The sequence below is a fragment of the Tessaracoccus sp. OH4464_COT-324 genome (assembly GCF_003932855.1).
Classification (GTDB): domain Bacteria; phylum Actinomycetota; class Actinomycetes; order Propionibacteriales; family Propionibacteriaceae; genus Arachnia.
Genome location: NZ_RQYZ01000005.1, coordinates 1 through 57456 on the forward strand (window position 1 = coordinate 1; position 57456 = coordinate 57456).

Here is a 57456-nt window from a genome sequence, read left to right on the forward strand (position 1 = left end):
ACGATGGTGGGTATCTGTTTGAGGATCTGCCGGTGTTGGGTGCGGGTGAGTCGTACAAGGTTTGTGTGACTGATCCTGCGGGGCTGGTGCCAACGCTGGAAGGAACCACCACCCGGGATAAGGACTCTTCTACGAACTGCGCTACCTCGATGGGGTTGACCAAGGACGGGGAGGCAGATCTGACTCTCGACTTTGGTTTCGTGACGCCGAAGGTCAGCGTGGGCGACTACGTGTGGGAGGATGTCGACAACAACGGCATCCAGAACGATGGGGAGCCTGGTATTCCGGGTGTTCAACTGACCATCGTCGGCCCGGACGGAAAGCTGGTCAAGGACGTTGACGGCAACCCGGTTCCCCAGGTCAAGACCGATACCAAGGGCAAGTACCTGTTTGATGCCTTGCCCGCTCTCAAGGATGGGGAATCCTACAAGGTTTGCGTGGCGCAGCCCGCAGGGATGCTCCCGACCAAGGCAAACGCCACCAGCCGAGACAAGGATTCGTCAACGACCTGTGAAGTGACCCAGGGTCTCATGGAAAGCGGCGACTCCGATCTCACCCTGGACTTCGGTTTCTACAAGAAGCCGATGCCCAAGAAGCCGGGTATGCCCAAGACTGGTGTCTAGCCGGTGACTGCTGGCGGGGTGGGGCCAAGAGGCCCCGCCCCGTTTGCGTTTCAAACAGGTCAGCGGCTTTGTGGCGCTGTAGCGGGCTAACCCGGGGACCGGGTGAGAAACGAGGAGCCAAACACCGCGACGGAGGTGTTGCCCAACGCCAACCCAGTAGGCGTCAACGGCGTCCTGGCCGAGTACGCCTAGCCGTCGCTTGGCTGATGCTCGGGAACCCAGTGAGCAGGATCGGCGATCAGGCGCTCCACCGCGACGAAAGCTGCCCCCATGGCCGGTGCCGCGTGGTCAGGGAGCACGGAAAGGACCTGCGGGCTGGTGAATGGTCTGGTGAGTAGGCGCTGATCCAGCTCGGCAAGTATCGCGGGGGTGTAGGCGTCGGCGTGAGTGCTCAGATCGCCTCCCAAGATGATCGTCGACACGTCAAGAAGGTTGCAGGCATTCGCTACGGCCAAGCTTAAGGCTTGGCTGGCTGCTTCGAGCGCTGCCAGGGCGCGCTCGTCGCTGTCGATCAGTTTCGTTCGCAGCTCCTCCGCTGAACGGGCGCCAGCGGCTCTCAAGAGGGCGGTGGTGCCGGCGTATTGTTCCAGGCAGCCGGTTGCTCCGCAGCTGCACCTCGGTCCCTTGGGATTGATGCAGGTGTGCCCGATCTCTCCTGCCCAGCCGCGTCGACCCCGGGCGAGCCTGCCTTCGATAATCAGGGCAGAACCGATGCCGACCTCGCCAGATAGGTATAGGAAGGTGTCCAAGTCCGCGTTCCGTCCGGGGGCTTCTCGGGAAGCGAGGATGGCGGCGCAGTCTGCTTCGTTCATCACGGCGCTGGGTGCCTCTGCGATGGCCCTGAGCCCGTTGCCAGCCAGCTCTCGCAGCACGTCAACGTCACCCCAGCGCAGATTTGGGGCTCTGAGCAGGTGATTGGTATCGGCGTCGACCAGACCCGGAACGGCCACCTGGACGCCGACTAGCCTGCCCCCGGCTGGTATCTCGGCGAGGCACTGCAAAGCGACGTCGCCCACTTGGGCCAGCACTGTTGCCGGGTTCGACCCCACGAAGTCGCCCGCGATGTCCCGCGCGGCGACCAGATCTCCACGCAGGTCGATCAGGCGGGCCGCCAGATGGGAGACGTTGACCTCAAGCCCGAGGCCGAAGTAGGTCCTCGAAGCTGGCGAGAGCGGCACCGCCGGTCGTCCGGCCTTGTTGGAGTAGATCGGGTCTGACTCGATCAGGATGCCCCCCGCCACGAGGTCGTCCACCAGGCGCGACGCCGTCGATCTGGTCATTCCTGTCGCCTTGGCGACGTCCACTCGTGCAACCGGGCGTTTGCTGGCGAAGACCAGCGAGGCCGCGAGCGCCAGATTCTGCGATCTCAGGCCGGCCTGCCTAGCGACAATGGGCTGCGGTGCTTGTTGCATGGCTTGACTCTACTCCATCCACCCTATAAGTTGTATCACAAGACAAATCGATCTCGATGAGGAGCGATGATGGACAACTACAAATTCTCGTTTGGTCTCTGGACGGTCGGCTGGCAGGGCGCGGACCCGTTCGGAACGAACACCCGGGACGCCTTCGAGCCCTGGGAGTACGCGGAGAAGCTGGCTGAGCTGGGCGCCTGGGGAATCACCTTCCACGACAACGACGTTTACCCCTTCGACGCAGATGAGGCTACCGCCAAGGCTCGCGTAACCCGGCTCAAGCAGGCAGCGGATCAAGCCGGGCTGGTGATCGAGATGGTAACGACGAACACCTTCACCCACCCCATGTTCAAAGACGGCGGGCTGACCTCGAACGACCGTTCCGTGCGGCGCTTTGGGCTGAAGAAGATTCTGAACGCGGTCGACATCGCAGCAGAAGTGGGAGCCACAACCTTCGTGATGTGGGGTGGGCGCGAGGGCGCCGAGTACGACACGTCGAAGGACTACTACGCCGCCCATGCGCGTTACGCCGAGGGTCTCGACACGGTGGCCGGATACATCAAGGAGCAGGGCTATCACCTGCGCATCGGCCTGGAGCCCAAACCCAACGAGCCGCGCGGCGATATCCTGCTGCCGACCATCGGTCACGCGCTGGGCCTGATCGCGACGCTCGACAACGGGGACATCGTGGGGCTCAATCCGGAGGTGGGTCACGAGCAGATGGCAAACCTCAACTACACCCAGGGCTTGGCCCTGGCGCTCTACTGCGGGAAGCTCTTCCACATCGATCTCAATGGGCAGCGCGGACTCAAATACGACCAGGACCTCGCCTTTGGACATGGTGACCTCATGAGCGCCTTCTTCACCGTCGATCTCCTGGTGAATGGTTTCCCCGCCAGCCCAGAAGCTCCCAGGTACACCGGCCCAATCCACTTCGACTACAAACCGAGCCGTACCGAGGGAGTCCAAGGGATCTGGGATTCAGCGAGGGCCAACATCGAAGCCTTCACGCTGCTTGCCGAGCGGGCCAAAGCTTTCCGCCAAGACCCTGCAGCTATCGATCTGATGAGGGAAGCGTCGATCTTCGAACTTGCCGAACCCACGCTGGCGCCAGGAGAGACCGTGGCGGCGCTGCGCACGGCTGAGATGCCGGATCCTCAGGCCAAGCGAGACCGAGAGTACCGTTTCGTCGAGCTTCAGCAAGTCGCGCTCCGCCATCTGTTGCGTGGGTGAGCCGGTATGACACTTGTAGCGGGCGTGGACAGTTCCACGCAGTCGTGCAAGGTGCTTGTGGTCGACGCGGACTCCGGCGAGATCGTGCGCCAGGGGTCCGCCCCGCACCCCTCCGGCACTGAAGTCCATCCGAAGCACTGGTGGGACGCTTTCCAGGCCGCCTCCCGGGCCGCCGGGGGGCTGGCCGACGTGGCCGCGCTCAGCGTGGGCGGGCAGCAGCACGGCATGGTCGTACTGGATGAGGCAGGGGAGGTGATCCGGCCAGCACTCCTGTGGAACGACACTCGCTCTGCGGATGCTGCGCAGCGGCTGCGGGAGGAGTTCGACGATTGGGCCGGAGTGACTGGAAGCTTGCCAGTGGCTTCCTTCACCAACACTAAACTTCGCTGGCTGGCAGAGAACGAACCAGACAACGCCACTCGCGTGGCTGCGGTGGCGCTGCCTCACGATTGGTTGACCTGGCGAATCCGGGGGAGTGGAGGGCTCGAAGACTTGGTGACGGACCGTTCGGACGCCTCCGGGACCGGGTACTACGACTCCTTCAAGGACGAATACCGACGCGACCTCCTTGATCTGGCGTTGCAGCGCGACGCCAGCGGTGTGCTGTTGCCCAGGGTGCTGGGCCCAACCGATTCTGTTACCGGAGACGAGTTCCTGTTCGGCCCCGGAGCAGGCGACAACGCGGCGGCTGCTTTGGGGCTGGGCTTAGGCCCGGGGCAGACCAGCGTTTCGTTGGGCACATCGGGGGTGGTGGCTGCGGTGTCGGCCGTTCCTGTCGCCGACCCGTCTGGCGCAGTCAGCGTGTTCGCCGACGCCTGTGGTGGGTGGCTGCCGCTCACATGCACGCTGAACGCGGCGCGAATCCTGGACGCTGCTTGCCGAATGCTTGCCGTGGACCACGACGAGCTTTCGGCGCTTGCGCTGAACGCTGAGCCCGGGGCCGGTGGCCTCACCCTGGTGCCCTGGTTTGAGGGGGAGCGGACCCCGAACCTGCCCGACGCTACCGCTGCGGTTCTTGGCGCGACGCTGACCAACTTCACGCGGGAGAACTTCGCCCGGGCCGCTGTCGAGGGTTTGCTCGCCTTGATGTCGAACGGACTGGCGGCCATTTCCGGGCTGGGGGTCGATGTGGCGAAGGTGAGCCTCATCGGCGGCGCGGCGAAGTCGCGCGCCGTCCGGGAGTTGGCTCCCGCACTTCTTGGACGGCCTGTGCAGGTGCCGGCGCCGGCCGAATACGTCGCGCTTGGGGCGGCTCGTCAGGCTGCCTCCTGCCTGTCCGGCGGTCTCGTCACCTGGGAGCCGAGCGGCATCAACGACTTTGTGGCCGAGCCGGCCCCCGGACTGGCGCGACGCTACCGTGAGCTGAGCGCGAAACTGGCTGACGCGATGGGGTGGGCCTGACGAAAGTCCAGCCATCGTCGAGGTTGCCGAGCACCCGCTCGAATGCCTCGACGGTGGCTGTCCTGTCGCCCCCGCCGTCGTGGGCCAGCACGACCGCTCCGGGCGTCAGCGCTGCCCTGAGGTTTGCGGTCAGCCGGCAGGCGTCTTGCCACTCGTCACGCCAGTCGTAGATGACGCGGCCCAACCCGAGCGGAGCCATGCCCAGCGATGCCGCCACCTCGGCCACTCTGCCACCCGTCCCCCAGGATCCGTTGGGGGCCCGAAACATTGTCACATCGAGGTCAGCGCCGAGCGCTTCGCGGATCAGGGAGTTGGTCAGGAGGAGCCGGTGAGCTATCTCGTGGGCCGGAAGCCGGGCCAGATCCGCGAAATCGTTCGAGTGGTTGACGATGAGGTGCCCCTCATCCGAGATCCGGCGCAACACCCGAGCACCGCCCGGACATCGGATGCTGCTGCCCACGACGCAAAAAGTGGCGGTGACCCGGCACGTGGCCAACAGATCGAGCAGGCGGTTGGTGCAACCCGGGTTGGGGCCATCGTCGAAAGTCAGCGCCACCGGCTTGCCGTTGCCGATGGCGCAAGGGGGAAAGTCGCCGGTCACGAGGGAACCTTTCGGAACAGGCGGTCGGGGGCCCGTCGCCGAACCCCCGACCGAAGCTAGCGGACGCTGGTCGGGGTGGTGAGTCTGCGGCCTTCCTCGACAATGCGACGCTCACCGGTGACGGTGATGCTGACCGGCGGGGTTCTGTGTTCCGACGAAGTTCCGACGCTAAGCAGGAATTCTCCCGGCTCGACGATGCGCCTGAGGTCCTGGCCGGTGAAGGACAGTCGGTCGGCGTGCACATGGAAAATGACTTCCCTGCGCTGACCCGCAGGAACGTCCACTTTTCTGAATCCGATGAGTTGCTTCAGCGGGCGAACCACCTCGGCCCAGGGGTCGCTCAAGTAGAGCTGCAGAACTTCCGAGCCGTCGCGTTCACCGGTGTTTGCCACGGTTACGCTCACGTTGAACTCGCCGTCAGGCGAGATCTCCTGGCGCGAGACTCGGGGGATGCCCAGCTCGAACGAGGTGTAGGACAAGCCGTGGCCGAAGGGGTACAGCGGCCTGGGGTCCAGGTTGCTGATTCCTTCGGAGACCCAGCCAAGCATGGGTTGCAGGTAGGTTCCGGGCTGGCCTCCCGGGTGATTCGGTACCGCTATAGGCAGCTTGCCTGAAGGATTCACGACCCCCAGCAACACGTCGACAATTGCCTGGGCGCCCTCTGCACCGGGCATGAAGGCCTGGATGATGGCCGCGGTACGCTCGGCGAATCGCCCGAGTGCGTAGGTTCGTCCGGTGATTAGGATGAGCACGGTTGGGGTTCCGGTAGCCAATACGGCTTCCAGCAGTTCGCCCTGCCGCCCCGGCAGGCTGAGATCAACCACGTCGCAGCCTTCCCCGGAGGTGCCCACGCCGAACAGCCCGGCGATGTCGCCCAGCGTCACGACAGCCACCTCGGCATCCGCGGCAGCTGCGGCAGCCTGCTCGATGTCTGCGTCGTTGCCCGAGGTGAACCCGGTACCCTGCACGGCCACGATGGGCTGTTCGAGGGTTGCGCGCAGCGCCTCGTCGAGAGCGGTGATCGGGATGCCAGTCTGTTTCCCGCTGTACTTGCTCAGCACGTGGTTCGGGAATGCGTAGCAGCCCATGAACGAGCGCACATCAGCCCAGGACGGCCCGATCAGGGCTACTCGATCTGTGGGTTTCAGCGGGAGCACGCCGTCGTTCTTCAATAGAATGATCGACTCATCGGCGACTCGTCTGGCGATGGCGCGGTTGTCTGCCGAGTCCAGATCGACGGTGGCCGTAGGCTCAGGCTTCCCAGCGGGCAGATCCAGCAGACCAAGGCGTGCCTTCTGCAGGAGAACCCGCCTAGCCGCCGTCCTCACCGTCTCCGGGCTGAGCAGCCCGCGCTCGACAGCCTCCGGGATTGCCGAAAAGGAGCCGGTGTTGGGCAATTCGACGTCGAGTCCCGCGTTCAACGCGAGAGCAGCGGCAGAGGCATCGTCGGGAGCTACGCGGTGTGCTTTGTGTAGGAAACGCACTGACCAGTAGTCGCTCAGCACCGTGCCCTCGAACCCCCATCGGTCGCGCAGCACCCCGGTGAGTAGCCAATGGGAGGCGGCAGAGGGTTCCCCGTCGATGTCGGAATAGGAGTTCATCACGGAGGCGACCCCGCCCTCCCGCACCGCCATCTCGAACGGAGGCAGCATGATGTCCTCCAACTCGCGGCGCCCCATCGAAACGGGGGCGTGGTTCCGACCCGCGCGGGAGGCTGGATAGGCGACGAAGTGCTTCGCGCAGGCGAGCACCCCGGCCGATTGCAGGCCGGTGATGTATGCGCTGCCGAGGGTCCCGACCAGGTAGGGGTCCTCGCCGCAGGTCTCTTCGACGCGGCCCCAGCGGTAGTCCCGGACCACGTCGAGCAGGGGAGAGAGGCCCTGGTGGACGCCGAGACGAAACATGTCCGACCCGATTGCGTTGGCCATTTCCTGGATCAGCTCGGGTCGCCAGGTGGCTCCCCAGGCGATTGCCGCCGGGTAGACGGTGGCGCCCAGAGCGGTGAGTCCGGTCAAGCATTCCTCGTGCGCTATGGCGGGTATGCCGAATGCGGAGGAACTGCGTACCTGATTTTGCCATTGGCGGAGCCGTTGCCTGCCTTCAGGAATCGATACGGGGCCGGTGCCGAAGACGCGAGTCAGGTGGCCGAGACCCAGACGGCAGGACTCTTCCCAGGAGCCGGCTCCCTGAGAGAGTTCCTGCTCCATGGGGGCCACGTCGTGAGCATCTGAGTCCGCTTCGGGATCGGGCTCGTGCAATGCAGGATGCCAGTAGGAGCCGAGCTGGAAAGCCATGTCCTCGAATGACATCCGGTCGAGGAGCGCGTCGACCAGCATTGTCTGTTCGGATGTGTTCATTGTGGTGTCTTTCTGGCGCCGGTCATCCCTTGACCGCGCCTTGTAGGCCGCTGACGATGCGCTTCTGCATGGCCAGGAAAAAGATAAGGGCCGGAATCATCGCCAAGGTGGTGAAGGCGAACACCCCGGCCGTGTCCGCCGAGTGCTCCGACGAGTAGTCGGCCACGCCAAGAGGCAGGGTCTTCATGTCTCCCTGAAGGAGAAGCAGCGGAAGCAGGTAGGCGTTCCAGGAAGCGACGAAAGCCAGCACGCCCACCGTGATCAGTCCTGGTCCCGACAGCGGCACTATCACTTTGGTAAAAACCTTGATCCGGTTGGCGCCATCAATGAAAGCCGCCTCCTCCATCTCTTTCGGGATGGCTTGGAGGAAGGGTCGGAGGATCACGATGGTCATGGGCAGCGCAAATGCAGCCTGCGGTAGCGCTATGCCGAACCATGTGTTGCTGAGGTTCAGGTCGCGGCTGATGATGATGAACAGCGGGATCGAGGCCACCGTCGCAGGGAAGAGTAGGCCGGCGACGAACACCATGTAGATGGGCTCGCGGAGCCGGAACTCGTAGCGTGACAGAGGGTAAGCGGCCATCAGGCCAAAGAGCACCACGAGGACAGTGGTCATTGCCCCGATCATCACGGAGTTCAGGCCGTAGCGCCAGAACATCGGGTTGCTCAGGGCATTGATGTAGTTGTCGGCTACCCAGGGGGAGGGCAGGCCAGCAGGGTCGGCAGCCAGCTGGGCATTCGTGCGGAAGCCGCCGAAGACTGCGTAGAGTACCGGCCCGAGGGTGAGCGCGACCACGACTAGGGCCAACGCGTAGACCAACACGCGCCAGGCGCTGCGCGCGGGGTTGCCGTTCATCGTCCAGCCTTTCGGGTTGTGCGTTTCGCTGCCCGGCTTTCATCCGAGCGCATGACGAATCGTTGGTAGAACACCGAGCACGTGAGCGCGATGATGAACAGAATCACGGAAGCCGCGCCCGCTATGCCGTAGTTTGAGCGTTTGGTTCCCTCGTTGATGAGAAATGTTGCCATGGTGGTGGTGGCGTTCGCCGGTCCACCCTTGGTAAGAATCCACACCATGTCGAACAGTTGGAGGGAACCCACCATCGACAGAAAAACCCAGGTCTTCAGTGTGGGGCCGAGCATCGGTATGGTGATGTGACGCTGGGTCTGCCACCAGGAGGCACCGTCGATGGCCGAGGCTTCCAGCACTTCGTCTGGTACGCCTTGCAGCCCGGCGAGGAAGAGGATGATGGCGAGCCCCAGATATTTCCAGGTCAGGACGATCATCACCGTCCACAGTGCGTAGTCCTGCGTGCCGAGCCAGCCCTGCGGGGGGCCCTGCAATCCGATCGAACTCATCAGCGAGTCGAAGACGCCGTACTTCGGCTGCAAGAGCTGGTACCAGACGACGCCCGCAATCACCTCGGCCACGACGTAGGGCACGAAGACGATGGTGCGCAGTACTCCCTGCCCACGGATCTTCTGGTTCAGAAGCAGCGCGATCGCCAGTCCGAGAGGTAGTTGCAGCGCTATCGACACGAAGACTATGAAGAAGTTGTGGCCAACGGAACTGGTGAACACGTCGTTGGTCAGCACTGAGACGTAGTTTTGCAATCCAACGAAATCCACGAGGGGGCCGAAGCCCTTCCAACGGTAGAACGAGAACTCGACTGCCTTCATGATCGGCCAGGCGATGAATAGCGCGAGGAGGGTCAGCGCGGGGAGGGTGAAAGCCACCACCTCTGCTCCTTTGCGCCAGTCGAGGCGCTTGCCGGGCTTGCGCCCGCGGGGCAGTTGATCTCTGCGCCGCGGGCTGGCGGTTGTGGTGGCCGCGCGTGCCTGGGTCACGGCTACTTCTCCGCGTCCGCAGCGGCTTGGGTGGCGTCAACGATGTCCTTGGCCGTGGCCTGCCCGGCGAAGACCAGGGCGATGGAGTCGTTCATTGCTCCGCCGATGGATTGGCCGAAGGCGGTGTCGAAGTAAAGCTGTACGTAGGCGGCCTCATCTCGAATGCGCAGCAGGTCTGCCAGCGCCCGATCCTTGACGGAGTTCGTCGCGGCAGGGTTCGTGGGCAGGCCCATATCCTTTTCGGCGAAGCCGATCTGCACCTCGTCGCTGAGCAGGAACTTGGCGAAATCGACCGCGACGTCGGGAGCGGATTTCGGCACGGCCCAGGCGTCTCCGCCTCCCAGTGTGGCGGACGGGTCGCCCTTCCCGCCGGGCACGGCCGGGAATGCGAACCAGCCTGTGTTCTCGCCGAGGCCTTGGTTGTCCTCCGTCAGGCCTTGCATGACGCCGGGCTCCCAGTGGCCGGCGAGTTCCATGGCTACCTTGCCCGTGGCGAGGAGCCCGGATGCGCTGGTGGGGCCGGCCTGGGCCAGCGTGGTGAGGAAGCCAGGGTTGAAGGGTTCTGCCTGAACTGCCTTGGCCAAGTCCTCTCCGGCCTTCAGGAAGCAGGGATCGTGGAAATCGAGGCTGGTGACTGCGTCGGTCAACACGTCCTTGCTGCACTCGCGCAGCACGAAGTAGTACCAGTAGTGCGCGGCGGGCCACTTGTCGCCCGCACCGACCGAGATCGGGTCGATGCCTGTTGCCTTCAGCTTGTCTACGACCTGGAACATCTCGTCCCAGTTCTGCGGCGTCTTTGTGATTCCAGCCTGCTCGAACAGCTTGGTGTTGTACCAGAAGCCCACGACTCCGACGGAGTAGGGCAGGCCGTAGGTCCTGCCGTCAACCTGCCAGCCCGCGGCTTTGCCGCCGACCTTGGCGATCTCCTCCTTTGCCTCATCGGTTAGATCCCTGACGAGGCCCGCCTTCACTTTGCCTGCCAGCTCGCCGCCGCCACGCTCCATGTAGACATCCGGCATGTCACCGCTTTGCCAAGCGGCCTCCAGCTTCGTGACCATGTCTTCGTGCTGCATGGCATGCACCTCGACCTTGACCCCGGAGTGCTGCCTCTCGAAGTCTCGCGCGACTTTGTCGTAGTAGCCCTTGCCCGGCTCGGCGTTCGAGTTGTGCCACCAGACGATCGTCTGTTCGCCGGTGGAGGGCTGGCCGGTGGTTTCCCCTCCGGCACAGGCGCCGACGAAGAGCGCCGTGGCCAGGGAAGCCGCCGCGAGGAGGCGGCGAGGGAGTTTCTGGATCATCGTTGAGTCCCTTCTGTTCGATGCCGCATCGGCGCGGCGTTTCGGTGAAGTTTCGTTGTTCTTAGGCTACTCAAACTATTTGTTTAGTCAAGACCCAAATTAAAACTAAGTCGTCTCTGCTAGTCAAAGCCGTTCTGTTGGGTCGTGGGTCGTTGTCCTTCTGCTCCGAAACAATTTCGGATACTATGAGTCCATGGCTGACGGGGGAAGGGCAAGCGTCGGGTTGGCCGAAGTGGCTCGACGAGCCGGGGTCGCAAAGTCCACGGCGTCCAAGGCACTCAATGGGCGTCCGGATGTTTCGGTCGCGGTTCGCGAGCGGGTGCGACGTGCGGCGAGCGAGTTGGGCTATGTTCGGCGTATTGGTTCGTTGGGGGGCGTGGTGGCCTTCGTGACGGACTCGATGACCACCACGTACACGCTGGAGGTCATGCGCGGGGTGGTTTCTGCCGCGACGTGTGAAGGGGTCGGGGTGCTCGCCCAGTGTGCCAAGGTCGATGCCGATTGCCCCGGGGGAGTGCCATTCGAGGTCGGTTGGCTCGAACGGCTCGTCGCCCTGGGGTGCCTGGGCGTGGTGGTGGTGACCGCGCAGGTAGCGGATGACCAGATTGCGCGGGCGGTGGGACTCGGGTTGCCGCTGGTGGTTGTGGATCCCGCCAATCCGCTTCCGGGTGAGGTGGTCTGCATTTCCGCGACGAATTGGAACGGGGGAGTGGAGGCGGCGGGGCACCTGATTGGCTTAGGGCACGCCCGGGTAGCGTTCCTGCGAGGGCCACGCGAGTCGGTTCCTTCCAATGAACGGATGCAGGGCTACCTTTCTGCGCTGCAGATGCATGGTCTGCCAGTGGATGAACGCCTGGTTGTGGGGTCCTCATTCGCCCACGACGACGGACTGCGGGTGGCGCGGGAGCTTCTGGATCTGCCCGAAGGGGTGCGCCCAACGGCGGTCTTTGCTGCCACTGACGTCACCGCACTGGCTGTTCTGGAAGCGGCGCGCGAGCGGGGGCTGGCCGTTCCGGACGATCTCAGTGTCGTCGGTTTCGACGACACCTTTCTCGCCGAGCTGTCGACTCCCCGGCTAACAACGGTGCGGCAGCCTTTGGAGGAGATGGGCGCGACCGCGTTGCGGCAAGTGCTCGCGTTGTCCGCCGGGCGTCCGGCGCTCAGTGGCACGGTACGGCTGCCGACCGAGCTGGTGATCCGCAGCTCGACGCGACCTCTCTAGGTGTGCTGCGCAAGCGGCGTTGGGCCCCGATGTGTCAGATTGGCAAGGAGGGGGCGTGTCTTCTTGGTCGGGGTACCCGTTGGGGCGTCGTGGTCTACAATTGGTACCAAGGTAAAACAAATACAAGGAGGTGTTGTGTACCAGTTCAAACAAGATTGTCCGAAAGCGGATGCGACGCTCGCTCACCGACGCACGGCAAGCCTCGTTCGACTCGTTGACCGGTTCGGGGCGCCGGTGCCGAACGAGAAGGTGACCTACAGGCAGACCGCGCACGAGTTTGGTTTCGCGGCGACGGCCTTCGAGTTCCTGCCTCTGGTGGCAGGCCAGCTTTCTGGGGAAGAACTCGAAGCCACTCAGCGGGTGTGTGCGCACTGGTTCTCCACGTTTAACTGGGCAACGCTGCCGTTCTATTGGGGATGGTACGAGCCGCAGCAGGGCCGAACAGACCGTGAACGCGTGAAGGCGACTGCCCGGTGGCTGCGGTCGAGGGGGGTGCGAGTCAAGGGCCACCCGCTGGTTTGGCACACCGAAACCGCCAAATGGCTGGATAAGTTGTCCGTGCCCGAGGTAGAGCGAGCGCAGCGGGAACGCATTCGACGCGAGGTAGCCGACTTCGCTGGCCTGATCGACATGTGGGACGCCATCAACGAGGTGGTGATCATGCCTCATTTCGACAAGTATCCGAACGGTATCACCCGACTGTGTCGCGAACTGGGGCGCATTGAGACCGTGCGTCTGGCCTTCGACGAGGCGCGCGCCGCCAACCCGAACGCCACGTTGCTGATCAACGACTTCGACCTCAGCTTCGCCTACGACGCCCTCATCGAGGGCCTGCTCGCGGCGGAAGTGCGAATCGACAGGATCGGACTGCAGACGCACATGCATCAGGGATACCGCGGCGAGGAGGAAACGCTGGCTGTCATAGAGCGGTTCGCCCGCTACGGCATCCCGCTCCACTTCACCGAGACCACCCTCGTCTCCGGAGAACTCATGCCCTCGCACATCGTTGACCTGAACGACTGGGTGGTGGATTCTTGGCCTAGCACCGACGAGGGAGAGGCCAGGCAGTCGGCCGAACTGGAGAGGCACATTCGGACGCTCTTCTCTCACCCTGCGGTTGAGGCCTTCACCTACTGGAACATCTGGGACAGGGGCGCGTGGCTCGGCGCTCCTGCAGGTCTCCTCCGGGCTGATGGTTCCGCCAAGCCCGCCATGGAGATGCTACATCGGTTGGTCAAGGGCGAATGGTGGACCGAGGAACAACACGCCTACACCGATGCAGACGGAGTGGCTGAACTCTGGGGATGGAAGGGGCAATACGTGCTCGAAGTCCGGAGCGAGGAGCGCACCTTCACGCTGGGCGACGAGGTGATGGTCGCGCTCGAATAACTCCGGGGATTGCCCTCCGAATGCTCCACGGGCTATGAAGGCTGCTCCCAGCGGACTCGCTAGGTGCAGCCTTCATAGCCGTTCTGGGGCCTGGTTCGAAAGCGTTATTAGGGGCCGTCGGCCGGGACGAATCGGGCTCTCGACGGCCGCATCCCGTTCCGGAACGCCGGTCAAGTTGGCGCGAGCCTTCTTGCCCGCTCCGGTGCCCCGTAGCCTGACTTTCGCAAGGGGGCCTATCCGGTTGTCACGCCAGTCTTGGGCAACTTGGGTTTCACGCTGGGTTTGGGTGATGGGCTCGCCGGGCTGCTCGGCTGCTTATTCTTAAGCAGCCTCGACAGCAGTTCGTAGTAGCTGGGCTTCCTCTTGTAGTCCGCATCCATCACGGTTGCCGCGCCAGTCCCCTGGAAGAACACCGGCACCCAGGAGTAGCTGTCGTTGAATCCCCAGACGGTGAAGGACCGGCACTTGCTGACCGCCAGGCAGGCGTCCAGCGTCGCGCCGTAGTAGTCAGCTTGGGTTTTCAACTGCTGTGGCGTGGGCACGCCGTCTGCGGGCAGCTTCATCCGTACGTCCACCTCGGTGAAAGCAGTCTCCAACCCCAAGGCGTCGAACCGGGCCAGGTTCTCGCGCATGTCCGCCGGGTAGGGCCGTGCCATGTCGAAATGGGCCTGGGCCGAGAAGCCATGCACGGGTACCCCCTGCGCCAGGAGCTTCTTGCTCAACTCCAGGTAGGCGTCCGACTTGGGATTGATGCCCTCGACTCCGTAATCGTTGAAGAACAGCTTCGCGTTCGGGTCCGCCTCGTGCGCCCAGCGGAAGGCGTCGGCGATGGCCTCGGCGCCCAGTTCGCGTAGCCAGATGTTCTCCTTGAGTCGCAGGTTGCCCTTGCCGTCGAAGATCTCATTGGCCACATCCCACTGGTGGATCCTGCCTCGATAGCGCCCAACGACGGTCTTGACGTGCTGTTCCAGTTCTGCACGCAGTTCCTGCTTGGTGAGGCCGCCCTCTTCGAGCCACTTCGGGTTCTGGCTGTGCCACAGCAGGGTGTGACCACGAACCTGCTGTCCGTGACGCTCAGCGAAGGCGACGATGTCGTCGGCCGGTTGGAAATTGAACTGGCCGCGCTTGGGGTGGACGAACTCCCACTTGAGGTGGTTCTCGGGCGTGACCGAGCTGAACTCGCTAGCGAGGATGGTGCGGTAGCGGGCTGAATGGTAGAAGGGGTTCTTGTAGGGCTGCTGGTCGTGATGGCCGCCGCCCGCGATCGCTGTGCCGATCACCAGCCTGGGTTCGGCTTCTTTACGCAGGGTCTCGGTTTCCGGCTGTAGACCGCTGCGGGTGGCTTTGGCGTACGCTAGCTCGTCGAGCAGCTTGAAGTAGGCGGCCTTGGGAATCCACTGGTCGTCGAAGATGTTGGCGTAACCCTCACCGGGGAAGGTGCCTGGCACCCAGGAGTAGGAGTCGGAGAACCCCCACACCGTGAAGCTCGTGCAGGCGGGTTGTTCCAGGCAGGCCCGCAGGAGCTTGGCGTGCCGGGCTGCGTGCTCGTCGATCTGGGCTTGGGTGGGAAGGGCCTCGTCGGCGATTGGAATGCGCACGTCGGCCTCGGTGATCGCCACCTTGAGCCCGAGGTCGGCGAAGCGTTGGAGGTTCTTGGGGAGAGACTCGTCGTAGTCGTACTTCAGGCTGAGGTGCGCCTGTGCGCCGAAGCCGTGAACGGGGGCCTGTTTAGCCAGTAGTTCCTTCGCCAAGGCGTAGTAGGAGTCGGTCTTCTCGTTGATGCCTTCGGCGTTGTAGTCATTCAGGAAGAGTATGGCCCCGGGGTCTGCCGCGTGGGCCCATCTGAAGGCGTCGGCGATCAAGGAGACGGGGTCGTCCGAGCAAGCCTTCAGGAATGGGTTGGCTGCGGTGCGTAGTTTTACTCCACCGTCGTCCCAGGTGTCTTGGAACAGCTCGTTTGCGACATCCCATTCGTAGATCTTGCCTTTGTAACGACCGACGACGGTCTCGATGTGCTCTTTCAGGGTGTCTCGGGCATCAGTGCAGTTCCACGTGGCGCTCGCCTCGGTCACCCATTTGGGGTTCTGGCTGTGCCACAGAAGGGTGTGGCCACGTACCTTTTGATTGTGCTTTGCGGCGAAGTCGACGATGGCGTCAGCGCCGGAGAAGTCGTACCTGGTGGGTTCCGGGTGGATGAGTTCCCACTTCATGTCGTTCTCGGGCGTGATCGAGTTGAACTGCTGGCTGAGCAGCGTGCGGAACTGGGAGTTTTCCTCGCTGTCCGGCCCGAGCAGGTCACGCTGTCCCCAGACGGCGGTCCCGATGGCGGGGGTGTCCGGCGCGGCCGCGCGCAGGGAATAGGTGGGTAGATCGGCCGATGCCCACAAGGGGAACTGGGCCAGGATCACCCCGAGCGCGAGCCCACCGGACAGTTTCTTCAGTAGAGACATCTGTGGCTCCTAGAGATCACTATTAGTCGCGACGTGCAACTAAAGGTAGCCAGGAGGTTACCCGGAGGGATTGTTCATGTCAACAACTAATTGCCGCGCGTGGACTCTGGTGCTGGGCTGGGCGAGGGGCCTGCCGACCTCGGGCCTCCGGTGAAACGGTTAGTGTCTGCCTCGAAAGCACTGCTGGGTAGGGGGTGCGGGGTGCGTTGGGCCGACTTCTCGTTAGCTGCCCGCCGTGCGGGAAGCTCCGGTCAAGGTGGGCTGCCGGGTTGTGTCGGTGCGTCGTGCTCCCGGCATGATCTTCGAAATGCGGCTTAGGCAGCTAGCAATTCCACGGGGACATCCCCGCCGTAGATGTGTGGGAAGTGCTCAGACTCTGGGTCTTCCGGATCGGTCGGCTCGCGCAGGACGGTGAAATTGGCCGTCGCGAGACGTTCCTCGTTCAGGGTCAAGATGATCACGTCGTCGCGATCCGGATAGATGAACTCCCGCACTCGCTTCACTTGATCCAGCGAGTCACAGGCGTGCAGAAAACCGACCTCGGCGATCAGCGCGCCGCGGGTGGAGTTGCGGTACACGCCAGAGGCCAACGCTTCAGCCAAATCCTCGGGCAGGGCGATGTGAAAGATCATGCTTGTGATCCTAATTACCTAGTCAAATCGAGCCTGATCCTGTATCTTGCGCCGGGTGGCGCGGGACTGGGTTCATGCGGTTCGCTCCGGGTAGGTGTGTGAGCTGTGGGCGCATCTCATCGGCCTCTGTTCGTTGCCCTTCTTTGAGGTTTGGGGCCGGCGTGTCGCGTAAGGTAACCGACTCGAACAGGGTCGAGAGTGGCGTTTCTCCTCATTCGGCGCGAGCTGTGGCCTTCGATCAGGTGGTGCACGGAAACTGGTTTGAGTTTCGCGTCGATGGCGTGCGCGGGAGGGGGTGGGCCGGACGGATACGAGGGGCGGTAAGTGGGTGACAAGGAGCTTGCTCCCGTCGTCGGGCAGATGGCCGTAGGGGGTGCGCGGTTCTCGGTGGCGGGGGGGCGGGTTTGGCAACCCAGGTTGACGTGGCTGCAGATAGCAACTACGGTTGACATCATGGAGCCGCAAGAAATCGTTTCGCAGGCGACGGAGACCGCAGACCCGCGAGCCGGACTTCGCGCGGTGGCCGCTCTGCGGCAGCTGACCGATCGTCTGGAACTATGCCAAGTGGAGGCAGCCCTCCGGGCAGGGCTGAGTTGGCAGGCGATCGCCGACATGCTCGGCGTGAGCAGGCAGGCAGTGCACAAGAAGTACGCGCGGAGAGTGGACCCCAGCATCAGCATCCCGAGGAGAAACCGTGGTGGGCAAAAGTAATTTCCACGAAGTAATACAGCACCTGTATCTCGTTGGTGGCGAGGAAGCCAGGCGAACGGGGGATGTCGAGATCGAGCCGGAACACCTGCTGCTCGCCCTCGTGCGCTCCGACGGGCCGGCCGGGCGTGCGCTGCGTGGGCTGGGGCTTTCGGTTGCTCGGGTGCGCGCCGCGATCGAGCAGGAGCGGACCGAGCAACTCGCCCGGCTGGGCATCAGCTACGCCCCGACGACCACGGCCGGCTCCGCGGGGCAGGCGGGGTTCAGCGAGCGCAGCGCACGCGTATTCAGCGCCAGCGAAACCGGTAGCCCCGTCGAGACAGCGATCCTGCTCTCCCTGCTGGGCGAACCAAGTGGCCACATAACCGAGTTGCTGAGCGCCGCAGGTGTGCGGGGAGAGGACGTGCGTACCAAGCTCTCGGCATCCGCTTCGGCCGCGAGTCGGCCGAGCATCGGGCACGAAGCAAGTTTCTTCATCCCTGCGCCCCTAGGCGCCGTGTGGGGGGTCGTTTCCGACGCCGAGCGACTACCGGAGTGGGATTTCTTCGTATCGGAGCTCAAACCGGAGGGCGACGGATGGCTCGGCCGCCAGCGCGGCCGCAAGGGGAGCGTGCGGGTATTCGTCGAGCGCGACGAGTGCGCCGACGATCAGGTTATCTGGCGCTACTCCTTCCCCGAACTGCCGCACGCCAACGAGCGGCTGATCTCGGTGCAGCTGAGCCCGGCCGACGACGGGACCCGCGCCGTCGTCGCCCTCAACTGGCTGCGCAGTCGCAAGCCAAGGAGGCTGGCCAAAGCGCTCGGCCCGGTGCTTAGCCGGGTGCTGCGCCCGGTGCAACATCGTCTGGTCTCGCTGCAGGTGGGAAATCTCGGGCATGGTATCGCCAAAGAGGCGCAAGGCATGTCCGATGGTATTTCTCGAAGTCAAGAATCCGCTGAGCTCTAGGCGTAGTCTGTTCCCAGGGGTATCCGCTTCCTAGTTTGTCGAGGGAGGCTCATCATGGAGCGAAATACCGAACTCGGGCGGCCGGTCGAGGACCGGCATACCCAACAGGAAGAAGCAGCGTGGCTGCGCTTCATGCGCGCCACCGCGGAGAACGGCGGGGTGACCGAAAGCAAACGGCGGATCATTCCCGGCCGGCGCGTCACCGTCAACGAGCGGGATTCGAACGCCATCGAACGAATCCTGGGTAACAGTGACCTGTTTCCGATCTCATATCTGCAAGTCGGCTTGCGGGTCAGCGAGCCCGTGTGCCGGGTGGTGCTGCGTGACCGACGCGGTGCCGTGGAAGGCAGCGGAACCGGCTTCCTCGTCGCGCCCAACGTGTTGCTGACCAACAACCATGTGATCAACGACACCGAGGTTGCGCTTCGTGCGCACGTCGAATTCAACTACCAAGACGATGAAAACTTCATGCCCCAGCCCGTATACAGTTTCAGGCTCGACCCGCAGTCGCTGTTCCTAACGGACGAGGAGCTCGACTTCACGTTCGTCGCGGTACACGACAATCCGCGGGCGGCAAAGAGTCTGGCAGAATTCGGGCACCTTCCGCTGGTTCCGGAACGCGGCAAGGTGATCGAAGGGGAATACGTCTCGATAATTCAACACCCCAGCGGGGGGCCGAAAGCGGTCACGCTGCGCGAGAACGAGGTGCGCGCCATCTCGGGAGACTTCGTGCATTATCTGACAGACACGGAGCCCGGCTCCTCCGGCTCCCCGGTGTTCAACGACCAGTGGGCAGTGGTGGCGCTGCATCACGCGGGCGTGCCCGATAAGGAACGGCCCGGTCAATGGCTCGCCAACGAAGGGGTGCGCATCAGCTCGATCGCGGCCTTCGTGCGTCAGGCCAGCCCGAAGCTCGCGCCGCGAGCACAGGAACTGTTGCGCACGGTCTTCCCCTCCGCGACGATGCCCGCCGAGCCCGAACCCGAACCGGCCACACACAGCGTCCTCGGCTACGACGAACACTTCCTGGGTGAGCAGTACCCCGTACCGCTGCCTACCATTCCCGAAGCCCTCATCGATGACATCACGGTCACGGACGCGGGCAGCAAGGTGCTCGACTACGTCCACTTCTCTGTGGTGATGCGTGCCTCGCGCGGCTTGGCTTTCTTCACAGCCGTGAACATCGACGGCAGCCAGGAGGTCAAGATCGACCGCGCCAGGGACGAATGGAAGTACGATGAACGCATCCCGCAGGCAGCCCAGTACGGCAACGAGGTGTATGCAGCTAACAAGCTGGACCGAGGGCACCTGGTGCGTCGTCAAGATCCGAACTGGGGCCCTGACGCCCACCGGGCTAACGCCGACACCTTCCACTTCACGAACTGCGCCCCGCAGCACATGGGACTCAACCAGAAGACCTGGCTGGATCTTGAGGACTACATCCTGTCGAACGCCAACCAACTCGATCTGAAGGTGTCGGTGTTCACTGGGCCAGTGTTCCGCAGCGACGACATGGTCTACCGGGGCAAGTACCGGATCCCGGCCGAGTTCTGGAAAGTGGCCGTGCTGGTCAAACCCGACGGGCAGCTGTCGGCCACCGCCTACCTGCAAACGCAGAAGCACCTGTTTGCCGACCTGGAGTTTGCCTACGGCCAGTATCGCACATACCAGATCCCGATCGCGCAACTAGCGGAAATCACCGGCCTGGGCTTCGGGGATCTGGCCACCTACGATCCGGCCGCCAGGCACGAGTCCCTGGGGCATGTGATCAATGGCCCGGACGACCTCCTGCTCTAGGGCCTATAGCGTGGTCACACAGGCTGTGGCGCGCCGGAACGGGCGAAGACTCGCGTCACCCCGACCGGCGCCCCAGTCCCGACAGCAGTGACGGTGGCGCGGACACGCGGAGCCGCACCACCGTCGTCGGGGCTTAGATTTGTCCGATCGCGGCGTTGAACGTCGCGGACGGGCGCATGACCGCCTCAGTCTTGGCAGCGTCGGGCCGGTAGTAGCCGCCGATGTCCGCTGGCTTGCCCTGGACACCCACCAATTCGCCGACGATGACCTCCTCACCCGCCACGAGCGCCTGGGCGACGGGGGAGAAGCGCTCGGCCAACTCCGCGTCGTCGGCCTGCTCGGCTAGCGCCTCGGCCCAGTAGCGAGCCAGCCAGTAGTGCGAACCCCGGTTGTCGATGCCGCCGAGCCTGCGCGTCGGTGACTTGTCCGTGAGCAGGAAGCGGCCGTTGGCCTCGTCCAGGGTCTTCGCCAGGATGGCTGCGCGAGGGTTGCCCTCCATGGTGGCCAGATGTTCGAACGAGGCGGCCAGAGCCAGGAACTCGCCCAGCGAGTCCCACCTCAGGTAGTTCTCGCTCACCAACTGCTCGACATGCTTCGGCGCGGACCCGCCCGCGCCGGTCTCGAACAGGCCGCCGCCGGCCATGAGCGGCACCACCGACAACATCTTGGCGGAGGTCCCCAGCTCCAAGATGGGGAAGAGATCGGTCAGGTAGTCGCGCAGCACGTTGCCTGTGACGCTGATCGTGTTCTCGCCGCGCCGGATCCGTTCGACGGAGAAGCGTGTCGCCTCCACCGGGCTCATGATCCGGATGTCCAGGCCCTCGGTATCGTGGGTGAGCAGGTAGGTGCGCACCTTCTCGATGAGGTTGCGGTCGTGGGCGCGCTGCTCGTCGAGCCAGAAAACGGCGGGCCAGCCAGTGGCGCGGGCTCGCGTGACGGCAAGCTTCACCCAGTCCTGGATCGGGAGGTCCTTCGTCTGGCAGGCGCGCCAGATGTCGCCGCTAGCCACCTCGTGGCTCATCAGTACCTCGCCGGCGCTGTTGACCACTTCGACACGCCCGGGGACGGAGATTTCGAAGGTCTTGTCGTGCGAACCGTACTCCTCGGCCTTCTGCGCCATGAGACCGACGTTCGGCACAGTCCCCATCGTGCGCGGATCGTAGGCGCCGTGGGCGCGGCAGTCGTCGATCACGGCCTGGTAGACGCCGGCATAGGAGGAATCGGGCAAGACGGCGAGCGTGTCGGCCTCCTCGCCATCCGGGCCCCACATGTGTCCGGAGGTGCGGATCATCGCTGGCATGGAGGCGTCAACGATAACGTCGGAGGGGACATGCAGGTTGGTGATGCCCTTGTCGGAGTTCACCATCGCGAGCCGGGGTCCGTTGGCGAGCGCCTCGTCGAAGGCCGCCCGGATCTCGGCGCCGTTATCGAGTTGCTCCAGGCCGGCAAAGATGGAACCGAGGCCGTCGTTGGCGCTCAACCCTGCGGCCGCCAACTCGGCGCCGTGACGGGCGAATACGTCGGCGAAGTACGCCTTGATGACGTGGCCGAAGATGATCGGGTCGGAGACCTTCATCATGGTTGCCTTGAGGTGGACGGAGAACAGCACGTCCTCCTCCTTGGCGCGCGCCACTTGCACAGCCAGGAACTCGTCGAGCGCCGCAGCGCTCATCACGGTGCCGTCAACCACCTCCCCGGCCAGGACCCGGAGGTCGGCCTTCAGCACGGTTTCCGTGCCGTCTGCGGCGACGTGTCGGATGGTGAGTACGTCGTCGGCGGGCAGCACCACGGAGAGTTCGTTCGACGCGAAGTCGCCGGCGCCCATCGTGGCGACGTTGGTCTTGGAGTCTGCGCTCCAGGTGCCCATCCGATGCGGATTGTTGCGCGCGTAGCTCTTGACCGACTCCGGTGCACGACGATCGGAGTTGCCCTCGCGAAGCACCGGGTTGACGGCGGAGCCCTTCACTTTGTCGTACTTGGCCCGCACCTCGCGCTCCTCGTCGGTGCTGGGGTCCTCCGGGTAGTCGGGCACGACGTACCCCTTGGCTTGCAGCTCTGCGATGGCTGCCTTCAGCTGGGGCACGGACGCCGAGATGTTGGGCAGCTTGATGATGTTGGCCTCGGGGCTCTTGGCGAGTTCGCCGAGCTCGGTCAGTGCATCATGCTCATCGGTGAACTGCGCCAGGATGCGGGACGCGACGGAGATGTCGCGGGTTTCGACGTCGATGCCCGCCGCCGAGGCGAATGCCTGCACGACCGGCAGGAAGGAGTACGTCGCGAGCAGGGGTGCCTCGTCGGTGAGGGTGTAGATGATCTTGCCCATGGTTGAGTAGCTCTCCTAGGGATGGATTGCGTTGCCTGACCAGCTTAGCCGGGTCTCCTTTGGCCTTGTAGGAAATCTTGGGTAGCCTTGGGGGCACGAGACACTGAAAGATTCCGCGGAAATCCGCGAGGGACAAAGCAAGGGGGTCGACCCGGATATGGGGCGCGGCCGTGCAAAGGCAAAGCAGACGAGGGTCGCACGCGACCTGAAGTACCGTTCCGTCGAGACTGACTTCGCGTCGCTCGAGCGAGAGCTCCGGCAGCAGCAGTCTTCCGGAGAGTATGAAGAGGTCCCCGAGCAATACTCGGACTTGGCCGATCAGTACGCCGAGTACGACGACTACGACGAGGAAGAGCGCCGCTGATGCGCGACTGGGTAGTGGACCAGCTGCTGCCCGGTTACTTCGCGTACACGTTGCCGCTGCCGGATGAGCCCACCTACGCTCTGGAGCCGGGAGGCTCCCTCGTGGCGACGATGGTTCGGCGGCACAGCCCACGTCACCGTCGCGCTGTGCTGTATGTGCACGGTTGGAGCGAGTACTTCTTCCAGTCACACTTGGGCGATGCCTTCGACCGCTTCGGCTACGACTTCTACGCCGTCGATCTGCGCCGCTACGGGCGGTCGCTGCGAGAGGGGCAGTTGGCCGGTTTCATCCCGGATATGCACGACTACCGGGTCGAACTCGACCATGCAGTGGAGCTGATCCAGGAGCAGGGCTACGAGTCCCTGGTGCTGGCGGCGCACTCCACCGGAGGTCTGGTTGCTTCGCTGTACGCCAATGAGCACCCAGGGGTCTTCTCCGCGCTTGTGCTGAACTCGCCGTGGATCGAGTTGCAGGGCTCCCCCATCAGGCGCGCCTCGATGCACCCGATCATGCGTACGGTTTCGGCGCTATCGCCGACGACGGTGCTGCCCATGGCGGTCAACGATCATTATGTGCGCTCGCTGGACGCGAACGACCAGGGGGAGTGGCACTTCGATCACAACCTCAAAGGTGACAAAGCGTTTCTCATTCGAGTGGGCTGGCTCCGGGCTGTGATGAGCGGGCACGCGGAGGTGGCCCGCGGGTTGTCCATCGACGTGCCGGTGCTCGTGCTGACTTCCAAGCGGAGCATCGTCGTGCTCGGCAATGCCCCCTGGACCGACGAGATTCATCACGCGGATGCTGTGCTCGATGTGGAGCGGATCGCGGAGCGGGCCCCGGCGCTGGGCGATCACGTGACTCTGGTGCGCCTTGAGGGTGCCCGCCACGATGTAATCCTGTCGCTTCCTCCGGTGCGGGACCGGGCCTTCGCCGAGATCGAGCGCTTTCTGAAAGCCTACGCTTAGTGCTCGACGTCCTGCTGGGCTTCAGCGTGATCGGTTTCGTGATCGCGGTGGGCTGGCTACTCGCCAAGCTGGGGATCGTCGACGCGCGTCAGCGGGTGCCTCTCAACCAGGTGGCCTTCTTCGCGGCCAGCCCCGCCCTGCTGTTCACGATCCTGGCTCGGGCCGATGTTGCGCTGCTGTTCTCCGGGAGCCTGGTCGCCCACCTGCTGGCGGTCACGATCGTCGGGATCCCGCTTGCTGCTGCGCTGTGGTGGTGGGGCACCCGTGATGTGGGCAAGCTGCTGATCGCGTCCCACGCAGGCGTCTACACCAACTCCAACAACATCGGGTTGCCCGTCGCTGTGTACGTCATCGGCGATGGACAGTACGTCGCCCCGCTGCTGCTTTTGCAGCTGCTGGTGATGTCTCCGCTGCTGTTGGCCGGTCTCGACATGGCCGCTGAGGGGCGGGTCTCGCTGCGGAAGGTGCTGGCTCAGCCGGTGAGGAACCCGATCGTGTTCGGTTCGGCGCTCGGGGTGGTGGTGGCCGTTTTGGGGTGGGAGCTGCCGCGCGTCGTGCTGGCTCCGCTGGAGTTGCTGGGGGGTGCGGCCGTGCCGTTGATGCTGCTCGCGTTCGGGATGTCACTGCATGGCGCGCGGCCGCTCGCCGAGGCGGAGTCTCGCATGGTTGTTGTTGCTGCGACGATGGCGAAGAGTGTTGTGTTGCCGGTTGTGGCTTGGCTGGCGGCCACTTACGTGGTCCAGCTGCCTCCCGATATGGTGTTTGCCGCTGTGGTGGTCGCTGCGCTGCCGACTGCCCAGAACATGTACCAGTACGCGCTGCGCTACGCCACGGCGGAGCTTGTGGCGCGCGATGCCGTGTTGCTCACGACGGCGCTTTCGTTGCCGACGCTGTTGGTTGTGGCTCTACTGTTGCACCCGGGGGCAAACGTTTGAGGTCCGACCAATTGCTAGAGTGGCTGAGGCGACAGTTCGGGATGGGACGTGTCGCCTCGAAGAGCAGGACCTCGTTGGGAAGGAGACTAGCTGATGCGTTTGCCAAGCATGCGCGCGCTTGCACTCACTGGGGCCGTCGCTATGTTCTGTGGCCTCGCCGGGTGTGGGGCTGCCGAGAGCAAGCAGGACACGGAGAGCAGCGCCGTGCAGTCGATTGATGTGATGGTTGAGAAGCTAACCAAGAAGTCTTATGACTGCAAGAGGTGGCAGCGAACCGATTCGGTTGAAGGCGCCGCGGCTTCGGGCACCTGCGATGGCAAGGACCAGATCATGTGGTTCGAATCGGCAGAGGCTGTGAAGACGCAGATCGGGAAGCTCGACGAGTCGGGCACATCCTATGTCTATGGCGATAACTGGATCGTGGCGAATACAAAGACCCCGACCTTCGTGCGCAACGCGCTTTCGGGCACCGCCGTGGCTGCTAAGCGCTGAACCGGAGACAGATCAAGGGGCTGGGCGGTTTTCACCACCCAGCCCCGACCGTATCTCAGCCTACTGCTGGTTTCGGTACGCCTCGATCGCTGCGTTGAAGGTTGCCGCAACCTCCTCGTCGCTGTAGGTGTTTTCCGTCGCGGCGGTATCGAAGGAGATGTGAATGTCTGCTTCGGCAGTCATGACAAAGCACTCCAAGCCATTATCAAAAGTGGCCATGCCGCAGAGAGCCGGTCCTACGGGTCTGAGACCCTCCACCCCCTCGATAAGGATATCCCACGGGAGAATGTCCGCCACCGCTCTGAACCAGATTTCCCTGTCCTTGGAATCACGGTAGACGGCATTCACCCCAAAGGTCTCCGTAGTCACCGCTGTGTCAGCCATCACGATTTTGAAGTCTCCAAAGCTATCAAGGATAGGGATTTGGTCATTTTCATCGGAGTTGGTGGATCGTATCCACTTGGTGAAGGCTGGGGGCAGCACAGTGGGCGGTTTGATCTGCTCGTAGCGCATTTCGCGCGGATACACCCGGAAACCGTCTCCATCCAAGACGACGTCATTACCGCTGGGCGAGGAAGAAGTCTCCGCAGATTTTGTCTGCGGCTGGGTGGTGAAAGTGATCGGTGTGGGCTGCGCTTGATCGTTGCTTACTGGAAACACGACGGTGAAGAGGATGATCAACGTGGCTAGCAGCGCCACGCAGGCGATCACCGCCGCAACGATCCCCCTTTTCATCATTCGCCCGCTCCAGGGAGCACCGTAGAGGGCTCTGGAAATGCTCCCGGGAAGGGGAGGACGTAGCGAAGCTGGTCAAGCGTTGTCGCTGTGCTTGCTCTGGCTCCGATCTGTGACGCTTGCTGGGCCGAATGCTTCACAAGGTTGTCAAACGCGTTTGCAGCGCCCTTGAGCACTTCAACGCAGCGCAGCGTGCGGCTGAAGGGCATCAGACCACCGCCGGCCTGGAGGCAGGAGACCCTCGCTCCGCTGAGGATCGCGAACAACTCCTCGACTCCTTGTCGCTGCGATCTCAGGAGCTGCTCATAGACCTCGGACATGCCCTTGACCATCTTCGCGAAGTTCTCCGTCTGCCAGATCTGGGTCTCGATGGAATCGGAGTAGGCTTCAGCGGCGGCACCGGTGCGCCCGGGGACAGAGCTGAGGGTCCGCATCTCGCCGATCAGCTGGGTGACCTGGCCGTGCAGATGCTTCCACTCTGCTGAAGCGTCCTGGAAGCGCTGGGCAGCGTTCTCATCCGGGCGGAAGGCCTCAACACGGGCCCGCAGAGACTGCACGAAAGCAGAAACGGCTCTGTGAATCGTCGCGCCTGCGAGCTCTGCTCCGGGCTGGAGCAGCCCCCCCAGGAGCCACTTGCGTATGTCAGCCATGTCCCGTGCGTAGGCCGAATCAACGGCGCTGGAGATGGCATCCATCTGGGCGATGCTGGAACTGATGTCAACCATTGGGCTACCCTCCCTGCTTCGAGATGAACTTGATTGATGAGGCTGCGTTCTCGGCTTCCCGCTGGTAGTACTCCATGCCGTCCTGGTCGAGGCGCACGCCCGTGTCCTCCATGCGGTCGGAGGTCTGCTTCGTCCTGTTGCTCAGGTGATCCTGCAGCCGCTGGGTGCCGGGTGCGGCCGGCCGCAGCAGCAACGAGGACTCGTGCGGCCCCATGCCCGCGCCCGCGGCGCCCAACTGATCGGAGATGACCTTCCAGCGACGAGCCCAGGCCTCGACCGCGTCGTAGTTGACGGTGAAGCCGTCGTGCCTGCCGCCCCTGGGGGTTGCGCCAGATCGGCCGTAGCCGCCCGCGCCGGATCCGCCAGAGTATGAACTGCCGGTGCCCGCACCTGCGGAGACTCCGCCGGAACCAGACGTGCCGCCCGGGCCGGAAGCTGAGGCATCACCGGGAGCGGTGGGGGCCGGCTGCGTCGCGCCGGCGGCGCCGGGGCCGCCGGGGTTGGTGGGAGCCGCCCCGTCGCCCGGCGATCTCGGGGGAGCGCCAGGGACGCCGTGGCCAGGGGGAGTGTAACCCGGCGGGTAGGAACCACCCGGCCCACCCGGGGTGCCGACTCCGCCACCGGGCGGCTGCAACCCGGGAGCGGGCCGCACAATGTCCCAGTAGCCCGGATCCCCCGGGTAGATCGGCGACGGGCCGCCAGGATGGCGCGGATCGCCGGGAAGGATCGGGTCGCCGAGCTGCCAGTCGGGCGCCTTGGGCGTGCTGCCTGCAGCAATCAGGCCGCCGGCCCCGGCTCCGATAGCGCCAGCGCCGCTGCTCAGGTTCATCCCGGAACCCAGCCCGCCTGCCCCAGCGCCGAGCCCGCCAACGCCAGTAGCAGCAGCTCCGGCACCCGCACCAGCAGCGATTCCGCCGGCCCCCAGACCACCTGTTCCCAGGCTGCCAGCGCCGAGTCCGCCGGGAGCCATCGCAGAACCGCCAGCGGTGAGGCCGGAAGCCCCCGCACTCATGTTTGCCGAATTGACTGCCCCGGAGGTGCCGCCGAGAGGGGATGCGCCGGGCAGACGGGAAGCATTCAGGCCGAGAGCGTTGCCAGACATCGGGGTCGGCGCGGCCGCTCCACCCGTCGCTCCACCTGCACCTCCGGAACCGCCCGGCATGCCGCCCATCATCGGGCTCTGCGAGCCGTTATTCTTCTTGCCGCGGCTACCGGAGGCAGAAGGCTTCAGCAGAGCTTCGCCAATCTCCTCCTGACCCACGAGATCATCGCTGTCGAAGCGAATGCCGGCGGAGCCCGCCTCGGCAGCCCGCAACTCTTGGTCCTCAAACATGCTCATCACCGTCCGTTTCCGCGGTTCAGTACTAGGTTCAGGAGCCGATCATGCTCGGCTCTAAAGCTCTCCAGCTCTTCCTGCTCGGGGGACACCCGCAGCACGAAGCTCACGAGTGCCTTCCTCGCCGCTCGGACGACGAGTTTTTCGATTGCGACCCCGGTGGCATCCTCCAGCCACCCTGGGGTGAACTCTACCTCAGCGAGGCCGCCGAAACGATCCAGAATGACCGTGACTGGGCCAGATGATGCCTTGGTGCGGGTAGCCACCGCGGCGGGAAGCTCGCCGATCTCACGCTGGCGTTCCTCCCACCGGCGCAGGTTATCCTCGATCTGGTCCAGCAGATCATCAACCTCTGACGGATCCTGAAGAGTGGTCGCTTCGGGATCGAATCCTTCGAGGGCCTCTGCCTGCAGCGCTTCGAGATCAAACTCGGTGCCGGGCTCTTCAAGACTCTGCGCGACCACCTCCAGCTTCTGGACCGCCATCTTCTGGAACGCTTCGGCGAATGCAGCTTCCAGAGGAGCGAAACCCGACTGCGGCGACCAGAGGTCGTTCACCCGCACGCGGGCGAGCGAGCCGTCGTCGTCAAGCCAGATGCGCACGAGGCCGCGTCCGCCGGAGATGGCGGAGGGTTGGCGCTGGGCATCCGTCGGCTCGTCATCCGCGCCCCATGACGGGGGAGCGAGCAAATCCTCATCCTCGGTGACATCTGCGGACTCGTCCAAGCCGTAGGACGGAGGGGGCGCGACATCGCCGATGTCGCCTAAGCGCATCGGGTCGTCGTCGCCATACCACGAACTAGTCATTGCCTACCTAACGTTTGCCTACGCAACAACTCTACTGCCCCAGGGGTGCAAAGCGGCGCCTCTCGGGTGGGTAAACCTGAGCAATCAGGTGATACCGGGAGTAAAATTAAAAACCCCGCCTCGGGGGCGGGGAAATCTGGTGGCCAGGGCCGGGGTCGAACCGGCGACCTTTCACTTTTCAGGCGAACGCTGCTACCAACTGAGCTACCTGGCCATTCGGCCTGTTTCAGACCTAGCGACCCCGACGGGACTCGAACCCGCGACCTCCGCCGTGACAGGGCGGCGCGCTAACCAACTGCGCTACGGGGCCAACTTCTTGACCTGCTGGCCTCAGCCAGCTCCGCTACTCTATCGGGCTTTTTTCCGCTTGTAAAATCGGCGGTTATGCCTTCAAGATTTGCGTTCTCACTAGGAGAATCGCATCCCCAACGGGATTCGAACCCGTGTTGCCGCCGTGAAAGGGCGGAGTCCTAGGCCGCTAGACGATGGGGACCAGCTTCGAAAACTCTACGGGGTGCGCGCAGCGTTCGTCAAAACGTCCGGCGCAACGGGCTGGCCGCGTCCGGAAGGACACGGCCAGCCGCGGTCAGTTCGAGTTGATGTGCACGTGGTCCAGATGGTTGGCGGTATCTCCGCCACGGCTCTTCATGCGTCGCCAGCCCTCCGCATCCCGCTGAACGCTCCAGATCTGCTGATCCCAGATGATGTACTTGATGTTCAGCTCTTTGTGGTGCTTGCGGTAGTAGTTCGCGATCGCCCAGCCCAGTTCCTTGTTGTTCCGGTAGTTCGGGATCATCACATCAACGGCGCGCCCTGCGGGGTGGTCGGGCGTGACGTCGCGGCGCCAGCCGTACAGAGTCTTGATCTCCGGAAAGCGATGGAACACGTCGGCCCCGATGCGCTGGATGTACGGGTTGGTCCGCTCCATTCCCTTCGAATATCCCCGGTTAAGCTCGGCTCCACGCGGGCCCCCCTTGATGGGCGGGGAGTCCAGATCCCAGCTTCCGGTGGAACTGCCGACGCCAGCCGACACGCTCGGGTCGGTGGCGGTGGTGAATCGCGCGGTCACCCACCGCAGCGCCCCGTTGTGGACAATCTCCGCACGGCCATTCGCGATTTTCCCGGTGACCGCCAGCTCCGACCCCTTGGGCAGCTCACCGCTGAATCGGTCACCGGTGCTGGCCAACCAGATGTTCAGATCCGTGGTGGCCCAGCGTCGGGTGGTGGCGGGCAGCTCGGGCGTCGGCGGCGTGGTGGTCTCCGAGGCGACGCTGCGGAGATACTTGCTCGCGGCCCAGAGCGTCTGGCCGCGCCAGATGACCTGCGAGAACCCGTTGCTCGTCTCGCCGGTTGCATCGACGATGGTGCCCCTTGGCATGATGCCGTGCGACCGGTGCTGTACCCCGGCCCCGGAGCGGGCATGCAGATTCTCCGTCGCCTGCAACTTTCCTGCGACTGCGGGGGGCGGGGGAGTCAGGGCGGTTTCCTGGGTCAGGTAGCTGGTGGAAACCCAACGATGCTCCCCCCGGAACGTGATCTGCGAATAGCCGCCGGACACGCTGCCCGTCAGTCGGACCGCCGTACCCTTGCGGATCACTGCGACGATACGGTGGCCGGAAGAAGGCCCGACGCGCACGTTCAGGTTGGCGGTGGTCCGGGCCGTACCCGCGGAACCCGTCGAGACCTGCGCCTCTGTGGTCGCCCCCGAGAGGTACTTGGCGTAGACGTAAGCGGTCCTGCCCTGCCACGTGACCTTCGTCCAGCCGTTATGCGTGCCGTGTGCGCTCACCTGCTGGCCGGGGGACAACACCGTGAGAGACCGGCTCTTCGTGCTCGGCTCGGAGCGAACATGTACGCGAGTCGTGGCCGCCACCGTGCCATGAAACGCATCCGCGCTCGGGCTGGCCACCAACGAGCCGAGGGTCTGGGCGCTCACCGCCAAGGCGGTGGCCATCGCTCCGTTGCGTATTAGCTTCCAGGTGCGCATCCGGGTCCTCCGTGTCGAAAGGTGCTGGGCCTCGGATACGCCGCTTCCCCGAAGCGACTGCCTCCGGCGTATCCGGGCATCGCGAGCCTAAGGAGATCAAGGCTGGGTAACAACCTTCGTCGGGCCGCTTGAAATCTCGATAAAGGTGGTGGGGGAGGCGGTCGGAGAGCTAATAACATCGGTGTAATTAGCCGCATGTTTAGGTACTGGCTAGGTGTGACGTCTCCAGCAGGAGAGCGGGAGAATTATGTTTGGCAAGCGAATGGTGAGATGTTCGTCGCGGCGAGAACAGGCTTCAACTGCCACTTTAGGTTCATGCTTTTTCGGGCCGTATCCACAAAGCAGGGCCAATTGAATCCAATGCATTGACGGAAGAAAATACGGAACAGCACGGCGTGCCCGCGTAAACCGTGGGACCAAGGATCCAGTGCCCCCAGCGGGGCTCGAACCCGCGACCCATGGATTAAAAGTCCACTGCTCTGCCAACTGAGCTATAGGGGCGAGACACATCTTAGCCAATATGGCGGGCGAGAGCATCTCAACGCTCTGGCACAGTGGTGACATGGGATGGTTGATCGGCGCACTCATCGTCGGCACGGCGGCTCTCGCGGTAGCCTTCGCTCTCGACCGGCGCGCGGAGAGACGCGCCGAGCAGCCGCCAGAAACCGGCGACGCGCGCCTCGACCAGCACCGGCCCACGTACGTTACCGCCGCAGAAATAGCGCGCCTGGAGCCACCAACCGAGGCCGACCCAACCCCGGGCGTCGGCTACGCGATCAACTCCGCGACGCTGTGGGCCAACCCGGCTGTCCTGGCAGGTGCGCGCGTCGTCGTGGTTGATGGGCCGGTCACGAAAGAACGGGAACTCTATCCCATCCACGCGCTTCGCGAGCCAGTGCTGCTGGTGGCGGAGCAACACAGCGGGGAAGTGTCCGACGCAGTCACGGCAAACGCCAAGGCCCTTCGCCGGATGCTGCTCGTGGTCTCCGCCAGCGCAGAAGTACGCGCGGCCATAGCGTCAGCCACCGGCGCGAACCCGCTGCGGCCATCCGACCTGCAAGCCGGTTTCGTTCCCGACGAGTGGCTCGGTCGTGCGGCCTCGGTCACCGCGCGGAGTGGAACCGTAGAGATCAGCCCGGATTAAAGCCACCACGGGGCCTCCGGGATAGGCTCCGGGTGAGCCTCGAACGACTGCCACCAGCGAGCCGATCCCTCGGGGAGGGCCTCGGGGACCGCGTTCAGCAGCATCGTGCGCAGCCGCTCCTTCGCGGACTGCACGGCCTGCCGGTGCTCGGCGCAGGGATCGTCCAACCACCGCTGCTCCAGTCGCAGGCAGGTCAGCCTCTGCTCGATGATCCGACGGTGCCATCGCTGCTGGTGCCGGTCCAACCCCAGCCGGACGTCAGCGGCGCGCAGCCAGCCGTGATCGGAGTTCAACTGCGCGTAACCCGGGTGGACGAACATCGAATCGTGCACATCCACCGTCGGATAAATCACGATCGCGTTGGCAGAGATCGCATACTCCAACTCGTCCCGGTTGGCTTCGTCCATCAGTATCTCCGTGGCCCGCATCACCACGGAGAACACATTGTCGTCGGCCATGTTGGCCCGAGCGCGCACCCCGCCGCCGTTGGAAGACACCACGTAGTTCACCGAAGCGCCCATCAGGCCGATCGCGAGCTCAGCAGGAATGTTCTCCCTGGTGCCACCGTCCACATACGTCTCGTCATCAATCGGCACGGCACGGAACACCCCCGGTATGGAACACGAGGCCAACACGCCCAGCGTCAGGTCGTGGCGAACCTCGTCGAACGGCTCGTTCTCGCGGTCAACCAGCTGGCCCTGCTCCGTCATGAAACGCAACTCGCCGGACTCCAAGGCCACCAGCGCAACCCGCAGCCGCACGCCGGAAGCCGCGACCCTCGTCGGATCGAAGAACTCCGGCTCCAGCAAGCGACGCAGGACTGGCCCCGGTCGGTACATCGAACGCGTCTGCTCCATCCCGGACCAGATGGCCGACATGTCGCTGCCGATCTTCGACAGGCGACCCAGGTTCGACACGATCGTCGAGAGCTGCTGCAGGGACCACTCCGAACGCATCTCCTCATCCTGCGTCAGCGCGTACTCCAGCGGATCTACCGGCGACGGTGGGGAGGACGGGGCTTCGGGGGGACGCCGGGCGAGGAAAGAGGGCAGCAGTGGGCGCTGCGCCTTCTCCCGGGACGCGACCGCAGGCTGCATCATCTCCAGCCAACTCGGCCCCTCGTCGCGCAGTCTCCGGTACCACGAGCGTGGGGTGAACATGTCATCAGCGTGACCCATCGTGAGCCACAGCTTGCTGAAATCGTCCATCCACGCCGACTGCCGGTTGCGCTCGGCGAACTGAGACAGACCCGCAGCCAGGATCGCCCCCGCGGAAGCGGCAACGAACACCGACGGTGAAAACTCCGGGTCGTTCCGGTACAGGTACTGCAGAGCACCGACCTGAAAACTGGCGCGCGACCCGCCGCCGGAGAGTGTGCAGGACACGACCTTCGGCACCGGACGTGCCCCGAAGATCGGGAGACCAAACCAGCCACTTCTCATGCCCCAAGCTTAAAGGTACGTAAGCTGCACCCAATTGAATCCGGCAGGTGCTGTCCGAGACAATGCTGGGCGTGCCCAGACAGGACCTGACGAAATACGCATGGCTGGCAATCGCCGCAGCCCTCGCCACGATCTCCTTCAAGACCGCGGCCTGGTGGGTCACGGGCTCAGTCGGTTTGCTCTCCGACGCCGCGGAATCGGTGGTAAACCTGGTGGCCGCCGTCGTGGCGCTGATCGCTCTGCGCATGGCGGCCGCTCCAGCCAACAAGGCGTTCCAGTTCGGCAGGACCAAAGCGGAATACTTCTCCGCCGCGACCGAGGGAATGATGATCTTCGTCGCTGCTGCGGCGATCATCATCTTCGCCGTCCAGCGGTTCCTCGCCCCGCAGCCGTTGGCGGAGGTCGGCCTCGGCCTGGCGATCTCCCTCGTGGCGTCGGTCATCAACGGAGCAGTGGCCCTGATCCTCCTCCGGGCCGCAAAAACACACAAGTCCATCACGCTGCGCGCCGACGGGAAGCACCTGATGACAGACGTGTATACGTCTGTCGGGGTGCTCATCGGGGTGGTTGCCGTGCCGCTCACCGGCTGGCTCTGGCTTGACCCGCTGGTGGCCCTGCTCGTCGGGCTGAACATCCTATGGACCGGCTGGAAACTGATCCAGGAATCCGCGCGCGGCCTACTGGACGAGTCGATGAGCATCGAAGACAACGCGCGAATCCGCGAGATCCTCGCGGAATGGTCGTCGCCCAAATGGCAGGAACCCACCGTGAGTTTCCACGCCGTGCGCACCCGAATCTCTGGGTCCCGCTCCTTCTTGGAGTTCCACATGCTCGTCCCCGGATCGTGGACCGTGCAGCGCGGGCACGACACCATGGAGGACCTGATCGACGCAATCGTCACCGAGTTCCCCGAGCTCCAGGTGCTGGGGCACCTGGAGCCGATCGAGGACCCGCGCAGCTACGAGGATATTGAACTCGGCGAGCGGCTCACACGCGCCGAGCCGGCTGACTCGGCCGAGTCACGATGAACTCGGGCTCCCACTGCGGGAACTGCTCCCGGTAGGCGGCTCCCCAGCGCTGCGCGAACTTTTCAGCATCCGAGGTTGGCACCAGCGCCCAGACCGAGCCGCCCCAGCCGGCGCCGAAAGCGGACGCCCCCACGGCGCCATTAACCATCGCCAACTCGACCAGCGCGTTCGTCTCCGGCAGCTGGTTCAGCAGGTTCTGGTCGGCGTTGCGGTGCGACTCCAAGGCCACCCGCCCGAACTCCGCCAGATCCCCGGAGCGCAACGCCGCCACCGCGCGTGGGATGAACACCTTCACCTCGGCCACGAAGGCCTTCAGACGGCGGGAAAGCGCCTCGTCGTCGGCGACAATCGAACTCAGCCCATCGATCCCGTCCTCCGCGTTGATGATCTCGTCCAACGTCGACTCCTGGCGTCCAGTCGCCTCCTGCCAGCGGGTGACCAGGTCGCGGGTGCTGGCGGACAGGTAGTTGTATTGCTCCATCGCGGCCCCCGACTTCTCCGCGCGAACACCGCATACACCCACGACGAAGGAATGGTCCGCAGGGAACTCGACGACGTTGTGCCGCACCGACGGGACGAAGGAGCACTCGGTGAGCTTGCCCTCCTCACAGCACAGCATCGCCGTGTGATCCTCGGAACCGCCCATCGTGCCCACGCCTCGCGTGCCCGCCAGCCCCGGGTAGTCGTATCCGTTCTCGACGCAGGATGCGTAGTGGGCCAACTCCAGATCGCTCGTGATATTGTCCATCCACTCCTGCCGCTCCAGCAGCCCGTTGCGCTCCGCGATGGCCAGCGTGACCGCGACGACGAGAGCGGAGGAAGAACTCATGCCGCTGGCCAGCGGCAGGGTGGAGGAAACGTGGATGGCGACCGGGGCCAGGCTCCCGAAGTTCAGGGTCAGCCGATCCAGCGCCACCTGCAGGTAGTACCCCCAGTGCCCCCTCGGCACATCCAGCGGCTGACCTGGCACCAGTCGGATTCGCTCGCCTGGGAAAGCGTCGGTAGTTGCGGAGAACTCGTCGGCGTCGGTGAGGGTCACCGTCACGCCGCGGTCCACGGCGGCCAGGATCGAGTGCCCCCCCGCATAATCGGTGTGCTTTCCGAAGACTTCAATCCGGCCCGGCACAAACCACTTGATCACAGCAACACCTCGAATCCGCTCAGCGCTTCCTTGACCGACGCGATATCGCCCCGGTTCGACATGTCCAACACTCCCTCATCCACGCGCACCACCCGGTAGGCGTCACCCTGCTCGATCGCGTGGCGGACCGCGTCCGTGATCTCGTACTCGCCGCGCGCCGACATCGGGATGCTCCGTGCGGCGTCGAAGATGGCCGGGCCACACATCCAGCAGTTCATGCTCACCAGCGCGCTGTCGCCGAGACGCTCCACCGTCTCCGCATCGGGCTTCTCGACGAGCTCGGCCATGTTGCCATCGGCGTTGACGGTGGCCAGGGCAAACGCGGCGATGCGCTCCTCGGCGATATTGGACTCATTCACCATCGCTCGCTTCGTGAACCCGGCTAGACCGGAGCCCGGCAGCTCGGAGAGCGCCTTCAGTGCGGAGCTGGGGTAGTAGTTGTCCGAATTGAGCACCGCGACATGGTCGCCGGCCGCGAACTCCTCCGCCGCCAACACAGCATTGGCGGTGCCCAGTGGCTCCTCCTGAATTGCGTAGTGCAGCCGGACCCGCTTCGGTTTCAGCTCGTCGTAGTACTCCTTGAAGACGTTGTGCTCCGGCCCGATGACGAGGCAGACATCGGTGAAACCGGCGTCGGCGAGCCCCGAAAGCACGTAGTCGAGGAAAGGCCGCCCCACCGAGATCATGGCCTTGACCCCGGTGCTGGCCACCTTCGCGGTATCGGCGTCCAGCTCTACGCCCTCCGTCTCCTTGCGCATGCGCGAGCCCAGCCCGCGCGCCAGAATAACTGCCTTGGTATGAGTCATGGCACCCAAGCTAGGGCACGAACTGCGCTCAACGGGAGCCGGGGCCGACAAATGATCAACCGAGATGGCGGGCTGCAGCCTGAAACAGGATCGTCATGGACTCCGCACCCGGGTCGAGATGACCGACGGTGGCCTCTCCGAGCAGGGCCGCGCGGCCCCGCTTCGCCACTGCATCCCGCACGCCCTGGCTGGCCGCCTGCGCGGCCTCCGCTGCTCGGGAAATGGCCTCCCGGATGGGTGTTTCGCTGTCCTCTGCCTCCAATGAGCACACCGCAGCATGCAGCGCGTCCACGAGCGTCTTGTCGCCCACTTCCGCTCTGCCGCGGGCCTGCACCGCGTCGCGGGCCGCGCGCATCGCTGCAGCGAGCCGCGGCGTGTTCATCTCTGAAGACCAGCGTGAGGCCAGCGTTAGGAAGAACGTGCCGTACAGCGCTCCGGAGGCTCCCCCGATGGAGCCCAGCAGATGCATGCCCACTTGACGCAACAACTGCTGCGGCGAGTCGTAGCTGCCCGGATCCAATTCGGCAGCACCCGAGAAACCGCGGGCCATGTTGGTGCCGTGGTCGCCGTCGCCGATCGCCCGGTCCAACCGGTCAAGGTAACCGGCGTTGGCGCCGAACGCGGTGTTCGCGATCGCAAGCCAACCCTGGATGACGCCTAGCCTGCTAACCATTTTGCCAAGAAACTCCTACTCCGGGAACCGTCAACTACCTGATCCTGCGCAGGAAGTCTTCGTCGTCGTCGGGCGCTATCACCCGTTTGTTACGAGGGGTCACGGGCCGGCCAAAGAGCAGCCAGCTGAGTGGCCCCACCACGGGCAGCGTAATCACCGCAAAGGCCCACAGCCAACGCGGTAGGAGGCGCGTAGAGTACCGGCTGGCCAACGCCACCTCCACAACGCAGTAGATGGTCAGCATGACGACGGCAAGGATCAGGATCGCCTTCAGCATGTTCCGAGTCTATCGGCTGCCCTGAACCGGGCCGCTACCATGTCGGCATGGAGCAGCTGACCTGTGCGGTGAAGGCGATGCTCGACGGCGGACCGGGCATCTGGCTGGCCTCCGGCGAACCGCCCGACGGCTTCACCGGAGTGGTGCTGGAATCGTCGGGCTCCACCGGCCGACCGAAGCGCATCCACCTCTCGGCCGCGCAACTCCTCGCCGCCGCGCAGGCCAGCCGCGAGCATCTGGGTTTCGACGCGACGTGGCATCTCGCGCTGCCTGACCGCTACGTCGCCGGTCTGATGGTGATGGTGCGCGGCATCACCGGGTCCGGCGTTCGCCGCTGTTCACTCGACGCTCCCTGCCTGGCGCCGGGGCGCAACGCCATCTCGATCGTCCCGACCCAGCTGATCCGGGCCTTGGACGCGGGTCAGGCGTTGGACGCTTTCGACGTGGTGTTGGTCGGCGGCGCGCCATTGGCCGACGAGGTGCGCGCCCGCGCGGAGCGGCGCGGGGTGCGCGTGGTGGAAACCTACGGCATGAGCGAAACGTGCGGCGGCGTCGTCTACGACGGGCTGCCCCTGCCCGGCGTCGAGGTGCAACTCGTCGACGGCGTGATCCGGCTGAGCGGTCCGATGATCGTTGACGGCGCCATCACCACCCGCGATCGTGGTGCCTGGGTTGACGGCCGGCTCCGAGTGCTCGGTAGGACCGACGACGTGGTGATGACCGGTGGGCTCAAGGCCGACCTTGCGCTCGTGCGGGCGGCGGTGCTCGCTGCAGACCCGGAGGCCTGGGTGCTGGCCGTCGACGACGAGGAATGGGGGCAGCGGATCGTTCTCTTCGCCGAGCACGGCACCCTGGACGACTGGCGCTCCCGGTTGGCGGGCAGCCTGCCCAGGCATGCGCTGCCCCGCCAACTGGTGCGCACAGCGGTGCCCCGAACCGCCGGAGGCAAGCCGGATCGCGAAATCCTTCTAAGATGGCTCACGTCATGAGCATCCAAGTATTTGTCGCCGGCGCCAGACCGCGCACCCTGCCCACCGCCGTCGCCCCGATCCTGGCCGGAGCCGCCGCAGCCGCAGCCCACAGCGAAGTCAACTGGTGGCGCACGCTGCTCGCGTTTGGCGTGGCGCTGTTCATGCAGATCGGAGTCAACTATGCCAATGACTACTCCGACGGGATCCGCGGGACCGACGATGAACGAACCGGCCCCACGCGGATAACCGCCTCCGGGCAGGCGCCGGCGGAACACGTCAAGTGGGCCGCGCTGGCCAGCTTCGCCATCGGCTGCGGCTTCGGGCTGGCCCTGGTCTGGCTCACCGGCCAGTGGTGGCTGATCGCCGTGGGCGCACTCAGCGTCCTCGCCGCCTGGTACTACACCGGCGGGAAACATCCCTACGGCTACCTAGGCCTCGGGGAGGTGTCGGTCTTCGTGTTCTTCGGGCTGGTGGCCACCGTCGGCACCACCTACGTCAGCGTCCTCGCCTTCCCCTGGCCATCCTTCGCTGCCGGCACCGCCGTCGGGGCACTCGCCTGCGCCGTACTCGTCGGCAACAACCTGCGCGACATCCCCACCGACGAAACCACCGGGAAACGAACCCTCGCAGTGCGGCTCGGCGACCGAGGAGCCCGCTGGCTCTACGTCGGGCTCATCGGGCTTGCTGCAGCAGCAGTGTTGGCCTTCGCCGCGGGTACGACGTGGTGGGCACTGATTGCGCTGTGCGGCCTCGGGGTCGCAGCCCCGCAGGTTTCCCTGGTGCTCTCCGGCGCCGACGGCGCTCGGCTCATTCCGGTGATTCAGGGCACTTCGGTGGCAGGCATCGGCGTCGGCATGGGTCTGCTGATCGGTGTCATCGCGTGATCGTTTTCGACATCCCCCTGCGGGTCGCCTTCCGGGGGATCACCCGGCGAACTGGGGTGCTCTTCAAAGGCCCGGCGGGCTGGGCAGAATGGAGCCCGTTTCCCGAATACGGCGACGATGAGGCCAGCAGCTGGCTGCGCGCCGCCCGGGAAGCCGCGGAGCACGGCTTCCCTGCGATGATGCGCGACTCTGTGCCGGTCAACGGCATCGTCCCAGCCATCGCGCCCGGCTTGGCCGCCCGGCGTGCGGTCGATTCCGGCTGCGGCACCATCAAGATCAAGGTCGCCGGTGGCACCGGGTTGGCTGAGGACGTGGCGCGCGTACGCGCAGTCCGGGAGGCCCTGCCGGAGGCGAAGCTACGCGTGGACGCAAACGGCGGGTGGAGCCTCGACGAAGCCCGAGCCGCCATCCGGGCCCTCACCCCCTACGAACTGGAGTACATCGAGCAGCCGTGCGCAGCGGTCGAGGATCTGGCAAAGCTGCGTGGGCTGGGGGTCGCGATCTTCGCCGACGAGTCCATCCGTCGCGCGGAGGACCCCTATCGGGTGGTCGAGCTTGACGCTGCCGACGGCATCGTGCTGAAGGTTCAGCCCCTCGGCGGCGTGCGCGCCTGTCTGGAGCTGGCCCGCGAGTTGCGGCTGCCCGTGGTGGTGTCCTCCGCTGTCGAGACGTCCATCGGTCTCGCCGCAGGGGTGGCGCTTGCCGCCGCGCTGCCCCAGCTGAACCACGCCTGCGGATTGGAAACCCTCTCCCTGCTGGCCGGCGATGTGGTGGACCGCCCGCTCGTCCCGGCGGCCGGCCGCCTCGTGCCCCCTATCGTTGGGGCAACGCCCACCCGGGCGGCGGAGTTCCTGGCCGATGAGGAGACCACGGCGTGGTGGCTCGCTCGGTTCGAGCGCGTCTCGCGTCTCATCTGAACCGGCTGAGGCCACTAGGCTGGACGCGGAAGGGAGAGCCATGCACAGCGTCGAATTGGGCAGCGTGATCGCCCACACCCTGGCCCAGCTGCCGGTTGTGGGGGTGGTTTCCGGGGCCGGTTCGCGCAACGCCCCGCTATCGCTGGCCTTCCATCAGTTGGCCGAAGAGTTGGCGCTGCACGTCGCGATTGACGAGCGCTCCGGTGCCTTCCGGGCGCTCGGGCTCGCCAAGGCCTCCGGCAAACTGGCGGTGATTTCCGTCACGAGCGGCTCCGCCGTCGCGAACCTCGCGCCCGCGATCTTGGAGGCGAAGCACGCGGGGGTGGCGCTCCTCGTCATCACCGCCGACCGGCCGATGCAGGACGTCGGCACGGGCAGCAGCCAGACGACCAACCAGGTGGGTATCTTCGGCAGCTCAGTCATCGACGTGGTGCGCCTCAGCAGCGAATCGGGTACCCCTGCAGCCTGGAGCGCCGCGGTGCAGCGGGCCGCGCACCTGGCGCTTGGCACGCGCACCCGCGAGCCCGGCCCGGTGCAGCTTAACGTGGAGTTCACGCCGCCGCTCGTCGGCCGAGCGTCCGCGCCCCGGCTGCGCGTCGCGTCCGTGACCCCCAGCCTGGAGTCGGAAGTGGTGACCCTGCCCGACGGCCCGCTGACCGTCGTCGTGGCGGGCGACGCGAGCTGGCAGCAGGGCCAGGCCGCACGGCGCTTCGCCGAGGCCGCCGGGGTGCCGCTGCTGGCGGAACCCTCTAGCAACGCGCGAGCCGGGCGCTGCGCAATCGCGAACTACCGCAGTCTCCTCGGCGGCGAGCTGGGAGCCCAGGTGCAGCGTGTCGTCGTGTTCGGCCATCCCACTCTCTCCCGCCCACAAGCCGCGCTGCTCAGCGGGGAGGCGGAGGTCGTCGTCGTCAGCGACCGGGCCAGCTGGCACGACGCGGGCCACCGGGCCAGCCTTGTCGCGGATCGGGTGGCGCTGTCGGCCCAGCCGCCGGAGTGGCTTTCCGCCTGGCAGCAGGCGGACGCTGGTTTCGGGGCGCCCAGCCGTTGGGGCGGGCGGCAGGTGGCGGATGCGCTCTGGCAGCATCTGACCGGATCCGAGAACCTGGTTTTGGGGGCGAGCAGCATCATCCGCGACGCGGATCTGACTCCCGTCTCCCCGGACCCGCCCCGCGTCTACGCGAGCCGGGGGCAGGCGGGCATAGACGGCACGGTCGCCACCGCCAGCGGAATCGCGCTGGCGACCGGTCGTCCCACCACTGTGCTGCTCGGCGACCTCGCCGCCCAGCACGACATCGGCTCCCTGGCCCGGGCGCCGCTTGAAGAGTTCGGGCCTGTGCGGGTGGTCGTCGCCGACGACAACGGCGGCGGGCTGTTTCATCGGCTGGAGCAGGCGGCGCCGGAGTACTCTGCGGCCTTCGAGCGGGTCTTCGCAACACCGCAGCAGCTGGATCTGGTGCGCATCGCGGCCGCCTTCGGGTGGCGGGCCGTGGGAGTGGGAGACGTGGATCAGTTGCGGTCGGCGCTGGCCGGCGATGCGGAGTTCATTGTTGCGCGCTATCAGCGCTAGCATCCAGCTCAGTCAGCCAGTTGCGCACCTCGTACGTGGCGCGTACGTCGTCCTCGTTGTATTCGAGCACCCTGATCCGTGCTGCCTCTCGCTCCTGCGGATCCGGTGAGTCGACGGCGTCGGCGAACCAGGTCTGGGACTGTAGGCCGCCCGGGTCGTCGTCGCGCCAGGCGAAGTCGGCGCCTCGGGTAGCCACCACCTTCAACCCCAGCCCCTCGACCCCGATGAAGTTCGCCCGCACCACCTGATACAGGTCGACGAAGTGCTCCTTGGCCAGCGCCGTCGCTGCGGCGACGACGGGCTGGCGGGCAGCTATCCGGCGCAGGTTGACCAGCTCGTAGTCGGAGTAGTGGTAGACCAGGGTCTCGGGGTACTCCGCGATGAAGTCGATCAGCCACTGGGCGAACCGCGCGGCTAACTCCGCCTCCTCCTCGCCGCTCATGCGCGAGAAATTGGCGAAGGAGACGTAGCGCGGTGCCTCGCCCAACCCGCTGACTAGGCAACCCCACAGGTAAACCCGGCCCTCGACGGAGGTTTCGATGTCGAAATCGATCTCCACACCCGCTCTGGGTGCCTCGATGGGTCCGGCGCTCGTGCGCTCCAGCGCCACGCCGCGCGCCAGCATCTGCGAGCGGCGGTGCGCCTGCCGCAACCTCGCCTCCCCACGGTCTCGATGCTGGGTGAGAGCCAGGAAACCGGGAACCAGGGCCTCGACGTCGGCTGCGGCCAGCTCAGCCACCGTGTGAATGCCCAGGGTAGACAAGGCCTCCAGCTCGCGCACATCGAAGGGGGTTTTAGTCAACCGGATCGACAGGTCGTCATCGTCCATGCGCTGTCGGCAGACCTCCCACCACTCGCAATATTCGCACTCTTTGATCCGGATGGGGCGCACCACCGGCGGGGGATCGTCGACTCCGGTCCGCGCTTCGGCGGACGCGAGCACGTGGAGGCGGAAACGGTACTCGTGATCATAGCGGCTGAGCGGGCTGTGCAACTTGTAGCCCTGGGCGCGGGAGAAGGCGCGCAGGAACCGAGCGGAAAGATCCACCCACACCACCTGTCCGCCGGCCGACTGATCGTCGTCGATGATTCCCACCAGCGGCTGCTCGGCGGCCCAGCCCGAAGCCTCCAGCATGCGCCACACGTGCGCCAGCTCCAACAGGGCGCCCTCCCGGTAGGTGCGGTAGCGGCGATTGGCGAAGACCTCCCTGGCCAAAGGGCTGGAGACCGGGGCAACCAGCAGGCCCGAGCCGCCGGACTGCTTTTCGGTCACCCGGTATGGCTTTATCTTTACTGGCCAGTACCGAGGAACGGGGCTGGCGGGGTCGCGCACGAGTGCGTCGGTGCTGCCGATGCGCCGGTGTTCCTTGTCGCGCGGCAACATCGGGCGCACGATCAGTGCTGCCCCGGCGGCCACCGCGGCCCTCGTCGCCTCGACGTCCTCGCCGCGTAGGTCCACAGCACCCACGCAGGCGGCCAGCTCGGCGAGCACCTGCTCCCGAAAGTCCCGGCTGGCCTGGAAGGCGGCGGGATCGGCTTCTTCCTGCGGGGGAGCGGTGAGCGTGGGATCGGAAGCGTTGAAGGTCTTGACCGGGCAGGAGCGCGCCGAATACGGGCCAAGCCAGGTCATGCGCGCCTGCCCCGATGCAGCGCGACGATGCCGCCCGACAGGTTCCGCCACTCGACGTCAGACCAGCCTGCCTCGGTCAGCAGATCCGCCAAGCCTGCCTGATCGGGCCAGGCGAGGATCGACTCGGCCAGGTAGCCGTAGGCCACTGGGTTGGGGGAGAACCTCGCCAGGGGAGGCAGCGCGCGCAGCAGGTAGTCGGTGTAAACCTTGCGGAAGGCCGGATTGGTTGGGGTGGAGAACTCCGCAATGACGATGCGCCCGGCGCGTTTCGTAACCCGCCGCATTTCTACCAGGGCGGCAAGGGTGTCCTCGACGTTTCGCAGCCCGTAGCTGATCGTTGCGGCGTCGAAGGTCTCGTCCGGGAAGGGTAACTGCAGCGCGTCGGCGTTGACGAAGTTGAGGGTGGGGAACTGCTTGCGGCCCTGGCGTAGCATGCCCAGGGATAGATCGACGGGGGTGACCGCCACGCCCCGTTCGGCCAGTGCCCAGGCCGACGTGCCCGTGCCTGCCGCGAGATCCAGCATCCGCTCTCCGGGGCGTGGCGCCAGCGCGGCGACGGTTGCGCGCCGCCAGCTGCGGTCCATGCCGAGCGAGAGGATGTCGTTCAGCAGGTCGTAGCGAGCCGCCACCTGGTCGAACATTCCGGAGACGTCGTCGCGCCGCTTATCCAAGGTGGCGCGGAAACCCCGGTGATGCTGTTCGGCTTCGTGCATTGCACCAGACTAGCCGTCTTTGCCCGGTGCTGAGACAATGGCGAGGTGGCAAAGAGAGAAGTAGTGCTCAAGGTTGAAGGCCTGAAAAAATCCTACGGGCCGGTCACCATCGTTGAAGGATTCGACCTGACGGTGCGCGAGGGTGAGGCGGTGGCGCTGGTCGGGAGAAACGGCGCGGGCAAGTCCACGGTGTTGCGCTGCCTGGTGGGCGCGGATCGAGCCGACGAGGGCACCGTGGAGATCTGCGGCACGCGGCTCAGCGAATCGAACCCGGCGATCCGTCGGGACATGGCGACAGTGATTGACGACCTGGATTTCTTCCCCGACCTGGCGGTCGTAGAACACCTCGATCTGCTGGCGCGCGCCCACGGGCTGGAGGCGCCGGAGGATCTCGTGGACGACGTTCTCGAAGAGGTGCAGCTGGTGCCGCAGGCCGGGCAGTTGCCCGGGACGCTGTCGTCGGGTCAGCGACGCCGACTCGCTCTGGCCACCGCGTTCGTACGACCCCGCCGACTCCTGGTGCTGGACGAGCCGGAGCAGCGGCTCGACGTGGAGGGCGTCGAATGGCTGGGCAGGCGCCTGAAATCAGACCTGGCCGAGGGCCTGGCCATCGTCCTGGCCAGCCACGAACCTGCACTCATCGCAGCGATTGGTGCTCGCGAGGTGCGGTTGGCGGGTGCACAGTGAGCCAGGGACCCGGCGGGCACTTTGTCGACGTTGGCGAGGCCGACGAGCGCGCCATCAAACGCCTCATGGCGGACTGGCGTCGGGGGCGCGCCGACCGCAGCCTGTGGGAGGCGCTGTCGTCCTCCTACACGGCGCTGTTCTCCGTGGCCGTCCTGGGGGCGATGCTGATCTCGGCCATCGTGGACGTGCAGCAGAAAGCTTCGGTGTGTGATACCGAGGGATGTATCTCGGCGCGCAGCCTGCTGCCCTGGGCCTCGGTGGCCGGGGTGCTGACCGTGACCATCGCGGCCAGCCGGATGTTCGGCCCCGTCCTGGCTAGCGCAGCCGAGGGGTTCTGGCTGCTGGACTCGCCCATGGATCGGCGACGTCTCCTCGCGGGCCGGATGTTCCTGGCCCTGGCCCTGGCTGGCGTGCTGGCGGGTGCGGTGGCGGCTCTCGTCGCGGCACTCACCGGGCAGGGGCTTGTCGAGACCGGGATCTGGGCGGCGTCGGGCGGGCTCGGCGCGGCCGGGCTCACGGCCCTTGCCGCGTTAGAACAGACGTACGAGCGCCGTGGCGTCGTCGTCGCGTTGCAATGGTTCTTCGGACTCGCCTCGATGGGCACCCTGGGGGTGCTGGTGGCGAACGCGGCGGGCTGGCTGAGCGTCGCCCCAACTCTGGAGCAGCAGCTCGCGCTCATCGTCGGCAGCGTGGGCCTGGCGCTGCTGGTGGCCTGTGCCGTGGCGGCCTACGCGCGGTTGCGGGAGATCCGCCGCCAGCGCCTTACCTCAGGTGGCGCGCTGCTCAGCGGCCTGCAGGGGGCCGCCTTCGCGCTGGAACTACCGCTGATTCGTGACATCCTCGTGGAATACCGTTGCCGGGAGCGCGGGCACGTCCGGCCGACGCGGGGTGCCGGGTCCGGTGCCAACGCGCTGGTGCTGCGCGACGTGCAGCGCCTCGGGCGGAACCCGCTCAACCTGGTGGTGTTGGCCGCGACGGTCGTGGTGCCGTATTCGGTGGAGGCGTTGGGGCTGCAGGCACTCAACGTGACGATTTCGGCCGTGGTACTCATGGCCGTCCTCGTGCCGTTTATGAACACTCTGCGGGTGCTGTCGCGTTCCAAGGGCTTGGAACGGCTGTTCCCGTTCAGCCCCGCGACAACCCGGAAAGCCGCCATGGTGGTGCCCGCGGTGCTGGCTGGCCTGTGGTCCGCCGCGACGATAGCGGCCTTCGTCGGAGCCTCGACGCTCGCCGCCGATCCCGTGGCGCCGATCATCACCGCTGCCATCGCGGGGTTGGGCGGTTTCCTGGGTGCGGTGCGTTGGGTTTCCGCGAAGCCGGCGAACTACTCGGGACCGCTGGTGGCGACCGGCGCAGGCGCGATGCCGCCGGGGATGATGTTCTCGATGATGCGCGGTTTCGACGTGATCGCGCTCGTGACCCTGCCGCTCCTCTTTGGCCTGCCCGCCTGGGTGTCGGTGCTGATCGGGGTGGTGGCCTTCGTCGTGTTGAGCACCGGCATGGACCGTGAGGCTCTGCTGGCTCAGCAGGAGGAGCAGCAACGGCTGCTGCAGGAAGCGAAGGCCGAGCGTTCCAAGCCGAAAAAGAGGATTCAGGTTCAGCGCCGGCGCTGAACTCCGGGCCTGTTGCGAAGGTCGGGCCGGGCATCGCGGGTCGGGTGAGAAGGCCCCGCTTCTCTACCCGGCGCGCCCCGCGCGGGAGACGGCCGTCGTAGACTCGGGCACGTCCCGCTTGGCTTCTCCTCGACCCGGCAGACCTTTTCGTAACGGGACTAGTCCAGGCCGAGAGCTTGCAGCATCGGCAGGAACTTGGCTCGGGTCTCATCGAGTTCTGCCGCAGGTTGAGAATCCGCGACGATGCCCGCGCCCGCGAAGAGCCTAATCTTCTCTGGGCTGCTTGGGTCGCAGTAGCCCCCGCGTAGCGCGATGGCCCACTCGCCGTCGCCGGCGGCGTCCACCCAGCCTACGGGGCCTGCGTAGCGGCCCCGGTCCATGCCCTCGACAGCCGCGATCGTCTCCGCGGCCAGGTGCGTCGGGGTACCGCAGACTGCTGCCGAGGGGTGCAGCGCGGCGGCGAGGCGCAGGGAGCTGGCATCCTCGTCGGCGACGCCGGTGATGTCCGTCGCCAGGTGGAGCACGTTCGGCAGGGGAAGTACGGAGGGCGCCTCGGGCACGTTCATCGCCCGGCAGAACGGGCTGAGGGCTTCTGCCACCGAGTTGACGGCATACTCGTGCTCGACCAGGTCCTTCTGGCTGCGGGCTAGTTCCGCGGCTTTGGCCAGTGGATCGGTTTGGCTGGGGTCTACGGATATGGTGCCGGCCAGCACGCGCGACGTCACCAGGCCACCGGACACCCTGACGAGCAACTCGGGTGTCGCCCCAACCAGCCCATCAACCAGATAGGTCCAAGTCATCGGGTAGCGGTCGATCAGTTGGTGGAGGATGGCGCGCAGGTCGATGGGGAGGTTGGATTCCGCGATGAGGTCGCGGGCCAGCACCACCTTGTGCACCCTGCCGGCGTGGATCTGCTCCACGCAACGGGCGACGAGCCCCGCCCACTCGTCCTGGGTCACGCTGCCGCGGCCCAGACGCAGTGCGGGGAAGGCGGGTGGCTCGCTCGGTTCCGGGAGGGTGAAGTCGCGCTTGTCGCCCAATTGGGTCAGCCAGCAGCGCCCCCCGCGCCGGCCGATGATGACCTCGGGCACCGTCAACACCGAGCCGAGGGCGGATCGGTCAGGGTCGAAGGCGAAGGAGCCGACCGCCAGCGGACCGACGCCCGAAACCCCGGGAAGCTCCGAGTCGTGGTCGATCATTTGGGAGACTTCGGCCCACCACACGTCGGCGGTTTCGATGTAATCCGTCTCGAATCGGGCCAGCTCCCCGATGCCGACGAATCCTTCATCTTTTCGGATGAACGCGCAGCCGGGCTCGCCCAGCGGGAGGAACCGCTCCAGCGGTCCGGGATCGGCGATGGCGACTGTCGTTGCCCGAAGGCGGGTGCTCCCGAAAACCAGATTCACCTTGGTGAGCATAGCGGCTGCGGGTGACAGTGACGACACCGGAGGTACACCTTGTCTATTGGTATTTGACAAGGATTTCATCAGAAAAATCCCTGTCGGCGGTCCGGGTGGCAGCTTTCATCCGGGCCCCTTAGACTGGCCCGAGAATGTCCCGTTGCGTCTAGGTGATGAGGTGCGAGAAAATGGCCGAAACCGCTGGTGAAGCGGACGTCATCGTCGTCGGCGCCGGCCCGGCTGGCTCCACCACTGCCGCGTACTTGGCGCGGCACGGCTTGAACGTGACCCTCCTCGAAAAGACCCACTTCCCGCGGGAAAAGGTGTGCGGCGATGGGCTCACGCCCCGTGCCACCCGCCAACTGATCCGCCTGGGCATCGACACCTCCCGGGAAGCGGGTTGGCTGCACAACCGCGGGCTTCGGGTTTACGCCGGGCGAAAGGAGCCCTTCCACTTCGACTGGCCGGAGCTGAAGGACTTCCCCAACTACGGGCTGGTGCGGCCTCGTTCCGACTTTGACAAGCTGCTGGCCGACCACGCCGTCTCGCACGGCGCACACCTGATCCAGGGCGCGAACGTCACCGGCGCGATCCTCGACGAGGTGAGCGGGCGCATCGTCGGGGTCACCACCAAGACGGGGGAGAGCTACCGGGCGCCGCTGGTCGTCGCCGCGGATGGCAACTCCGCCCGCCTCGCCATCTCAATGGGGGTGAACAAGCGTGACGACCGGCCGATGGGCGTGGCCGTGCGCGCCTACTACAAGACGCCCCGCCACGACGACGACTACCTGGAGAGCTGGCTGGAGCTGTGGGACGGCGAGCCCGGCAAATCTACGCTGATGCCGGGCTACGGCTGGGTATTCGGGATGGGGGATGGGACCGCCAACGTCGGCCTCGGGGTGCTCAACACCTCGAAGGGCTTCGGCAAGACCGACTATCGGGCGTTGCTGAAGCGTTGGTTGGACGCCACCGACGAGGCGTGGGGCTTCCGCGAGGAGAACCGCACCTGCCCGGTGCAGGGCGCCGCGCTGCCGATGGCCTTCAACCGGCAGCCGCACTACGGCCGCGGCCTGCTGCTCGTGGGCGACTCCGGCGGCATGGTGAGCCCATTCAATGGTGAGGGCATCGCCTACGCGATGGAGGCCGCCGAATACGCGGCCGGCGCCATCGCGGACGCGTACGCCCGCGGCATCGGAACCCGCTCGGCCGAGCGCGCACTCCAGGCCTACCCGGTGAAGTTGCGCGCCGAACTCGGCGGCTTCTACCGGCTCGGCACGATTTTCGTGCAACTCATCGGCAACCCAACGATCATGCGCCTGTGCACCAAGTATGGGCTGCCCCGCCCGACGCTGATGCGCCTGGTGATGAAGCTGCTAGCCAACCTCCGAGACGCCCACGAGGGCGACTGGATGGACCATCTGATCAACGCACTGGCCAAAGCCGCGCCGTCGGCCTGACCGAGTCAACTGCAAGTTAAGGAGTCCTCGTGAACCCATACATCCCGATCGTGGGCATGGTGGTCCTGGCCACGGTCTTCGTGGTTGTTTCGATGATTCTCAGCATCAACGTCGGCCCAGCGCGCTACAACCGCGCGAAGTACGACTCTTACGAGTGTGGTATCCAACCGACGCCACAGCCGGCGGGCGGTGGCCGCTTCCCAGTGAAGTACTACATCACGGCCATGCTGTTCATCGTCTTCGACATCGAGGTGGTGTTCCTCTATCCCTTCGCGGTGGCGCGCGACCAGATGGAGCTGTTCGTGGTGCTTCAGATGGTGCTGTTCATCGCTCTCATCTTCGTTGCTTTCTTCTACGTCTTGCGCCGCAAGGGCCTGGACTGGGACTGAATAGGTAAGGAATCCTCACATGGGTCTCGAAGACAAGATTCCCGCAGGCATTCTGCTGACCACGGTTGAAGCCGTGGCCGGTTGGCTGCGCAAGGCGTCCTTCTGGCCGGCGACGATGGGCCTGGCCTGCTGCGCCATCGAGATGATGGCCTACGGCACGCCGCGATTCGACGCGGGACGGTGGGGCCAGGAAGTGTTCCGGGCGTCGCCCCGGCAGGCCGACCTGATGATCGTTTCCGGTCGGGTCAGCCAGAAGATGGCCCCGGTAGTGCGGCAGGTGTACGACCAGATGCCGAACCCCAAGTGGGTCATCTCAATGGGTGCGTGCGCGTCGTCGGGTGGCATGTTCAATAACTACGCGGTGGTTCAGGGCTGCGACCACTTCCTGCCTGTCGACATGTATGTGCCCGGCTGCCCGCCGCGGCCCGACATGCTCATCGATGCGATGTTCAAGCTCCGGGAGCAGGTGCAGCACACGAAGATGGGTGCGCATCGCGTGGCGGAGATCGAGCAGTTGGAGCGGGACGCGCTTGTCATGCCCGCAAAGATCGAGCAGAAGGGGCTCATGCGATGACCGAGCAGAACCTGCCCGCTGATCGGCCGGATGCCCCGGCCTCGCCGGTTTTTGCAAAGAAGACCGGCATGTGGTCGCGCGGCTCGGGCGACACGTCGGGCTACGGCGGGATGGTGCGCGAACTGCGAATGCCGGGCGTGCCACACCCGCCGTTTGACGACGTCGCGGCCGATGCCATCCACTCGCGTGCGCTGGAGGTCGTTGAGGGGTTCGGCGAGTTCCCGGTGCTCCACTACCGCGGGGAACTCACCATCTACGTGCCACGGGAGCGACTGTTGGAGGTCGTCGCGAAGTTCCGCGACGACGCGTTCCTGCGTTTCGAGGTATGCGTCAGCGTCTCCGGGGTGCACTACCCGCAGCAGGCGGGCGCGGAACTGCACTCCGTCTACCACCTGCTGTCTATCACCCACAATCGGCGAGTGCGCCTTGAGGTGTCCTGCCCGGAGTCGGATCCGCACATCCCCTCCATTGTGGCCACCTATCCGCATGCCGACTTCCACGAGCGTGAGGCCTGGGACATGTTCGGCATCATCTATGACGGGCACCCGGGGCTGACCCGGATCCTGATGCCCGACGACTGGGTGGGCCACCCGCAGCGCAAGGACTACCCGCTCGGTGGGGTTGACGTCGAGTACAAGGGCGCGACGGTGCCGGCGCCGGACAATCGAAGGAGCTACTCGTGAGCCAAGACGTATATGCAGGTCCGGGCGAAAAGTCGGCCGACCGGGTGTATTTCGCCACCGGGGGCGACTGGGCGGATATCGTCAATGAGCAGGCCGAGCGCGGCGACGAGACCCTGGTGATCAACATGGGTCCGCAGCATCCCTCCACGCACGGCGTGCTCCGTCTGATCCTGGAGATGGATGGCGAGACGGTCACCTCGATCCGCCCCGGAATCGGCTTCCTGCACACGGGCATCGAGAAGAACATGGAGTTCAAGACGTGGACCCAGGGCGTGGCCTACTGCACCCGCATGGACTACGTCGCCCCGCTCTTCAACGAGGCAGTGTACTGCCTGGCTGTCGAGAAGTTGTTGGGCATCACCGACGATATCCCGGAGCGGGCGAGCATCATCCGGGTGCTGATGATGGAACTCAACCGGATAGCCTCCCACCTGGTGGCCATGGGAACCGGCGGCATGGAGATCGGTGCGCTCACCGTCATGACCATCGCCTTCCGCGAGCGTGAGCGGATTCTCGACTTCTTCGAGGACATCTCTGGGTTGCGAATGAATCACGCCTTCATCCGACCGGGTGGCGTCGCCAACGACCTCCCGGAAGGGGGACTGGACCACCTGCGTTCGTTGATCGACTGGTTGAAGAAACACCTTCCGGAGTACGCGACGTTTTGCAACGTGAACCCGATCTTCATCGGCCGCATGAAAGACGTGGCCTGCGTTGATCTGACCGGAGCGATGATGCTGGGCATGTCCGGGCCGCGCCTCAGGGGCACCGGATTCGAGTGGGATCTGCGCAAGTCGCAACCGTACTGCGGGTACGAGACCTACGACTTCGACGTGGTCACATGGGAAGGCGACGACTGCTATGGCGCCTTCCGGATTCGCCTCGCGGAGTGCTGGGAGTCGCTGAAGATCGTCGAACAGTGCCTGGAGCGGCTGGAGAAGACCGAGGGGCAGCCGGTGATGGTGTCCGACAAGAAGATCGCTTGGCCTGCCCAACTGACCGTCGGATCGGACGGCCAGGGTAACTCCAACGAGCACGTGAAAGAGATCATGGGCCAGTCGATGGAAGCCCTGATCCACCACTTCAAGATAGTCACGGAGGGCTTTAAGGTGCCGGTCGGCCAGGTCTACCAGGCGATCGAGTCGCCGAAGGGCGAGTTGGGCTGCCACCTGGTCTCCGATGGCGGGCCGCGCCCGTACCGTGCGCACTTCCGTGACCCAGGCTTCAACCACCTGCAGTCCATCCCCTATCTCTGCGAAGGCGCGATGATGTCCGACGTCGTCGTGGCAGTCGCCAGCCTCGACCCAGTCCTTGGAGGTGTGGACCGATGAGCGGCCACTTCGAGTCTTTCTTCCCCGAGTCGGGTTCGGTCGACTACACAAACCAGTCGACCAACATCGACGAGGCCGCCGTGGCCGAGTTTCGCGAGTTGGCGGGGCGCTATCCGCAGGCCCGTTCCGCTCTGCTGCCGATGCTGCACCTGGTTCAGTACTATGACGGCCGCATCAGCCCGCGGGGCATCGAGGTGTGCGCGGAAGTGCTGGGCATCACCACGGCCCAGGTCTCAGGTGTCGCCACCTTCTACACCATGTATAAGCGTCGCCCGGCGGGCAAGCAGCATGTCGGGGTGTGTACCACGGCGCTGTGTGCCGTCATGGGTGGCGACATCCTGCTGGAGCGGGTCAAAAAGAAGCTTGGTATTGACGAGGGCCAGACCACCGCGGACGGCCAAATCTCCCTGGAACGGCTGGAGTGCAACGCGGCCTGCGACTTCGCCCCGGTGATGATGGTCAACTGGGAGTTCTTCGACAACATGACCCCGGAGAAAGCCGACGAGTTGCTCGACAAGTTGATCGCGGATGAGGAGGTCGTTTCCCCGCGTGGGGCGACGATCACGTCGTGGCGGGAAGCGGAGCGGGTGCTTGCAGGCTTCCCCGACGGCCGCGCCGACGAGGGGCCTTCTGCCGGCCCGGCGTCCCTGACGGGCGTCGAAATTGCTGCGGAACGCGGCTGGCAGGCCCCAGACCCCGCCCAACTGCCGACTGTGAAGGAGGACGAGCAGTGACCGATCTACTCACTCCCGTGCTGTCGAAGCACTGGGGAGAGCCTAACTCTTGGAAGCTCTCGCGCTACGAAGCGGCGGGCGGCTACCGGGCCGCGCGCGATGCGCTGAAGATGGCGCAGGCGAACATCATCTCGCTCGTCAAGGACGCCAACCTCCGCGGCCGCGGCGGGGCGGGCTTCCCGACGGGTATGAAGTGGAGCTTCGTGCCGCAGGACAACCCCAATCCGAAGTACCTCGTGGTGAATGCCGACGAGTCGGAACCGGGCACCTGCAAGGACATGCCTCTCATGATGGCCAGCCCTCACACCCTCGTGGAGGGCGTTATCATCGCGTCCTACGCGATCAACTCGCACCAGGCGTTCATCTACTGCCGGGGCGAGGTGCTGCACGTCATCCGCCGCTTGCAACAGGCGGTGCGGGAGGCCTACGCAGCGGGCTATCTAGGCAAGAACATCTTCGGCTCCGGCTACGATCTCGACCTGATCGTCCACGCGGGCGCGGGCGCCTACATCTGCGGCGAGGAGACGGCCCTGCTGGATTCCCTCGAAGGCCGTCGTGGCCAACCGAGGCTCCGCCCGCCCTTCCCCGCGGTAGCCGGTCTCTACGCCTCCCCGACGGTGGTGAACAACGTCGAGTCCATCGCTTCGGTACCCAGCATCATCGCGGGTGGCAAGGAATGGTTCAAGTCGATGGGCACGGAGAAGTCCAGCGGTTACACCATCTACTCGCTCTCCGGCCACGTGGTGCGCCCGGGCCAGTTCGAAGCCCCAATGGGCATCACGATGCGGCAGCTGCTGGACCTGGCGGGCGGTGTCCGCGCCGGGCACGAACTGAAGTTCTTCACCCCGGGCGGCTCCTCCACCCCGATCCTGACCGGTGAACACCTCGACGTTCCGCTCGACTACGAGGGGATGGCCAGCGTGGGCACGATGTTGGGCACCAAGGCGCTCCAGGTGTTCGACGAGACCGTGTCGGTGGTGCGCACGACGCTACGCTTCGTCGAGTTCTACAAGCACGAATCCTGCGGCAAGTGCACCCCCTGTCGGGAAGGCTCGTGGTGGCTTGTTCAATTGCTGATGAAGCTGGAACAGGGCAAGGGCGAAGAGGGAGACGTGGACAAGCTGCTCGACGTCTGCGACAACATCGGCGGCAAGTCATTCTGTGCACTCGCCGACGGCGCGGTGGCGTGCGTGACCAGCGCGGTCAGACATTTCCGCTCTGAGTTCGAACAGGGCTACCACACGCCCGCCTGGGAGCTGTTCCCCTACGCCAAGAGCGCCCTTTTCGCACTGGAAGGAGCCAACTGATGAGCGTTGACTCGACTGGGGAGGTCCTCAAGCCGGATCTCGTCACCCTGACCATCGACGGCGTCCCGGTCAGCGTGCCGAAGGGCACCCTCATCATTCGCGCCGCCGAGATGATCGGTACCAACATCCCGCGCTTCTGCGACCACCCGTTGCTTGACCCCGTCGGCGCCTGCCGGCAGTGCATGGTGGAGATTCCCGATGCCGGCAACGGCCGAGGATTCCCGAAGCCTCAGGCCTCGTGCACGATGCCGGTGGCCGAGGGCATGGTGGTGAAGACGCAGGTCAGCTCCCCGGTGGCAGACAAGGCCCAGAAGGGCATCCTGGAGCTGCTGCTGATCAATCACCCGCTCGACTGCCCCATCTGCGACAAGGGCGGCGAGTGCCCGCTGCAGAACCAGGCCATGAGCCACGGGCACGCCGAGTCGCGCTACGGTGGACACAAGCGCACATTCCCGAAGCCGGTGAACGTCTCCGCACAGATTCTGCTGGACCGGGAACGCTGCGTGCTCTGCGCTCGTTGTACACGCTTCTCCGAGCAGATCTCGGGCGATCCATTCATCACATTGGTGGAGCGCGGCGCGCTGCAACAGGTGGGGTTCTACGAGCAGGAGCCGTACGACTCCTACTTCTCGGGCAACGTCGTGCAGATCTGCCCCGTGGGCGCGCTCACCTCGGCCGCCTACCGCTTCCAGGCACGGCCGTTCGACCTGGTATCCACCACCACCTCGTGTGAGCACTGTGCTTCGGGCTGTGAACTGCGCGTCGACCACCGCCACCACCAGGTGAAGCGACGCTTGGCGGGTTTCGATCCGAAGCTGAACGACGAGTGGAACTGCGACAAGGGCCGCTTCGCTTTCATGTACGCGCGCGAGGACCGTCTCATGCACCCGCTCGTGCGCCGCGACGGCACGCTGAAAGTGGCGTCGTGGCCGGAGGCCATTGACGCCGCCGTGGCCGGGCTGAAGAAAGCGGTCGGCGCGGTGGGCGTGCAGACCGGCGGTCGGCTGACCGTCGAGAACGCGTTCGGCTACGCTAGATTCGCGCGCGCTGTGTTGGGTACCAACAACATCGACTTCCGATCTCGGCCGCACTCGGCCGAGGAAGCTGACTTCCTGGCCGCCGCAGTCGCGGGCCGGGCCAGTGTGGGAGTAGCCGGAGTGGATCGCGCGAGCCACGTCGTGCTCGTCGCCTTCGAGCCCGAGGACGAGATGCCCGGGCTGTTCCTGCGGCTGCGCAAGAACGTGCGCAAACGCGGGCTGAAGGTCACCACCATCGCGCCGTTCGCCTCGCGTGGGACGGTTAAGTTGGGTGCCACCGTCGTCGCAGCCGCCCCCGGCGACGAGGTGTCGGCCCTCCAGGACCTGACCGGCCTGGACCCAGACACCGTGATCCTGGTCGGTGAGCGTGCTGCCACTCTGCCAGGCCTGCTGAGCGCGGTTGTGCAGGTGGCTGAGCGCACAGGCGCCAGTTTCGCTTGGCTGCCGCGTCGAGCCGGCGACAAGGGCGCGATCGACGCGGGCTGTCTGCCCGGCCTGCTGCCCGGCGGGCGGCTGGTGGCGGACGCCGAAGCTCGTGCCGACGTCGCAGCGGCCTGGGGAGTTCCCAACCTGCCAGCCGAGCCCGGTCTCGCTGCCGATGACCAGTTCCGCGCGGTGCTGACTGGCCGGCTCAAGGCCTTGGTTGTGGCGGGCGTCGAACCCGGCGACATGGGCAATCCCGACCTGGCGCTGCAAGCGCTGGAAGAAGCGGAGTTCGTCGTCAGCATCGAGCAGCGGCCGTCCGAGGTCACCGAGCGTGCCGACGTCGTGTTCCCTGCCGCGTTGGTGGAGGAACAGGCCGGACATTTCCGCAACTGGGAGGGCCGCGACCGCCGCGTCGCGATGGTCACTCGGGCCAACCACAGCCCGTTCACCGATCTGCGGATTCTCGCGGCACTGTCCGACGCGCTGGGCTCCGACCTGGGCATGCGCACGCCCACCGCAGCGTGGGCGGCCTTCCAAGAACTGATGGATTGGGAAGGGGCTCGGGCAGTTCCGCCGAATGCGGTCCCGGTCCCCAAACGTGAAGGCCTGTTGCTCGCCGGATGGCGTGAACTGCTCGACTATTCGCGCGGAAACGATAATGAGCCCGCGTTGCGAGCCACTGCACGAAAGCCCATCTTGCGCGTCAACGAGCGCACGGCCGCCGAACTCGGCCTCGCCGAGGTTGCCCGGGTGTCGGCAGGCACCCGGGAGCTGGTGCTGCCCGTGGTGCTGACGCCGGACCTCGTCGACGGCGTGGTCTGGGCTCCGCTGAATCCCGGAGAGGACCGCTTGGCGGTCGTTCCGGGCACGCCCGTGACGGTGAGCGCCGTCACCTTCGAAGGGGGAGAGGACGAATGAACCCCATTTTCTTCCAGGATCCTTGGTGGCTCGTCCTAACCAAGGTGCTGGTGCTGTTCGTTCTGCTGCTGGTGTGGACGATCTTCAACGTGTGGTACGAACGCCGGCTCGTTGCGAAGATGCAGCATCGACTCGGCCCAATCATGAACGGCCCGTTCGGTCTGGGCCAGGCCGTGGCCGACGGTGCGAAACTCATCCTGAAGGAGGACTTCCGCCCCAAGAAGGCCGACAAGTTCATCTTCAACTTGGCGCCGATCTTGGCCGGCATGGCGGCCTTCACCACCTGGACCGTGATGCCGCTCGGTGGCGAGGTGGAGATCTTCGGTGTTGCGACCCGTCTGCAGGTAACCGACCTGCCGGTGGCTGCGCTGTTCGTGATGGCGATCGCCTCGATCGGCATCTACGGGATCGTGCTAGCGGGCTGGGCTTCGTCGAACTCCTATTCCCTTTTGGGTTCGCTCCGCTCTACCGCGCAGATGATCTCCTATGAACTAGCGATGGGCTTGGCGATGGTCGGGGTATTCCTGCGTGCCAGCTCGATGTCTACCCACCAGATCGTCGAGGCACAGAACGTGCCGATCCAGTTCGTCATGCCGTTCACAGGGCAGCCGCTGTTCGAGGGCCACAGCATCACCGGCTGGTACTGGTTCCTCCTGTTTCCGTGCTTCGTGGTGTATGCGATCGCGATGGTGGGCGAAACCAACCGCGCTCCGTTCGACCTGCCGGAATGTGAATCGGAGTTGGTTTCCGGTTACCTCACCGAATACTCCGGCTTCCGCTACGCGATGTTCTTCCTTGCGGAGTACATCAACATGGCGACGGTATCCGCGATGTGCACGACGCTCTTCCTGGGCGGTTATTTGATGCCATGGCCGCTGAACATCATCCCCGGCTTCGACAACCCGTGGCTCGGCCCGATCGTGTTCATCATCAAGACACAGCTGGTGTTCTCGGTGTTCGTGTGGCTGCGCGGCACGCTGCCTCGCTTCCGCTACGACCAGTTCATGGGCCTGGGCTGGAAGTACCTGATCGAGATCGTGCTGGTGTACCTCGTTGCCGTGATGCTCTTCCCACAAGCTTCGGCGGCGCTGGGCGTGCTCACGGTGGTGGCCGTCGGCTTCC

General features: G+C 65.2%; 51 protein-coding genes and 4 tRNA genes (1 of these 55 only partly in view). 29 read left to right on the plus strand and 26 right to left on the minus strand.

Annotation, left to right across the window (positions count from 1 at the left end):
- A partial coding sequence (locus EII42_RS04320; protein ID WP_305000352.1) for an SdrD B-like domain-containing protein occupies positions 1–623 on the plus strand: 623 nt, incomplete at its 5' end.
- Between the two features lie 188 nt (positions 624–811).
- On the opposite strand, the gene EII42_RS04325 is transcribed toward EII42_RS04320, so the two are convergent.
- Positions 812–2035: an ROK family protein gene (locus EII42_RS04325; protein ID WP_125170897.1), complete on the minus strand. Its 1224-nt coding sequence runs from the start codon at positions 2033–2035 to the stop codon at positions 812–814.
- Between the two features lie 69 nt (positions 2036–2104).
- On the opposite strand from EII42_RS04325, the gene xylA reads away from it, so the two are divergent.
- Together xylA and xylB are read left to right on the plus strand one after the other, a co-directional pair.
- Positions 2105–3268 carry a xylose isomerase gene (gene xylA, locus EII42_RS04330; protein ID WP_233558271.1) on the plus strand — a complete coding sequence of 388 codons (1164 nt, stop codon included), beginning with the start codon at positions 2105–2107 and terminating at the stop codon, positions 3266–3268.
- 6 nt (positions 3269–3274) lie between these two features.
- Positions 3275–4669 carry a xylulokinase gene (xylB, locus tag EII42_RS04335; protein WP_125170899.1) on the plus strand — a complete coding sequence of 465 codons (1395 nt, stop codon included), beginning with the start codon at positions 3275–3277 and terminating at the stop codon, positions 4667–4669.
- Here the strand turns inward: xylB and EII42_RS04340 are convergent.
- From EII42_RS04340 to EII42_RS04360, 5 genes are read right to left on the minus strand one after another with little or no spacing between them, the layout of a single operon-like run.
- Positions 4578–5270 (minus strand): polysaccharide deacetylase family protein, encoded by a 693-nt coding sequence (locus EII42_RS04340; RefSeq protein ID WP_125170900.1) that lies wholly within the window; start codon positions 5268–5270, stop codon positions 4578–4580. The two genes, xylB and EII42_RS04340, sit on opposite strands and share 92 nt — an antisense overlap.
- 56 nt (positions 5271–5326) lie before the next feature.
- On the minus strand, positions 5327–7627 hold the full coding sequence (locus tag EII42_RS04345) for a glycoside hydrolase family 3 protein (RefSeq protein WP_125170901.1): 2301 nt from the start codon (positions 7625–7627) through the stop codon (positions 5327–5329).
- 22 nt (positions 7628–7649) lie between these two features.
- Positions 7650–8483, minus strand: coding sequence for a carbohydrate ABC transporter permease (locus EII42_RS04350; RefSeq protein WP_125170902.1), 834 nt, complete (start codon positions 8481–8483; stop codon positions 7650–7652).
- Positions 8480–9475, minus strand: a complete 996-nt coding sequence (locus EII42_RS04355) for a carbohydrate ABC transporter permease (protein ID WP_125170903.1) — start codon at positions 9473–9475, stop codon at positions 8480–8482. The genes EII42_RS04350 and EII42_RS04355 overlap by 4 nt, the downstream gene beginning before the upstream one ends.
- Positions 9476–9477: 2 nt before the next feature.
- Positions 9478–10773: an extracellular solute-binding protein gene (locus tag EII42_RS04360; RefSeq protein WP_125170904.1), complete on the minus strand. Its 1296-nt coding sequence runs from the start codon at positions 10771–10773 to the stop codon at positions 9478–9480.
- Positions 10774–10966: 193 nt separating this feature from the next.
- Here EII42_RS04360 and EII42_RS04365 point away from each other — a divergent pair, with 193 nt between their 5' ends.
- Entirely contained in the window at positions 10967–11995 is a 1029-nt protein-coding gene (locus EII42_RS04365; protein ID WP_125170905.1) for a LacI family DNA-binding transcriptional regulator, read from the plus strand.
- A gap of 135 nt (positions 11996–12130) precedes the next feature.
- Entirely contained in the window at positions 12131–13384 is a 1254-nt protein-coding gene (locus tag EII42_RS04370) for an endo-1,4-beta-xylanase (RefSeq protein WP_125170906.1), read from the plus strand.
- Between the two features lie 233 nt (positions 13385–13617).
- Here the strand turns inward: EII42_RS04370 and EII42_RS13270 are convergent, their stop codons facing one another.
- Positions 13618–15834, minus strand: coding sequence for an endo-1,4-beta-xylanase (locus EII42_RS13270; RefSeq protein WP_199729799.1), 2217 nt, complete (start codon positions 15832–15834; stop codon positions 13618–13620).
- A gap of 314 nt (positions 15835–16148) precedes the next feature.
- Positions 16149–16466, minus strand: coding sequence for a DUF952 domain-containing protein (locus EII42_RS04380; RefSeq protein ID WP_125170907.1), 318 nt, complete (start codon positions 16464–16466; stop codon positions 16149–16151).
- Between the two features lie 453 nt (positions 16467–16919).
- Between EII42_RS04380 and EII42_RS04385 the strand changes: the two genes are divergently transcribed.
- Genes EII42_RS04385 through EII42_RS04395 form a run of 3 tightly spaced genes read left to right on the plus strand, consistent with a single transcriptional unit; the run spans position 16920 to position 19917 of the window.
- Complete coding sequence (locus EII42_RS04385; RefSeq protein WP_125171004.1) at positions 16920–17177, plus strand: hypothetical protein; 258 nt, start codon at positions 16920–16922, stop codon at positions 17175–17177.
- Positions 17164–18120 (plus strand): SRPBCC family protein, encoded by a 957-nt coding sequence (locus EII42_RS04390; protein ID WP_158676404.1) that lies wholly within the window; start codon positions 17164–17166, stop codon positions 18118–18120. Before EII42_RS04385 ends, EII42_RS04390 begins: the two co-directional genes overlap by 14 nt.
- Before the next feature lie 54 nt (positions 18121–18174).
- Positions 18175–19917, plus strand: coding sequence for a DNA/RNA non-specific endonuclease (locus EII42_RS04395; protein ID WP_125170909.1), 1743 nt, complete (start codon positions 18175–18177; stop codon positions 19915–19917).
- Positions 19918–20050: 133 nt separating this feature from the next.
- On the opposite strand, the gene EII42_RS04400 is transcribed toward EII42_RS04395, so the two are convergent.
- Positions 20051–22240: an NADP-dependent isocitrate dehydrogenase gene (locus tag EII42_RS04400; protein ID WP_125170910.1), complete on the minus strand. Its 2190-nt coding sequence runs from the start codon at positions 22238–22240 to the stop codon at positions 20051–20053.
- A gap of 157 nt (positions 22241–22397) precedes the next feature.
- On the opposite strand from EII42_RS04400, the gene EII42_RS04405 reads away from it, so the two are divergent.
- The 4 genes from EII42_RS04405 to EII42_RS04420 all read left to right on the plus strand — a co-directional run bounded on the left by EII42_RS04405 (position 22398) and on the right by EII42_RS04420 (position 24996).
- Positions 22398–22604: a DUF3073 domain-containing protein gene (locus EII42_RS04405; RefSeq protein ID WP_125170911.1), complete on the plus strand. Its 207-nt coding sequence runs from the start codon at positions 22398–22400 to the stop codon at positions 22602–22604.
- Positions 22604–23569, plus strand: a complete 966-nt coding sequence (locus EII42_RS04410) for an alpha/beta hydrolase (protein ID WP_125170912.1) — start codon at positions 22604–22606, stop codon at positions 23567–23569. Before EII42_RS04405 ends, EII42_RS04410 begins: the two co-directional genes overlap by 1 nt.
- A complete protein-coding gene (locus EII42_RS04415) occupies positions 23569–24504 on the plus strand; it encodes an AEC family transporter (RefSeq protein ID WP_125170913.1) in 936 nt (311 codons plus the stop codon). The genes EII42_RS04410 and EII42_RS04415 overlap by 1 nt, the downstream gene beginning before the upstream one ends.
- A 93-nt stretch (positions 24505–24597) precedes the next feature.
- Positions 24598–24996, plus strand: coding sequence for a hypothetical protein (locus EII42_RS04420; RefSeq protein WP_125170914.1), 399 nt, complete (start codon positions 24598–24600; stop codon positions 24994–24996).
- 60 nt (positions 24997–25056) lie between these two features.
- On the opposite strand, the gene EII42_RS04425 is transcribed toward EII42_RS04420, so the two are convergent.
- The 9 genes from EII42_RS04425 to EII42_RS04465 form a co-directional block, all read right to left on the minus strand.
- Entirely contained in the window at positions 25057–25734 is a 678-nt protein-coding gene (locus EII42_RS04425) for a hypothetical protein (protein WP_125170915.1), read from the minus strand.
- Positions 25731–26456 carry a hypothetical protein gene (locus EII42_RS04430; protein WP_125170916.1) on the minus strand — a complete coding sequence of 242 codons (726 nt, stop codon included), beginning with the start codon at positions 26454–26456 and terminating at the stop codon, positions 25731–25733. The genes EII42_RS04425 and EII42_RS04430 overlap by 4 nt, the downstream gene beginning before the upstream one ends.
- Before the next feature lie 4 nt (positions 26457–26460).
- Positions 26461–27789 (minus strand): hypothetical protein, encoded by a 1329-nt coding sequence (locus EII42_RS04435; protein ID WP_125170917.1) that lies wholly within the window; start codon positions 27787–27789, stop codon positions 26461–26463.
- A 5-nt stretch (positions 27790–27794) separates the two neighbouring features.
- Positions 27795–28598 (minus strand): hypothetical protein, encoded by an 804-nt coding sequence (locus EII42_RS04440; protein WP_125170918.1) that lies wholly within the window; start codon positions 28596–28598, stop codon positions 27795–27797.
- A gap of 137 nt (positions 28599–28735) precedes the next feature.
- Positions 28736–28812: transfer RNA gene (locus EII42_RS04445), tRNA-Phe, on the minus strand.
- Between the two features lie 22 nt (positions 28813–28834).
- Positions 28835–28908: transfer RNA gene (locus EII42_RS04450), tRNA-Asp, on the minus strand.
- A gap of 110 nt (positions 28909–29018) precedes the next feature.
- A tRNA-Glu gene (locus tag EII42_RS04455) sits at positions 29019–29091 on the minus strand.
- A gap of 93 nt (positions 29092–29184) precedes the next feature.
- Complete coding sequence (locus tag EII42_RS04460; protein WP_125170919.1) at positions 29185–30585, minus strand: SH3 domain-containing protein; 1401 nt, start codon at positions 30583–30585, stop codon at positions 29185–29187.
- Between the two features lie 428 nt (positions 30586–31013).
- A tRNA-Lys gene (locus EII42_RS04465) sits at positions 31014–31086 on the minus strand.
- A gap of 61 nt (positions 31087–31147) precedes the next feature.
- Here EII42_RS04465 and EII42_RS04470 point away from each other — a divergent pair.
- Positions 31148–31729 (plus strand): hypothetical protein, encoded by a 582-nt coding sequence (locus EII42_RS04470; RefSeq protein WP_125170920.1) that lies wholly within the window; start codon positions 31148–31150, stop codon positions 31727–31729.
- Here the strand turns inward: EII42_RS04470 and EII42_RS04475 are convergent.
- Positions 31726–33171, minus strand: coding sequence for a patatin-like phospholipase family protein (locus EII42_RS04475; protein WP_125170921.1), 1446 nt, complete (start codon positions 33169–33171; stop codon positions 31726–31728). The two genes, EII42_RS04470 and EII42_RS04475, sit on opposite strands and share 4 nt — an antisense overlap.
- 62 nt (positions 33172–33233) lie before the next feature.
- Here EII42_RS04475 and EII42_RS04480 point away from each other — a divergent pair, with 62 nt between their 5' ends.
- The gene (locus tag EII42_RS04480) at positions 33234–34199 is read left to right on the plus strand and encodes a cation diffusion facilitator family transporter (RefSeq protein ID WP_125171005.1); all 966 of its coding nucleotides are present in this window, start codon (positions 33234–33236) and stop codon (positions 34197–34199) included.
- Here the strand turns inward: EII42_RS04480 and EII42_RS04485 are convergent.
- The 4 genes from EII42_RS04485 to EII42_RS04500 are packed head-to-tail and all read right to left on the minus strand — an operon-like array spanning position 34159 to position 37096.
- Positions 34159–35340, minus strand: a complete 1182-nt coding sequence (locus tag EII42_RS04485) for a galactokinase family protein (RefSeq protein ID WP_125170922.1) — start codon at positions 35338–35340, stop codon at positions 34159–34161. The genes EII42_RS04480 and EII42_RS04485 overlap by 41 nt on opposite strands.
- Positions 35337–36146 (minus strand): nucleotidyltransferase family protein, encoded by an 810-nt coding sequence (locus EII42_RS04490; protein ID WP_125170923.1) that lies wholly within the window; start codon positions 36144–36146, stop codon positions 35337–35339. Before EII42_RS04490 ends, EII42_RS04485 begins: the two co-directional genes overlap by 4 nt.
- A gap of 55 nt (positions 36147–36201) precedes the next feature.
- Complete coding sequence (gene dhaL / locus EII42_RS04495; protein ID WP_125170924.1) at positions 36202–36819, minus strand: dihydroxyacetone kinase subunit DhaL; 618 nt, start codon at positions 36817–36819, stop codon at positions 36202–36204.
- A gap of 34 nt (positions 36820–36853) precedes the next feature.
- A complete protein-coding gene (locus EII42_RS04500; protein WP_125170925.1) occupies positions 36854–37096 on the minus strand; it encodes a PLD nuclease N-terminal domain-containing protein in 243 nt (80 codons plus the stop codon).
- A 47-nt stretch (positions 37097–37143) separates the two neighbouring features.
- Between EII42_RS04500 and EII42_RS04505 the strand changes: the two genes are divergently transcribed.
- Genes EII42_RS04505 through menD form a run of 4 tightly spaced genes read left to right on the plus strand, consistent with a single transcriptional unit; the run spans position 37144 to position 41435 of the window.
- The gene (locus tag EII42_RS04505) at positions 37144–38085 is read left to right on the plus strand and encodes an AMP-binding protein (RefSeq protein ID WP_125170926.1); all 942 of its coding nucleotides are present in this window, start codon (positions 37144–37146) and stop codon (positions 38083–38085) included.
- Complete coding sequence (locus EII42_RS04510; RefSeq protein WP_125170927.1) at positions 38082–38951, plus strand: 1,4-dihydroxy-2-naphthoate polyprenyltransferase; 870 nt, start codon at positions 38082–38084, stop codon at positions 38949–38951. Before EII42_RS04505 ends, EII42_RS04510 begins: the two co-directional genes overlap by 4 nt.
- Complete coding sequence (locus tag EII42_RS04515; protein ID WP_125170928.1) at positions 38948–39868, plus strand: o-succinylbenzoate synthase; 921 nt, start codon at positions 38948–38950, stop codon at positions 39866–39868. Before EII42_RS04510 ends, EII42_RS04515 begins: the two co-directional genes overlap by 4 nt.
- A 40-nt stretch (positions 39869–39908) precedes the next feature.
- A complete protein-coding gene (gene menD / locus EII42_RS04520) occupies positions 39909–41435 on the plus strand; it encodes a 2-succinyl-5-enolpyruvyl-6-hydroxy-3-cyclohexene-1-carboxylic-acid synthase (RefSeq protein WP_158676405.1) in 1527 nt (508 codons plus the stop codon).
- Here the strand turns inward: menD and EII42_RS04525 are convergent.
- Entirely contained in the window at positions 41410–43065 is a 1656-nt protein-coding gene (locus EII42_RS04525) for a TM0106 family RecB-like putative nuclease (protein WP_125170930.1), read from the minus strand. The two genes, menD and EII42_RS04525, sit on opposite strands and share 26 nt — an antisense overlap.
- Positions 43062–43778, minus strand: coding sequence for a demethylmenaquinone methyltransferase (locus EII42_RS04530; protein WP_125170931.1), 717 nt, complete (start codon positions 43776–43778; stop codon positions 43062–43064). The genes EII42_RS04525 and EII42_RS04530 overlap by 4 nt, the downstream gene beginning before the upstream one ends.
- Before the next feature lie 45 nt (positions 43779–43823).
- Between EII42_RS04530 and EII42_RS04535 the strand changes: the two genes are divergently transcribed.
- Positions 43824–44465 (plus strand): ABC transporter ATP-binding protein, encoded by a 642-nt coding sequence (locus EII42_RS04535; RefSeq protein WP_125170932.1) that lies wholly within the window; start codon positions 43824–43826, stop codon positions 44463–44465.
- A complete protein-coding gene (locus tag EII42_RS04540) occupies positions 44462–46078 on the plus strand; it encodes a DUF6297 family protein (RefSeq protein ID WP_233558273.1) in 1617 nt (538 codons plus the stop codon). Before EII42_RS04535 ends, EII42_RS04540 begins: the two co-directional genes overlap by 4 nt.
- Positions 46079–46236: 158 nt before the next feature.
- On the opposite strand, the gene EII42_RS04545 is transcribed toward EII42_RS04540, so the two are convergent.
- The gene (locus EII42_RS04545; protein WP_233558274.1) at positions 46237–47523 is read right to left on the minus strand and encodes an isochorismate synthase MenF; all 1287 of its coding nucleotides are present in this window, start codon (positions 47521–47523) and stop codon (positions 46237–46239) included.
- Positions 47524–47666: 143 nt separating this feature from the next.
- On the opposite strand from EII42_RS04545, the gene EII42_RS04550 reads away from it, so the two are divergent.
- The 9 genes in view from EII42_RS04550 to nuoH are tightly spaced (at most 44 nt apart) and all read left to right on the plus strand, a layout consistent with a single transcriptional unit that may run on beyond the window.
- Positions 47667–48935: a geranylgeranyl reductase family protein gene (locus EII42_RS04550; RefSeq protein WP_125170933.1), complete on the plus strand. Its 1269-nt coding sequence runs from the start codon at positions 47667–47669 to the stop codon at positions 48933–48935.
- Between the two features lie 29 nt (positions 48936–48964).
- Positions 48965–49324: an NADH-quinone oxidoreductase subunit A gene (locus EII42_RS04555; protein WP_125170934.1), complete on the plus strand. Its 360-nt coding sequence runs from the start codon at positions 48965–48967 to the stop codon at positions 49322–49324.
- Between the two features lie 19 nt (positions 49325–49343).
- Complete coding sequence (locus EII42_RS04560; RefSeq protein ID WP_125170935.1) at positions 49344–49898, plus strand: NADH-quinone oxidoreductase subunit B family protein; 555 nt, start codon at positions 49344–49346, stop codon at positions 49896–49898.
- Entirely contained in the window at positions 49895–50581 is a 687-nt protein-coding gene (locus EII42_RS04565) for an NADH-quinone oxidoreductase subunit C (protein ID WP_125170936.1), read from the plus strand. The genes EII42_RS04560 and EII42_RS04565 overlap by 4 nt, the downstream gene beginning before the upstream one ends.
- Positions 50582–50625: 44 nt before the next feature.
- Positions 50626–51912 carry an NADH-quinone oxidoreductase subunit D gene (locus EII42_RS04570; RefSeq protein WP_370318097.1) on the plus strand — a complete coding sequence of 429 codons (1287 nt, stop codon included), beginning with the start codon at positions 50626–50628 and terminating at the stop codon, positions 51910–51912.
- On the plus strand, positions 51909–52646 hold the full coding sequence (gene nuoE / locus EII42_RS04575) for an NADH-quinone oxidoreductase subunit NuoE (protein ID WP_125170938.1): 738 nt from the start codon (positions 51909–51911) through the stop codon (positions 52644–52646). The genes EII42_RS04570 and nuoE overlap by 4 nt, the downstream gene beginning before the upstream one ends.
- Positions 52643–53953, plus strand: a complete 1311-nt coding sequence (gene nuoF / locus EII42_RS04580) for an NADH-quinone oxidoreductase subunit NuoF (protein WP_125170939.1) — start codon at positions 52643–52645, stop codon at positions 53951–53953. The genes nuoE and nuoF overlap by 4 nt, the downstream gene beginning before the upstream one ends.
- A complete protein-coding gene (locus EII42_RS04585) occupies positions 53953–56334 on the plus strand; it encodes an NADH-quinone oxidoreductase subunit G (RefSeq protein ID WP_125170940.1) in 2382 nt (793 codons plus the stop codon). The genes nuoF and EII42_RS04585 overlap by 1 nt, the downstream gene beginning before the upstream one ends.
- Positions 56331–57456 carry the 5' portion of an NADH-quinone oxidoreductase subunit NuoH gene (gene nuoH, locus EII42_RS04590; RefSeq protein WP_125170941.1) on the plus strand. The gene runs 218 nt beyond the window's last position, so 1126 of the gene's 1344 nt are visible here — the first part of the coding sequence; its start codon is at positions 56331–56333; its stop codon lies beyond the right edge, outside the window. The genes EII42_RS04585 and nuoH overlap by 4 nt, the downstream gene beginning before the upstream one ends.

Coding starts and splice junctions, on each gene's coding strand:
- EII42_RS04510 (WP_125170927.1), top strand. CDS start 38,082: ATGAGCATCCAAGTATTTGTCGCCGGCGCCAGACCGCGCACCCTGCCC.
- EII42_RS04560 (WP_125170935.1), top strand. CDS start 49,344: ATGGGTCTCGAAGACAAGATTCCCGCAGGCATTCTGCTGACCACGGTT.
- EII42_RS04525 (WP_125170930.1), bottom strand. CDS start 43,065: ATGACCTGGCTTGGCCCGTATTCGGCGCGCTCCTGCCCGGTCAAGACC.
- EII42_RS04385 (WP_125171004.1), top strand. CDS start 16,920: ATGGAGCCGCAAGAAATCGTTTCGCAGGCGACGGAGACCGCAGACCCG.
- EII42_RS04325 (WP_125170897.1), bottom strand. CDS start 2,035: ATGCAACAAGCACCGCAGCCCATTGTCGCTAGGCAGGCCGGCCTGAGA.
- EII42_RS04475 (WP_125170921.1), bottom strand. CDS start 33,171: ATGAGAAGTGGCTGGTTTGGTCTCCCGATCTTCGGGGCACGTCCGGTG.
- EII42_RS04470 (WP_125170920.1), top strand. CDS start 31,148: ATGGGATGGTTGATCGGCGCACTCATCGTCGGCACGGCGGCTCTCGCG.
- EII42_RS04490 (WP_125170923.1), bottom strand. CDS start 36,146: ATGACTCATACCAAGGCAGTTATTCTGGCGCGCGGGCTGGGCTCGCGC.
- EII42_RS04365 (WP_125170905.1), top strand. CDS start 10,967: ATGGCTGACGGGGGAAGGGCAAGCGTCGGGTTGGCCGAAGTGGCTCGA.
- EII42_RS04395 (WP_125170909.1), top strand. CDS start 18,175: ATGGAGCGAAATACCGAACTCGGGCGGCCGGTCGAGGACCGGCATACC.
- EII42_RS04500 (WP_125170925.1), bottom strand. CDS start 37,096: ATGCTGAAGGCGATCCTGATCCTTGCCGTCGTCATGCTGACCATCTAC.
- EII42_RS04400 (WP_125170910.1), bottom strand. CDS start 22,240: ATGGGCAAGATCATCTACACCCTCACCGACGAGGCACCCCTGCTCGCG.
- EII42_RS04425 (WP_125170915.1), bottom strand. CDS start 25,734: ATGATGAAAAGGGGGATCGTTGCGGCGGTGATCGCCTGCGTGGCGCTG.
- EII42_RS04360 (WP_125170904.1), bottom strand. CDS start 10,773: ATGATCCAGAAACTCCCTCGCCGCCTCCTCGCGGCGGCTTCCCTGGCC.
- EII42_RS04410 (WP_125170912.1), top strand. CDS start 22,604: ATGCGCGACTGGGTAGTGGACCAGCTGCTGCCCGGTTACTTCGCGTAC.
- EII42_RS04480 (WP_125171005.1), top strand. CDS start 33,234: ATGCTGGGCGTGCCCAGACAGGACCTGACGAAATACGCATGGCTGGCA.
- dhaL (WP_125170924.1), bottom strand. CDS start 36,819: ATGGTTAGCAGGCTAGGCGTCATCCAGGGTTGGCTTGCGATCGCGAAC.
- EII42_RS04430 (WP_125170916.1), bottom strand. CDS start 26,456: ATGGTTGACATCAGTTCCAGCATCGCCCAGATGGATGCCATCTCCAGC.
- EII42_RS13270 (WP_199729799.1), bottom strand. CDS start 15,834: ATGTCTCTACTGAAGAAACTGTCCGGTGGGCTCGCGCTCGGGGTGATC.
- EII42_RS04565 (WP_125170936.1), top strand. CDS start 49,895: ATGACCGAGCAGAACCTGCCCGCTGATCGGCCGGATGCCCCGGCCTCG.
- EII42_RS04505 (WP_125170926.1), top strand. CDS start 37,144: ATGGAGCAGCTGACCTGTGCGGTGAAGGCGATGCTCGACGGCGGACCG.
- EII42_RS04550 (WP_125170933.1), top strand. CDS start 47,667: ATGGCCGAAACCGCTGGTGAAGCGGACGTCATCGTCGTCGGCGCCGGC.
- xylB (WP_125170899.1), top strand. CDS start 3,275: ATGACACTTGTAGCGGGCGTGGACAGTTCCACGCAGTCGTGCAAGGTG.
- xylA (WP_233558271.1), top strand. CDS start 2,105: ATGGACAACTACAAATTCTCGTTTGGTCTCTGGACGGTCGGCTGGCAG.
- EII42_RS04345 (WP_125170901.1), bottom strand. CDS start 7,627: ATGAACACATCCGAACAGACAATGCTGGTCGACGCGCTCCTCGACCGG.
- nuoE (WP_125170938.1), top strand. CDS start 51,909: ATGAGCGGCCACTTCGAGTCTTTCTTCCCCGAGTCGGGTTCGGTCGAC.
- EII42_RS04350 (WP_125170902.1), bottom strand. CDS start 8,483: ATGAACGGCAACCCCGCGCGCAGCGCCTGGCGCGTGTTGGTCTACGCG.
- EII42_RS04440 (WP_125170918.1), bottom strand. CDS start 28,598: ATGACTAGTTCGTGGTATGGCGACGACGACCCGATGCGCTTAGGCGAC.
- EII42_RS04435 (WP_125170917.1), bottom strand. CDS start 27,789: ATGTTTGAGGACCAAGAGTTGCGGGCTGCCGAGGCGGGCTCCGCCGGC.
- EII42_RS04460 (WP_125170919.1), bottom strand. CDS start 30,585: ATGCGCACCTGGAAGCTAATACGCAACGGAGCGATGGCCACCGCCTTG.
- EII42_RS04420 (WP_125170914.1), top strand. CDS start 24,598: ATGCGTTTGCCAAGCATGCGCGCGCTTGCACTCACTGGGGCCGTCGCT.
- EII42_RS04380 (WP_125170907.1), bottom strand. CDS start 16,466: ATGATCTTTCACATCGCCCTGCCCGAGGATTTGGCTGAAGCGTTGGCC.
- EII42_RS04405 (WP_125170911.1), top strand. CDS start 22,398: ATGGGGCGCGGCCGTGCAAAGGCAAAGCAGACGAGGGTCGCACGCGAC.
- menD (WP_158676405.1), top strand. CDS start 39,909: ATGCACAGCGTCGAATTGGGCAGCGTGATCGCCCACACCCTGGCCCAG.
- EII42_RS04530 (WP_125170931.1), bottom strand. CDS start 43,778: ATGCACGAAGCCGAACAGCATCACCGGGGTTTCCGCGCCACCTTGGAT.
- EII42_RS04585 (WP_125170940.1), top strand. CDS start 53,953: ATGAGCGTTGACTCGACTGGGGAGGTCCTCAAGCCGGATCTCGTCACC.